The 48,824-nt window shown below is 66.5% G+C and carries 40 protein-coding genes; 6 read left to right on the forward strand and 34 right to left on the reverse strand.

The genetic code is table 11. From position 1 onward, the window contains the following. The coding region (locus E4634_RS22185) for a hypothetical protein (protein ID WP_491844335.1) at nucleotides 1-599 on the reverse strand (599 nt) is incomplete at its 3' end. A gap of 247 nt (nucleotides 600-846) precedes the next feature. Here E4634_RS22185 and E4634_RS21920 point away from each other — a divergent pair. Beyond that, entirely contained in the window at nucleotides 847-1,992 is a 1,146-nt protein-coding gene (locus tag E4634_RS21920) for an acyl-CoA dehydrogenase family protein (RefSeq protein WP_240725266.1), read from the forward strand. 256 nt (nucleotides 1,993-2,248) lie between these two features. Beyond that, entirely contained in the window at nucleotides 2,249-2,698 is a 450-nt protein-coding gene (mscL, locus tag E4634_RS20605) for a large conductance mechanosensitive channel protein MscL (protein WP_135446574.1), read from the forward strand. Between the two features lie 93 nt (nucleotides 2,699-2,791). Here the strand turns inward: mscL and E4634_RS20610 are convergent, their stop codons facing one another. The 4 genes from E4634_RS20610 to E4634_RS20625 form a co-directional block, all read right to left on the reverse strand. Next, on the reverse strand, nucleotides 2,792-3,334 hold the full coding sequence (locus tag E4634_RS20610) for an SRPBCC family protein (protein ID WP_167855013.1): 543 nt from the start codon (nucleotides 3,332-3,334) through the stop codon (nucleotides 2,792-2,794). A 265-nt stretch (nucleotides 3,335-3,599) separates the two neighbouring features. Beyond that, nucleotides 3,600-4,412, reverse strand: coding sequence for a TauD/TfdA dioxygenase family protein (locus tag E4634_RS20615; protein ID WP_135446576.1), 813 nt, complete (start codon nucleotides 4,410-4,412; stop codon nucleotides 3,600-3,602). A gap of 302 nt (nucleotides 4,413-4,714) precedes the next feature. After that, a complete protein-coding gene (locus tag E4634_RS20620) occupies nucleotides 4,715-5,368 on the reverse strand; it encodes a TetR/AcrR family transcriptional regulator (RefSeq protein WP_135446577.1) in 654 nt (217 codons plus the stop codon). Between the two features lie 75 nt (nucleotides 5,369-5,443). Beyond that, nucleotides 5,444-6,895, reverse strand: coding sequence for a methyl-accepting chemotaxis protein (locus E4634_RS20625; protein WP_135446578.1), 1,452 nt, complete (start codon nucleotides 6,893-6,895; stop codon nucleotides 5,444-5,446). Nucleotides 6,896-7,091: 196 nt separating this feature from the next. On the opposite strand from E4634_RS20625, the gene E4634_RS20630 reads away from it, so the two are divergent. Together E4634_RS20630 and E4634_RS20635 are read left to right on the forward strand one after the other, a co-directional pair. Next, complete coding sequence (locus tag E4634_RS20630) at nucleotides 7,092-7,949, forward strand: isocitrate lyase/PEP mutase family protein (protein ID WP_135446579.1); 858 nt, start codon at nucleotides 7,092-7,094, stop codon at nucleotides 7,947-7,949. A 59-nt stretch (nucleotides 7,950-8,008) separates the two neighbouring features. Continuing rightward, complete coding sequence (locus E4634_RS20635) at nucleotides 8,009-8,548, forward strand: lipocalin family protein (RefSeq protein WP_135446580.1); 540 nt, start codon at nucleotides 8,009-8,011, stop codon at nucleotides 8,546-8,548. 33 nt (nucleotides 8,549-8,581) lie between these two features. Here E4634_RS20635 and E4634_RS20640 read toward each other — a convergent pair whose 3' ends face one another. Then, the gene (locus E4634_RS20640; RefSeq protein ID WP_135446581.1) at nucleotides 8,582-9,400 is read right to left on the reverse strand and encodes an acyl-CoA thioesterase; all 819 of its coding nucleotides are present in this window, start codon (nucleotides 9,398-9,400) and stop codon (nucleotides 8,582-8,584) included. Nucleotides 9,401-9,546: 146 nt separating this feature from the next. Between E4634_RS20640 and E4634_RS20645 the strand changes: the two genes are divergently transcribed. Next, nucleotides 9,547-10,815, forward strand: a complete 1,269-nt coding sequence (locus tag E4634_RS20645) for a cytochrome P450 (protein ID WP_135446582.1) — start codon at nucleotides 9,547-9,549, stop codon at nucleotides 10,813-10,815. Between the two features lie 24 nt (nucleotides 10,816-10,839). Here E4634_RS20645 and E4634_RS20650 read toward each other — a convergent pair whose 3' ends face one another. From E4634_RS20650 to flhB, 23 genes are all read right to left on the reverse strand, one after another. Beyond that, nucleotides 10,840-11,877, reverse strand: coding sequence for an LLM class flavin-dependent oxidoreductase (locus E4634_RS20650; RefSeq protein WP_135446583.1), 1,038 nt, complete (start codon nucleotides 11,875-11,877; stop codon nucleotides 10,840-10,842). Between the two features lie 22 nt (nucleotides 11,878-11,899). Further along, on the reverse strand, nucleotides 11,900-12,364 hold the full coding sequence (locus E4634_RS20655) for a VOC family protein (RefSeq protein WP_135446584.1): 465 nt from the start codon (nucleotides 12,362-12,364) through the stop codon (nucleotides 11,900-11,902). A 136-nt stretch (nucleotides 12,365-12,500) separates the two neighbouring features. Continuing rightward, entirely contained in the window at nucleotides 12,501-13,268 is a 768-nt protein-coding gene (locus tag E4634_RS20660; protein ID WP_135446585.1) for an SDR family NAD(P)-dependent oxidoreductase, read from the reverse strand. Between the two features lie 43 nt (nucleotides 13,269-13,311). After that, nucleotides 13,312-14,208, reverse strand: coding sequence for an SMP-30/gluconolactonase/LRE family protein (locus tag E4634_RS20665; RefSeq protein ID WP_135446586.1), 897 nt, complete (start codon nucleotides 14,206-14,208; stop codon nucleotides 13,312-13,314). 252 nt (nucleotides 14,209-14,460) lie between these two features. Then, a complete protein-coding gene (locus E4634_RS20670; RefSeq protein WP_167855015.1) occupies nucleotides 14,461-15,087 on the reverse strand; it encodes a TetR/AcrR family transcriptional regulator in 627 nt (208 codons plus the stop codon). Between the two features lie 91 nt (nucleotides 15,088-15,178). Next, nucleotides 15,179-16,666, reverse strand: coding sequence for a PhnE/PtxC family ABC transporter permease (locus E4634_RS20675; protein WP_240725267.1), 1,488 nt, complete (start codon nucleotides 16,664-16,666; stop codon nucleotides 15,179-15,181). After that, nucleotides 16,663-17,340 (reverse strand): ATP-binding cassette domain-containing protein, encoded by a 678-nt coding sequence (locus tag E4634_RS20680; protein WP_135446588.1) that lies wholly within the window; start codon nucleotides 17,338-17,340, stop codon nucleotides 16,663-16,665. Before E4634_RS20680 ends, E4634_RS20675 begins: the two co-directional genes overlap by 4 nt. Then, nucleotides 17,337-18,188 (reverse strand): putative selenate ABC transporter substrate-binding protein, encoded by an 852-nt coding sequence (locus tag E4634_RS20685; RefSeq protein WP_206046970.1) that lies wholly within the window; start codon nucleotides 18,186-18,188, stop codon nucleotides 17,337-17,339. The genes E4634_RS20680 and E4634_RS20685 overlap by 4 nt, the downstream gene beginning before the upstream one ends. Nucleotide 18,189: 1 nt before the next feature. Continuing rightward, nucleotides 18,190-19,278 carry a tRNA 2-selenouridine(34) synthase MnmH gene (mnmH, locus tag E4634_RS20690; protein WP_206046971.1) on the reverse strand — a complete coding sequence of 363 codons (1,089 nt, stop codon included), beginning with the start codon at nucleotides 19,276-19,278 and terminating at the stop codon, nucleotides 18,190-18,192. After that, nucleotides 19,275-20,315 carry a selenide, water dikinase SelD gene (gene selD, locus E4634_RS20695; protein WP_135446589.1) on the reverse strand — a complete coding sequence of 347 codons (1,041 nt, stop codon included), beginning with the start codon at nucleotides 20,313-20,315 and terminating at the stop codon, nucleotides 19,275-19,277. Before selD ends, mnmH begins: the two co-directional genes overlap by 4 nt. Before the next feature lie 41 nt (nucleotides 20,316-20,356). Next, nucleotides 20,357-21,544: a multidrug effflux MFS transporter gene (locus E4634_RS20700; RefSeq protein ID WP_206046972.1), complete on the reverse strand. Its 1,188-nt coding sequence runs from the start codon at nucleotides 21,542-21,544 to the stop codon at nucleotides 20,357-20,359. Between the two features lie 84 nt (nucleotides 21,545-21,628). After that, the gene (locus E4634_RS20705) at nucleotides 21,629-22,540 is read right to left on the reverse strand and encodes a diguanylate cyclase domain-containing protein (protein ID WP_167855016.1); all 912 of its coding nucleotides are present in this window, start codon (nucleotides 22,538-22,540) and stop codon (nucleotides 21,629-21,631) included. Between the two features lie 88 nt (nucleotides 22,541-22,628). Further along, on the reverse strand, nucleotides 22,629-23,552 hold the full coding sequence (locus tag E4634_RS20710; protein WP_135446591.1) for a GGDEF domain-containing response regulator: 924 nt from the start codon (nucleotides 23,550-23,552) through the stop codon (nucleotides 22,629-22,631). Continuing rightward, nucleotides 23,534-27,625, reverse strand: coding sequence for a response regulator (locus tag E4634_RS20715; protein ID WP_135446592.1), 4,092 nt, complete (start codon nucleotides 27,623-27,625; stop codon nucleotides 23,534-23,536). The genes E4634_RS20710 and E4634_RS20715 overlap by 19 nt, the downstream gene beginning before the upstream one ends. 194 nt (nucleotides 27,626-27,819) lie before the next feature. Beyond that, nucleotides 27,820-31,344 carry a response regulator gene (locus E4634_RS20720; RefSeq protein ID WP_135446593.1) on the reverse strand — a complete coding sequence of 1,175 codons (3,525 nt, stop codon included), beginning with the start codon at nucleotides 31,342-31,344 and terminating at the stop codon, nucleotides 27,820-27,822. A 238-nt stretch (nucleotides 31,345-31,582) separates the two neighbouring features. Then, complete coding sequence (locus E4634_RS21590) at nucleotides 31,583-32,029, reverse strand: response regulator (RefSeq protein ID WP_346763347.1); 447 nt, start codon at nucleotides 32,027-32,029, stop codon at nucleotides 31,583-31,585. A 244-nt stretch (nucleotides 32,030-32,273) separates the two neighbouring features. Continuing rightward, a complete protein-coding gene (locus tag E4634_RS20730; RefSeq protein WP_135446595.1) occupies nucleotides 32,274-33,287 on the reverse strand; it encodes a flagellar motor protein MotB in 1,014 nt (337 codons plus the stop codon). Then, nucleotides 33,287-34,075, reverse strand: a complete 789-nt coding sequence (gene pomA, locus E4634_RS20735; protein ID WP_135446596.1) for a flagellar motor protein PomA — start codon at nucleotides 34,073-34,075, stop codon at nucleotides 33,287-33,289. Before pomA ends, E4634_RS20730 begins: the two co-directional genes overlap by 1 nt. Nucleotides 34,076-34,164: 89 nt before the next feature. Next, nucleotides 34,165-34,875 (reverse strand): RNA polymerase sigma factor FliA, encoded by a 711-nt coding sequence (locus E4634_RS20740; RefSeq protein WP_135446597.1) that lies wholly within the window; start codon nucleotides 34,873-34,875, stop codon nucleotides 34,165-34,167. 169 nt (nucleotides 34,876-35,044) lie between these two features. Then, on the reverse strand, nucleotides 35,045-35,521 hold the full coding sequence (locus E4634_RS20745) for a hypothetical protein (protein WP_135446598.1): 477 nt from the start codon (nucleotides 35,519-35,521) through the stop codon (nucleotides 35,045-35,047). A 2-nt stretch (nucleotides 35,522-35,523) separates the two neighbouring features. Then, entirely contained in the window at nucleotides 35,524-37,725 is a 2,202-nt protein-coding gene (gene flhF / locus E4634_RS20750; protein WP_135446599.1) for a flagellar biosynthesis GTPase FlhF, read from the reverse strand. Then, nucleotides 37,722-39,800: a flagellar biosynthesis protein FlhA gene (flhA, locus tag E4634_RS20755; protein ID WP_135446600.1), complete on the reverse strand. Its 2,079-nt coding sequence runs from the start codon at nucleotides 39,798-39,800 to the stop codon at nucleotides 37,722-37,724. Before flhA ends, flhF begins: the two co-directional genes overlap by 4 nt. 18 nt (nucleotides 39,801-39,818) lie before the next feature. Next, nucleotides 39,819-40,955, reverse strand: a complete 1,137-nt coding sequence (gene flhB, locus E4634_RS20760; RefSeq protein WP_135446601.1) for a flagellar biosynthesis protein FlhB — start codon at nucleotides 40,953-40,955, stop codon at nucleotides 39,819-39,821. 246 nt (nucleotides 40,956-41,201) lie between these two features. Between flhB and E4634_RS20765 the strand changes: the two genes are divergently transcribed. Further along, complete coding sequence (locus E4634_RS20765) at nucleotides 41,202-43,664, forward strand: PAS domain-containing sensor histidine kinase (protein ID WP_167855018.1); 2,463 nt, start codon at nucleotides 41,202-41,204, stop codon at nucleotides 43,662-43,664. A gap of 10 nt (nucleotides 43,665-43,674) precedes the next feature. Here E4634_RS20765 and E4634_RS20770 read toward each other — a convergent pair whose 3' ends face one another. The 5 genes from E4634_RS20770 to E4634_RS21595 form a co-directional block, all read right to left on the reverse strand. Next, entirely contained in the window at nucleotides 43,675-45,789 is a 2,115-nt protein-coding gene (locus E4634_RS20770) for a sensor domain-containing protein (protein ID WP_135446603.1), read from the reverse strand. A gap of 98 nt (nucleotides 45,790-45,887) precedes the next feature. Further along, nucleotides 45,888-46,979 carry a protein-glutamate methylesterase/protein-glutamine glutaminase gene (locus tag E4634_RS20775; protein WP_135446604.1) on the reverse strand — a complete coding sequence of 364 codons (1,092 nt, stop codon included), beginning with the start codon at nucleotides 46,977-46,979 and terminating at the stop codon, nucleotides 45,888-45,890. 3 nt (nucleotides 46,980-46,982) lie between these two features. Continuing rightward, complete coding sequence (gene cheD / locus E4634_RS20780) at nucleotides 46,983-47,630, reverse strand: chemoreceptor glutamine deamidase CheD (RefSeq protein ID WP_240725269.1); 648 nt, start codon at nucleotides 47,628-47,630, stop codon at nucleotides 46,983-46,985. A 3-nt stretch (nucleotides 47,631-47,633) separates the two neighbouring features. Continuing rightward, a complete protein-coding gene (locus tag E4634_RS20785; RefSeq protein WP_206046973.1) occupies nucleotides 47,634-48,455 on the reverse strand; it encodes a CheR family methyltransferase in 822 nt (273 codons plus the stop codon). A 117-nt stretch (nucleotides 48,456-48,572) separates the two neighbouring features. Next, nucleotides 48,573-48,824 (reverse strand): hypothetical protein (locus E4634_RS21595; protein WP_434783514.1); only part of this gene is annotated, 252 nt, incomplete at its 5' end.

Here is a 48,824-nt window from a genome sequence, read left to right on the forward strand (position 1 = left end):
AGATGTGTATAAGAGACAGACCGTCCCCAGACTGCCGCACCAGCCCCCACCACGCTGACCATATCGTTCTCCCCGGCCCGCCGCGCGCCCGAGAATGACCTGTTTTGCCACTGCCATGCCGCCCGCGCGCGGTACAATCCTGTGCGAAGAATCCTCCGCATCCCGACAGGAGCGCGCCCATGTCCTCCCTCATCCTCTCCCGCCGCGACCTCGACTTCCTGCTCTACGAGTGGCTGGACGCCGGCGCCCTCACCGCCCTGCCGCGCTTCGCCGAGCACTCGCGCGAGACCTTCGACGCGGTGCTGGACATGAGCGAGCGCATGGCCACCGACCTGTTCGCACCGCACTACCGCAAGTCGGACCTCAACGAGCCGCAGTTCGACGGCGAGCGGGTGAGCATCATCCCGGAAGTCGGCGAGGCGCTGGCGGCCTATCGCGACGCCGGCCTGTTCGCCGGCTCCCAGGACTACGAGCTCGGCGGCATGCAGTTGCCGCTGCTGGTGGAAAAAGCCGCCTTCGCCTGGTTCCTCGGCGCCAACGTGAGCACCGCCGCGTTTCCCTTGCTGACAGTCGGCAACGCCAGCACATTGTTGCAGCACGGCACCCCCGAGCAGGTGCAGACCTTCGCCCTGCCGCAGCTGGAGGGCCGCTGGTTCGGCACCATGTGTTTGTCCGAGCCGCAGGCGGGGTCGTCACTATCGGACATCACCACCCGCGCCGAGTACGTCGGCGAATCGCCGCTGGGGCCGCAGTACCGTATCACCGGCAACAAGATGTGGATCTCCGCCGGCGAGCACGAGCTGGGCGAGAACATCGTGCACCTGGTGCTGGCCAAGGTGCCGGACGATGTTCATCGTGCCCAAGTTCCTGCCCGGCGCGGACGGCACCCCGGGCGAGCGCAACGACGTGACCCTGGCCGGGCTCAACCACAAGATGGGCTACCGTGGCGTCACCAACTGCCTGCTGAATTTCGGCGAGGGCACGCACTTTCGCCCGCAGGGCGAGGCCGGCGCCATCGGCTACCGGGTGGGCGAGCTGCACCGCGGACTGGCCTGCATGTTCCACATGATGAACGAGGCGCGCATCTCGGTGGGCCTGGGCGCGGCGATGCTCGGCTATACCGGCTACCTGCACGCCCTGGACTATGCGCGCAACCGGCCCCAGGGGCGGCCGCTGACCGCGGCGGGCAAATCCGCAGACGCAGCACAGGTAAAAATCATCGAGCACGCCGACGTGCGCCGCATGCTGCTGGCGCAAAAAGCCTACGCCGAGGGCGCCCTGGGCCTCAGCCTGTACTGCGCGCGGCTGGTGGACGAGGAGCGCAATGCGGCGGATGCCAGGGCCCGCGAGCGCGCCGCGCTGCTGCTGGAAATCCTCACCCCCATCGCCAAGAGCTGGCCCTCGCAATGGTGCCTGGCGGCCAACGACCTGGCGATACAGGTGCACGGCGGTTACGGCTACACCCGCGACTACAAGGTGGAGCAGTTCTACCGCGACAACCGCCTCAACCCCATCCACGAGGGCACCCACGGCATCCAGGCCCAGGACCTGCTGGGGCGAAAGGTGGTGATGAAGGACGGCGCCGCGCTGCAATTGCTGGCGGAAACAGCGCTGGCGACAGTGGCGCGGGCCGCGGCGACCGACACGCTGGCCACCTCGGGCGCACAACTGGGCAGCGCACTGGAGGAGATCGGCAAGGTTACGCAGACCCTGTGGTCCGCCGGCGATCCGCAGCGCACCCTGGCCAACGCCAGTGTCTACCTGGAGGCCTTCGGCCACGTGGTGCTGGCCTGGATCTGGCTGGAACAGGCGCTGGTGGCGCAGGCTGCGCTGGAGCACGCAACAAGCGAGGAAGAAACGCACTTCTACCGCGGCAAGCTGCAGGCCTGCCAGTACTTCTACCGCTGGGAGCTGCCGCGCATCGGGCCGCAGCTGGCACTGCTGGCCAGCCTGGACACCACCACCCTGGACATGCCGGAACGCTGTTTCTGAGCCATCGGGCCAGGGCCGGCGCGCCGCCACACTCTCACGGAAGGGCGACTCGCGAGGGCAGCGGGCCCGCCCGGATGCGAGGCCTTGCCGCCGGCGGTATGCATCGCCGCCTGCCCGGCCTTAACCGCATTTTTCACATGGAAAAGACCGCCCGGTGTATCGACGTGACCGGCTGGCCACTTTGCGCGAGAGAGACTATAAAGGGAGAAGTCGCCGCGGTAATGCGACCCTCCCGTACACATCAAGGAAATACACAATGTTGAAAGATTTCAAAGAGTTCGCCATGCGCGGCAACGTGGTCGACATGGCGGTTGGCATCATCATCGGCGGCGCCTTCGGCACCATCGTCAAGAGCCTGGTCAACGACGTGATCATGCCGCCGATCGGCCTGTTGCTGGGTGGCGTGGACTTCAGCGACCTGTTTGTCACGCTCAAGGAGGGGAGCACCGCAGGGCCTTACGCCACACTGGCCGCCGCCCAGGAGGCCGGCGCGGTGACCATCAGCTACGGTCTGTTCATCAACGCCGTGATCAGCTTCCTGATCGTAGCCTTCGCCGTGTTCCTGCTTATCCGCTCGATCAACAAGCTCAAGACCGAGGAGGAAGCGCCCCCGGCGGAGCCCACTACAAAGGAGTGCTCACACTGTTTCAGCGAGATCCCGATCAAGGCGACCCGCTGCCCCCAGTGCACCTCCGAGTTGGGCTGACCCGCTCGGCCTGATCCGCTAGCCCTGGCCCGCTAGCCCTGGCCCGCTGGCCCTGGCCCGCTGGCCCAGACCCGCTCGCCCTGGCCTGCGGGTTCAGGCACTCGGCTGGCGGCCGAGCAGACGCGACCACAGCCTGCTCAGCCAGCCGAGGAACCCGCGGGATTCCCCCACTGCGGCGGGCGCGCCGACCGGCACCGCCACCTGCTCGATTTCCTCTTTTAGCCGGCTGGAAAAGGTTTTGGCCATCTGCGGCAGCAGCGGCTTGCACATGGCCTCCCACATCGGGGCCATCTGCCCGCTCCCCTCCACCCGCACCTGCAGGCCGACCTCGGTCGAACCGTCGCCGCTGCGCGCGGCCGTATAGCTACCGCCGCCAACCACCGGTTCGGCCTCCAGCGAGTAGGTGAAATCCACCCGGCCCGGGCCGTCCCACTGGTCCACGTGCACCAGCACGTTGACGGTCTTCACCAGGCCGCCGGCGCCGACCTTGATCACCCAGCGCGAGTCGTGCTCATCGATCACCTCGCAGCTGTGGCAGCCAGGGAACAGGTTGGCCCACTTGGTAATGTCCTGGACGTAGTCCCAGACCTCGTCGATGCCGGCCTCGATGACCAGCCCGTGTTGCGCTTCTATCATTATTCTTTCCCGGATCCGTGTGGGTCGATGGCGGTTTGCAGCAGACAAATGCAGGCTCGCGCGGCGTCGCATTCCACCGGGCTGCCGCTGGGATTACCCCGCCGCAGTAATACCGTCCGCGCCCGCCTGGTGCAAGCACACGGTATGCGATGGCGGTCCACGCAGCGGCTCAATGCCCCGACCTGGCAGTGTCTTGGGATCACCTTGTAAATCCTCGAATAAGCGGGCTGCATTGCGGCACAGCAGGCCGCCGCACTGACAGGACTCAGGAGAAAGCCTCCTCGCCGAGCAGCGTGGTGCGGTGCATCTCGCGGCCGCTATCCAGCGGGTAGGGCTCGGCGCGGTGCAGTACGCCGGTGTTGTCCCAGATCAGCAGGTCGCCGGGCGTCCACTCGTGGCGGTAGACGAACTCCGGGCGGGTGGCCCAGGTCAGCAGTTCTTGCAACAGAGCGGCGCTCTCCGCCGGGTCCATGCCCTCGACATGGTCGGCGTGGCAGCCGATGACCAGGGACTTGCGACCGCTGGCGTGAGTCCACACCAGGTTGTGGGTACGGTCGGGGATGCTGTTCCAGTAGGCGACGTTGGCCTCGGTGGGCGCGATACCCGCGTTGCGCATGGAGGTCTTGAAACTGTGCACCACGCGCAGCCCGCCGATGCGCTCCTTCATTTGCGGCGACAGCGCCTCGTAGGCAGCGTAGGAATTGGCGAACTCGGTCTGCCCGCCGGTGGCCGAGAGCACCCGGCCGGAGAGCAGCGAGGCGAACACCGGCACGCTGTCGTGGGTGCCGTCGATATGCCACAGCCAGGAGCCCTTGAGGTACTCCGCGCGCTCGTTGGCGTTCTGGTCCAGGGTGATCTTGAAGATGTTCTTCTCGCCCTCCTCGCGCAGCGCCCCCATGCTCGCCGCCAGCGCCACCTGCTGCTCGTCGCTGAGGTTGATTTCGCGGAACACCAGCACGCCGCGCTCGACCAGCAGCGATCGCAGGGCCGGGCCGACCCCGGGTTGCAGCAACTGCTCGGGCGTGGCGAACACCTCGCTGCCGATCAGCGGACCCAATGCCATCGATTCGAAACTCATGCCTGTCTCCTGCTGTGCATTGCACTGTTATTGGTCGCGCGGGTATTGGTGGTGCCGGTATTGGTAGCGCCTGTATTGTTAGCGCCGGTATCTGTGGCGGGCCAAAGTCGCGCGAAGCGAAGCCGCACGATGGGCGCAAACAAACCGCCCGCTGGCGGCGAAAACCTAATGCTACCGGGTGGTTCTTTTAGGCGTCAAGCCCTGTGTTCAGCGACAGGCCCTGCGCCGGGCAGCAGACGCCGAATTAGCCATCGAGTCGCGCGAAGATGTAAGGCCCGGGAGAAAACCAGGGAAAAGGATACCTACCACTCCCGCCGCGAGCTGAGCAGGATGTGCACCGCTGTGTCCACCCACTGGCGGCGCTTCCTGGCGGAGACCGGCGTGTTGGTGAGCATGACGCTGAGATACCAGCCGCGGATCATGTGGATGAACACCTCGGCGACACCGCGGGGATTCGCGCAGGGAATGCCGTCCGCCTCCGCACACTCGCTGACAAACCGCGAAATACGCTTGATGCCGAGACGCGCGCGCTCCTCGGCCTCGGCGCCGAGTTCAGGAAAGCGATGGGATTCGCTGTACATCAGGCGGTTCACGCCGAGGAACTCCGGTTGCTGGCTGAGTTCGAGCATGGTGTTGGCGTAGGCCTTGAGTCCGGCCTCGAGATCCGGGCGGCCGCTGCCCGAGGTGAGCAGCCGGGCCGGCGCCGAGCGCTCGATCTGCTGCTGCATGATGGCGTGGAACAGCGCCTGCTTGGACTCGAAACGGGAGTAGACGGTGTTCTTGGAGATGCCCGCCTCGCGCGCCATGCGGCTGATGGAGGCGCCGCCGTAGCCGTGCTGCATGAACTCCTGCAGCGCCAACTCCAGCAGGCGGCTGTCGATCTGCGCGACGTCCTCCTGCCGCGGCCTGCCCGGCGTGCGCCGCGACGCCTTCAGGCTCTTTTCCGTTCCCGCCACGCTGCACCCCCTGCCGCAACAAACCCGCGGCAGGTTACCACCTCGCGGCGGCCCGGTGTAGCGAGGCGCCCGGCCTCAGCCGACCATCTTGTAGCCGATGCGCAGGCCGCCCCAGTGCTTGCCGCGCACGCTGATCGGCGCCGACAGGTCTTTCATCATGGCGAACTTGCCACCGCCCATGTCGCGGCGGTAGGTCTGCAGCAGGAACGGCTTGGTGTTCTGCCCGGCGGCGAGGCCGGTGCGGTCCTTGAACAGGCGCCGGTTGCGGCTGTTGGCATTGTTCCACACCGGGTCCTGGCGCTGGGGCATGGAGAACTTGCGGTTGTGGGTGGGCAGGTAACCGTTGCGATCCACCGCGGCGCAGAACACCACCGCGTCGGAGAACGCCAGTACCGGCTCCTGGATGCCCGGCAGCACGCGGTCGGTGAACTGCGTGAAGCGGGTCGTCACCTGCTGCGGGTTGGTGCCCGCTACCGGCACGTAGCGTTCGTCGAACAGGTCGTCGAGGGTGATCTCGCCGTTGCGGATGCCCTCTTCGAAAGCCTCGGAAATCATCCGCGCGCGCTTCTGGATCTGGTCGATGATCTCCGAGTCCACGGTCTTGAAACCGGAGTCGGCGATAATGTCGATCAGGCCCTCGGCGTGGTCCAGCACGCCGCCGATGCGACGGTCCGCATGGGCCAGGTCTTCGCTGGTGGCCTCGACGCCCTTGACCAGCGCATCGATCTCGCCCATCACACCGGCGCAGCGGTTCTTGTTCTCCGCCGCGGCGCCGTTGATATTGCCCACCAGGTCCTCGACCTCGTGGAAGGCCTCGGCGAAGTGTTCCACGGTGGTGTTGATCACTTCCACACCGCCGTTTACCGATTGCGCCTTGCCGATCGCGTCGTTGCTCTCGCGAATCAGGTCGCCGATCTGGGAGGTGAGCGTGCTCAGGGTGCGGTTGATCTCGTCGGTGGCGCCACCGGTACGCTGGGCCAGGGTTTTCACCTCGGCGGCGACCACCGCGAAGCCGCGGCCCGCCTCGCCGGCACGCGCCGCCTCTACCGTCGCGTTGAGCGCCAGCAGGTTGGTCTGGGCAGCGATCTGCTGGATACCGTCGGCGATCTCGCCGACCCCGTTGAGGGACTCCTCCAGTTTCTTCAGGCGCTGCTCGAAGCTGGCCACGGCGGAGACCAGGTCGCGGATATCGGTGACCGCGGCCTGTACCGCCGCACGCGACTTGTCGCCCTCGGCGGCGGATTCGCGGGCCACCTTGTCGGTCTGCACGCTGGCCTCGTTGATGGCCTGCATCCCCGCGCCCATCTGCTTGGCCATGTCCTCGAGGTAGTGGAATTTCTCCAGCTGGGCGGCGACGAACTTGGTCACCGTATCGATGGAGCCGGCGATATCGGCAATATTGACCGAGACGAACTCGCCGCGGCGCGACAGTTCCGTGGTGAACGCGTTGACCCGGTTGACGTCCGGCACACGGCTTGCGCTGCCTTCGGCGATGTCGGGTACTGCGGTGAGGTGTGGCTGTTGCATGCGCATCTCCCGGGAGCGTCTTATGCTGGTTCTCCGGCTTTCGGCCGATCTTGAAAAAAGTTTAGGACTAATTTCTCGCCGGACCCGACAGGCCCGACGGCAGCCGCAAAACCCGGTGTCGTGTTACAGTGGCGGACCCCGAAAGCGCGCCCTGACGCGCGTGCAGAACCCACAATAAACCGACAAGGAGCACCCCGTGACCGACAAATCCGCCGCCCTGCGCGCCCTGTTCGAGCAGCGCGACCATTTCATCGCCGCCGACGCCTACAGCGTGATGACCGCCCGCATCGTCGAACAGGTGGGCTTCAAGGCCGCCTACCTGGGCGGCCACGCCTGCAGCGCGTTCCACTACGGCATCCCGGACAACGGCATCTTCTCCCAGGTGGAACAACTCGAGCAGGCCGCGCGCATCGCCGAGTCCATCGATATCCCGCTGATCGCCGACGCCGACACCCTGGGCGAGACGGTCGCCGACGCCTATCACATCACCCGCCGCTATATCCGCGCGGGTATCGCCGGCTTCCATATCGAGGACGAGGTCAATCCCAAGCACTCCGCCTACGACAACGGCCTGATCAGCATCGCCGACATGCAGGCGCGCATCGAGGCCTGTGTGGACGCGCGCGGGGACTCCGCCTTCGTCATCATCGCGCGCTGCGACGAGCTCTACCCCAGCGCCTATGGCGGCGGTGGCGGCGGCGATATCGAGGAGGCCATCGCCCGAGGCAAGGCCTACGTGGAGGCTGGCGCCGACGCCCTGTGCTTCCCGCTGGTGCCCGCCGAGGTAGCGGCCAAGTTGCAGGAGCGCATCGACGCGCCCTTCGTGGTGCTCGGCCCGCCGGTGCCCACCGCCACCTGCACCCTGCACACCGGCTGGGGCTGGATGGGCGCGGCCAAGTTGCACCTGCAATATGCGAAGGAACTGATGGAGACCGGCAGCGTGAGCTTCGACCCCAGCTTCCCGGAAAAGGGCTCGCTCATCGAGCAGGACCTCTACGACAGGCTGATCGGCGAGTGGGCGACGAAAACCGGCCGCCCGGTGCGCGGCGGGTGATCCAGCGGGGCCCGCGCGGCGTAACGATCTGATACCGATCACGCCGCGAGGGCCCCGACATGCGCAAGTTACTCAACGGACTGAAAATACTGCTGCTGGCCGGCGGCCTGCTCGCCCTCGGCGGCTGCCGTATCGAGACCGTTCCCTACGTGGACGTGCCCAGCTACATGGGCCTGTGGTACCAGATCGCCGCCAACCCGGTGTTCTTCAACGAGGACCTGGTCGGCGTCACTGCCGAGTACAGCCTCAACGAGGACGGCACCGTGAAGGTGATCAACCAGGGCTACAAGGGCACCCTGGACGGCGAGTTGGACCGCATCGAGGGCGAGGCCCGGGTGTTCAACCCACGCACCAACGCCAGCCTGATCGTCACTTTCCCCGACGTGCCCGACTTCCCCTTCCCCAACTACCTGATCGTGGTGCTGGACGACGCCCAATACCAGTATGCGGTGGTGACCGACCCGCTGCAGAGCACCCTGTTCGTGCTCAGCCGCACCCCGCAGATGGACCCGGCCCTGTACCAGAACATCCTGTCCATGCTGCAGGCCAAGGAGATCGATACCTCCAGCCTGGTGCTCACGCCGCAACCGCTGCCCTGAGGCCATTTGCGCCGCCGGGCTGCGGACGCCGCATCACTCGCGGTAGTAGACCAACTGGTGGGTGGTGGCGAGCAACTCGCCGTCCACCCCCCACAACTCTGCCACCTGGTCGAAATACCCGTCGCGAAACCGCGAAGCCCGGGCTGTCGCCAGCAACAACTGCTCCCCCTGCTGCACCAGCAATCCCGCATCGGCATGGAAATAAGTGGTCAGGGTCACCGTGCCGATTGGCGTCAGGCGCTGGCGGCGCACGAAAATGCGCGGGAAGAAGGCGTCGCTGAGGGCGGCGAGTGAACAAAAGTCCAGCGGGCGCGGCGGCTGGTCGCGCAACCACAGGGTGGTCACCGAGTCATCCCCCTCCACGCCGCTGAGGTCGATACCGCCCTGCACGGTGCGGATCTCGTAGTTGCGTATCCACACCGGCAACCCCTCGAACCAGCCCAGGGCAGGTACTTCGCCGGCCGCGGGCGCGGTCGGCGGGCTGGCCTCCGCCGCCGACCAGGTCTCCCGCCGGCGGGCGAACACCGCGGTGGCCGTGGCCACGACCTCCCCCGCCTGCGTCATCTCCATCATCCAGTGCTGGGTCGAGCGGTTGCTGCGCGCGGCCCGGGCGCTCACCTCGAAGGGCGCGTCCTCCACCGGCGCGGCGAAATTGACCGTGAGCGCCACCGGCTCGCCCTGGCACTGCGGCGATTCCAGCGCTGCGCGCATCAGAGTCGCCGCTGTGACGCCGCCGAAGGGGCCGACAAAGTTCGCGTATTCGGCGCTGGGGAGCCCGGTGTAGCGGCCGTCGCCGCTGGACTGCAGGTGGGTCGCCCGGTCGAAGGGGTGGGTGTCGCTGTCGGCTGGCATGGCGCTCTCCACTGGCGGTGAAGCGCGATGGTAGCACGCGGCGCGTTGACCCTGAATTGCCGCCCTTGCTACTATAGTGACGAACACTCGGTTGCCTAGCTGTTCTCCGACAGCATCCGAGTCACGCCCGCAACACAGGTTCGATAATGACAAACACAGAACCCGATTTTTTCAGCGACCCGGCGGTCATCGACGATCCCCGCGGCTATTTCGACCTCAAGCGCGCCCAGCACCCGGTGGCCCGCGAGCCTTACCACGGCACGCTCATGGTCACCGGCTACGATGCGGTGCAACAGGTGCTGCTGAACAGCGAAGGCGCGTTCTCGTCCGCCGCCTCCGTGGTCGGCCCGCTACCGCCGCTGCCGTTCACGCCGGAGGGCGATGACATCAGCGCCCAATTGGAGGCGCACCGCGACGCGATGCCCTGGAGCCAGCACATTGTGTGCTTCGACGGTGAACGACACACCCACTACCGCGCGCTGATGGCGGGCATTCTCAACCCGCAGCGCATCAGGCAGAACGAGGACTACCTGTACGGACTCGCCGACCGCTTGCTCGATGAACTCCTGCAGAAGGACCGCTGCAACATCGTCCCCGAGTACGCGCACGCGGCGACCACCTATGCGATTGCCGATCTCATGGGCATTCCGGTGCCCGACCGCGCGGAGTTGCTGGCCCTGATTGGCGCCCCGCCCAGCCAGCTGGAGGGCGACGCTGTGCACAAGGTCGGCCCGGACCCGCTGGTGTTTCTCTACCCGCGCTTCGAGCACTACCTGCTGGCGCGCCAGGCCGAACCCTGCGCAGACCTGATGTCGGAAATCGCCAACGCGAGCCTGCCGGACGCCAGCGCACCCGACTTCGCCACGCTGGTGCGCCTCGCCTGTTTCCTGTTTGGTGCGGGGCAGGACACCACCTCGCGACTGATCGCCATGGGCGTGAAACTGCTCGCGCAGGACCCTGAACTGCAGGCGCGCCTGCGCCGGGAGCCCGAACGCATCGCCGACTTCGTTGAAGAAACCCTGCGCTACGATGCGCCGGTGAAGGTCGCCTACCGCCTGGCACTGCGCAAAACCAGCGTCGCCGGCATCGAGATTCCCGCCGGCACACTGCTGACGGTGTGCCTGAGCGCGGCCAGCAACGACCCGGCGCATTTCAGCCATCCCGACAAAGTCGATATCGACCGGCCCAACGTGCGCGACCACATCGGCTTCAGCAAGGGCCGCCACACCTGCATCGGCGCACCGCTGGGACGCCTGGAAGCGCGCATCGCCCTGGAACGCCTGCTGGCGCGCACCGCGCACATCGAACTGGACCCGGCGCACCACGGCGATGCGGGGGCGCGACACTTCCGCTACGAGCCGACCTATACCTTTCGCAGCCTCGCGGATCTTTACATTACCTACACGCCCGCCTAGCACGCCGCCAGCTGGAAGTGGCTCTCAGTCGCGAAAATGCGGCATCACTTCCCTGGCAAACAGGCGCAGCTCCGCAATCTGCTGCTGCGGATCGGGCACGCCTGTCGGTGTGATGAACAAGTACTCCGGGTTGACCATCTCCCGGATTCGCTGCATTTCCCGGCAGCAGTCTTCCGGCGTCCCCACCACCGCGCGGTTCGGTGCGAACTCCTCCAGCGTCACCTGCTTGCCACCGAACATGACCTCTTTGGAGAGCTCGTCGCGGTCCGCCCTGGAGCCCAGGTCCTCGTAGCTTTGCCAGACCCTGATGATGTTGGGCAGGAAGTTCGGGTCGATGGCATCGCGCGTCGGGGCGATGTGTACGTCGCGCATCAGCGCCAGGGTCGAGGGGCGGTCGTTCTCCAGGGCCAGCGATCGGTAGCGTTTTACCTTGTCGGCGAGTTCAAGCAGGTGCTCGGCGAAGCTGATCTCCCAGCCATCGCCCAGCCGGGCGGCGCGCAGCATCGCCGGCTCGCTCACCGCCCCGATCCACAGCGGCGTGTGCGTGCCGGGTAGTGGTGGCGGGGTGACCATCACGTCGTCGAAACTGAAGAAATCACCCCGAAAGGAAAAGCGCTCACCGGTCAATGCAAGGCGCAGCACCTGCAGGCATTCCTCGAAGCGCCGCGCCCGGGTCTTGAAATTCCAGCCCACGTTCTCGAATTCATCCGGCTTGTAGCCGATGCCCGCGCCCAGGATGAAGCGGCTGCCGGACATCTCCTGCAGCGTGTTGACCTGCTCCGCGACCTCCAGCGGATGGTGCGCGGGCAGCAACATGATATTGGTCGCGAACTGCATGCGCGTGGTGCGCGCCATCAACGGCGCGAGCATGGCGAGGGGGGCGGAGGGCTCGGTGGCGGTATCGCCGCCAAAGGCCGTGGTATCCGAGAAGCGATGCTGGCCGCACCAGGCGAGGTCGTAGCCCAGGTCTTCCATCTCGTTGAGATAGCTGTACAGGCGACCGTAGGGGTCGGACGCGGTGCGATCAACCAGCTTGCGATTGACGATGATGCCGAATTTCATGTCCCGATGCTCCCGGCGCGACTCAGGCGTCGACGAAGGGAATCACGTCGTCGTTGTAGTCGATGTCGCCCAGGACGATGTTGGTATTCATCACCTCGCCTACGCCGCGCTCCCACAGCACAAGTTCGTCGTGCCAGGGCGAATCCGGGTGATCGTCCATCAGCGGACCGACCACGAACCCCAGCTTCTCGAGTCGCGCCTTGTGGGCGTCCAGGTTCTTTACGCCAAACACGACCGAGTTTACTCCCTCGCCCTTCGCTTCCAGTTCGCTCCACAGCCACTGGTTGAACTCAGTGCGCTCCTCCATGGGCGCCACCACTTCGAGGCCCGCCTCCCAGCTGATGCACATGGTAAAACCCATGTCCTTGCGCGAGAACCTGCGCAGGGTAGCGCCGGTCATCTGCTTGAGCCGCGCCACGTTGGCGTCGAGGTTTTCCGGCCGCGACAGCCAGGCGACGTGATCCACATGGTTGATGAACTTTTTCATGCTGTTGTTCCTGTCTGGCCAGATTGATGCCGCGCTTCGAAGTCTGCCCACCGCTGCGCCATTCACGCCGGGCAAATGTGCTCTTGCTCGCGCTCCCACCGGTAGCGGGATGCGGTTCGCCTCACCCGCGTCCAGCTCAGAGCATCGTTGCGCCGCCCTCGGCACAGATGGTCTGGCCGGTGACGAAGTTGGACTCGTCGCTGGCCAGGAACAGCGCCGTGGGCGCGATGTCCTCGGGTTCTCCGAAGTAGCCCATGGCGACCTTGGAGAGCTCGGCCTCGTAGGTGCCGCTCTCCTCCAGGTACCACCTGGCCTTGGGTGAAAGCGCAGAGGGCAGGATGGTATTCACGCGGATCCTGTCGCGGCCCCACTCGCGGGCGCCGGTTTTGGTCAGCGCACGGATGGCCTCCTTGCTTGCCGCATAGGCGAGGAACCCCGGCTCGCAGCGAATACCGAAACTCGACCCCATGTTGATGATCGAACCGCCCCCCTGCTCCACCATGTGCGGGTAGCACAGTTGCATGAGTTGCAGCGAACCGAAGAACGCGGACTGGAAATCGATCTTGCAGTTGTCTTCCATCGCCGGGTCGTTCAGGGGCAGGTAGTCGGTGAACGAGTGCGCGTTGTTGACCAGGATGTCTACCCGGCCCCACTCGCTCATCGCCAGCTCCACCGTCCTGCGCGAATCCGCCAGTTCACCCGCCACGGCCTGCAGGGCAATGCCTTCCCCGCCGGCAGCTTTAATCTGTCCCGCGATTTCCTCGACCTTGCTCAGTGTACGTCCGGTGAGAATGACCTTCGCACCCTCGCGTGCATAGGCCTGGGCGATAGCGGCGCCAATCCCCTGGCCCGCCCCCGTGATGATGGCGACCTTGCCCTGCAACCGGTTACCTGTGCCTGCCATGTCTGCCCCTCCTTCGGGGATTGCGTGAAAACCAACTGAAGAATCAGGAAAGCTGGCAGCGAACACCTGCCAGCGGCATACCGGGAATGTCGGAGCGCGTTCGATACAGTATCGAGTTCGGCTCGCTGGGAATCTCGCCTTCCTTGAGACTGTCGCCGCCATCGCCGGGGACACAGGTCAGGTAGACGTCGCACATGTCGGCGCCGCCGAAACGAATCTGGGTAATGGCCTCAGCCGGGGTATCGAAGCGCGCCAGCTCTTCGCCATCCGGAGTGATGCGTGTGACGAACCCGGATCGAAACCCGGTGATCCAGACATTGCCCTCGACATCCAGCGCCATGCCATCGACGTCCTCCTTGTCCAGGAACGGGCGCTGGTTGGAGAGACTGAAGTCGGGGTTTACGTCGAACACCCAGGTGCGGGTGAAGGTATCGTTGAGATAGAACCGCTGGCGCTGCGCGTCGTACATGATGCCGTTGGTGAAGCCCAGGCCATCGACCAGGCACCTTACGCGGCCATCGGCATGCAGATGGTAGAGCGCCGTCGGTCGCGGGGTCTCACCGCGAACAATCATGTCGATGTCCACGGTGCCGAAGAACATGCCACCGGTACCATCCGGCATCATCTCGTTGACGCCGATAATCGCCTCGCCGTCGATCTGGTTGATCAACCAGCCCGAGCCGCCGCTGTCCGGGTCATTCCACATGATGCCGCCCGGTCCGGAGGAGAGCACCGCGCCGCTCTCGTGCAGCATGACGCCGCCGGTCCACATGCGCTCCGGGTTGAATGTCCGCACCTCCCCTTCACGGTTGACGCCGTGCAGACCACCGCCGACCACGTCGCTGTACCAGGCCATATCGCGCCGGTAGTCCACTGCCAGGCCTTCGAGGTAGATACCGGAAGCGAGTTGGGTGAAGCCGGGGGAAGCGGGATTGTTCATTGACACCTCCAGTGCCGCCGCGGGAGCTGGGGCACCGGCGCGGTCGGCTTGCTTAATTATTGTTAGTGAACCCAGGAGCTTGTTCGTCAGTTTGACAGCAGGCGATCGGGAGTGTCAACCTCGCCGCCTGCACCCGCCAATGCGACGGGCGCACGCAACGGGCTAAGGTGCAGGCAGACGCATACCGGCACCCGTCACCAGCTGACAGCTGCGCGGAACCGGAAAGGGAAAGTTTGCTGCAGGACCGCAGGATCAGTCCTGCGGTTTCAGGCCATCCATCAGCAGCGTCAACATCAGCGGCAGCAGCTGCGCCGCGTCGGGCCCGTGGGCGGCCTTGCGCAGGAGTACTTCCTGCTGCATGACCTTGGTACTGGTCAGCACGACCTGCAGCAGCACCTCGGGGTTGACGTCGTCGCGGATCGAACCCTCGCGGATACCGGCGCGGACGATCGCGGAAAACTCGGAGATGATCGGCGCCCAGGCGGAAAGATTTTGCATGTCGCGGAAGTTTTCCGGAATGCGGGGGCCGGAGAAAAACGCGTCGAACTCGGCGATGAAGCGCAGCGCGCTCTCGTGCTGCTGTCGGACCAGGAGTTCCTGCAACACCCAGGTGAGTTGCTCGCGGTGGTCGGTAAACGGGCGGCCGCGGGAACTGGCCAGGGCGAGACGGAAATCCTCGATGACGTATGAGAGGATCTGCTCGAGGATGGCAAAGCCGAGGTCGACCTTGTCACGATAGTAGCGATACAGCGTATTGCGGCTCATACCCACGGCCTCGGCGACATCCTTCATCTGGGTGTCGAAGAAACCGTTTTCGAGGAACAACTGCTCCGCCATCTCCAGGATGTGGCGACGGGTTTCCTCTGTCTGGTAAAGCATGCGCTGGGACATATCGCGTTTCTACCGCTCGCAAAAATGCAGACGTAGGTTGTACGCAGCACCGCCGGGTGTCAAGCAAGAGCTGGCGATCTCAGCAATCCCTGGCCAGCGCGTCGGCCTCGAAACGCAGGCCGCGATTCACGCGCTGGCTCACCGCATCGGCGGCGATGTTGAGCAGCGCAGTGGCCGCTATCAGCAGGAAAGCGCGATCCATGCGGAACTGGGCAAACGCCGAGTCGACATAGAAGCCCAGCGTGGCCACACCGAGAATGCCGAGTATCGCACTCTCCCGCATCATCACTTCCCAGCGGTAGAGCAGCAGCGCAAACATGCGCGGAAACAACCGCGGCACCAGTTCATAGGCCCACAGGTTTATACCGTGCGCATGGTCGGCGCGCAGCGGCAGGCGGTCCGCCTCGCGCGCGGTGAGGTAGGACACCAGGCCGCCGTTGTGTATCGCCAGTGCGAGTATGGCCGGCAGCGCGGAGGGCCCGACCAGCAACAGGAATACGAAGGCCAGCAGCAACTCCGGCGTGGAGCGCACGAACACCAGCAGCGCGTGCCCGGCGATGGCGAGCCGGCCGACACATACGCGGCTGGCGATCGGGAACAGGAACAACACGACGACCCCGGCGGCGGCGAGCGCGACCAGCGACAACATCACCGTGTAGGCCGCCGCGGGCAATACGACGCGAGTCACCTCCTGCGCGTACCAGGCCAGCGCCCCGATGTAGTCGCCCTCGCGCAGCGCAAGTGGCCAGATGTCCCGGGTCACGAATTCGCCGAGCAGCGATACCGACACCGGGGGTGACGGCGGCAGCACGAAGAACGCGATGAGGCAGTACAGCGGGATCAGGCGCCGGTCCAGCCACCAGCGCAGGGTGGCGATCATCACGTAGAACACCCACAACAGGCAGGCCGCCTCGGCGTAGTCGCCCTGGCGGAACGCGCTCTCAAGGTGGAAACCCACCGTCGGCAGCCCGATGAAGCCGAGGATGGCGCTGGAGCGCAGCGCGCACTCGAAGCGGTAGCGCAGGTAGCTGGTGAGCTGCGGCCAGGCCTGGGCCAGCGTGGTGTAGCACAGCGCGCTCAGCGACACGCGCCCGGGCGCGATCACCTGCCGCGGCAGGGTGGACTGCTCGGCGAAGATGTCCGCAAACACGCGGGCGAATATGCCGCTGAAGGGCAGCGCAATGGCGAGCACGCCGGTGAGCGCCGAGAGGCCGAAGAACTGCATGAACAACAGCCCCCAGAACAGCTCGTGCACGGCGCGGGTGGCGGCGCAGGCAACCCGCACCGGCCAGCGGTGGTAGAACAGCGCCAGCACGCCGCCAGCGGCTACCGCCAGGGTGACCGCGCAAAAGGCAAAAGCCAGGGTGTACAGCACCGCCTGGGCAAGGCTCGCCGCGTCGTCCCAGCGCGGCTGCAACAGGCCCAGGCCGATGCGACCGAGTTCCTGCCAGGGGTCCGGGCGGTGCAGTTCGATATCCAGGAAGGGCAGCGAGACCAGCGCCAGCGCCGCGAACAGCAGCGCCCGCGACAGGTTGGGGCGCTCGCGCCAGAACCCGGTAAGGCTCAAGCCTGCCACCCGCTCCCGCCGCGGTAGAAGTCCGCCAGTTGCGCCGCAGTGAGCGATGCGGCGGGACGGTCGAAGGCCAGTTCGCCGCCGCGCAGGCCGATCACCCGATCGAAATGCGCCAGTGCCAGGGCCGGGTTGTGCAGGGCTACAACCGCGGTGCGATGGGCGGCGTTTACCCGGTCGAGCAGTTCCCCGCCCTGCTCCGGGTCGAGGCTGGAGACCGGTTCGTCGCCGAGGAAAGTCTCGCGCTGCGCGTAGCAGGCCCGCGCCAGGGCGACACGCTGGCGCTCACCGCCGGACAAACCGGCCACCGGCCGGCGCAGCAGCGCCGCCAGGCCCAGTGGCTGCGACAACTCCTCTACTTCGCGCAGCGGGCCGGCCAGCGGAAAGAACAGGTTCCACAGGTTGAGCAGGCTGTTGCGCCGCTGCAACTGCGCCATGTAGATGTTGTGGTACACGGACAGCGCATCGACCAGGCCGAGCTGCTGCGGGCACAGCGCCGCTGCCTCGCCGAGGCGGCGGTGGATCTCGCCGAGCAGCGAGGACTTGCCGGCCCCGCTGGGGCCGACCAGTGCGAGCTTCTCACCGGGCGCGATGGCCAGGCTGATGTCGCGCAGGATGCACTGGCCGCCGCGTTCCAGGGTGAACCCCTGCAGCTCGACCAGCGCACTCATTGCAGCAGGTCCAGCTCCCGTGCGACGTCCTCGATGGGCTGGTAGTCGGCATTGCTCGCCGGCACGAAGGACTTGCGCGGGAAGGCCTCGAGCAGCGCCGGGTCATCCATCTCCAGCAGCGCCGCGCGCAGCTTGTCGGCGAAGCCCACACCGAACACGGCGTCGACATCGCCGCGCACCGTCCACTGGTAGTCCGGGTAGTCCGGGGTCTGCCAGATCACCCGCACCTTGTCGGTATCGATCTTGCCCGCCGCCAGCTCGCTCTCCCAGACCAGGTAGTTGACCACGCCGAGCGCGTAGACACCGGCCTGTACCTGGGCGATGGTCATACTGTGGTCGCCGGAAAAGCCGACCCGGGAGAACAGCGCCTCGGGGGCCTTGCCGAACTGCTGGCGCAGGAAAAACTCGGGCATCAGGCGGCCGGAGGTCGAGCCCTTGGCGCCGAAGGTGAAGGTGCGCCCGCCGATGGACGGGTCCAGTTGCTCACTGGCGGTCAGGCCGGTGCTGGTATTGGCGATGAAATAGCTGCGGAAGAACTGGTCCTCGTAGCCCTGGGCGATAGCCTGCGCGCCGGGCACCAGGCGCCGCGCCTGTACGCCGGAGAGCCCGCCGAACCAGGCCAGCTGCACCTGGTTGAGACGGAACGCGGTGATCGCGGCGGGGTAGGATTTCACCGGCAGGTAGCGCACCTCCACCCCAAGGCGCTGCTCAAGATAGTCAGCCACCTTGCCGAAGCGCTCCACCAGGCGCGACTCGTCCTCGTCGGGAATGGCGGTAAAAGTGAAGGTGGCGGCAAACCCCGGGGCGGCGAACAGGCACAACAACAACGCACTCAACAGGCGTTTCACATCAGGTCTCCTCGGTCAGGTACTGGTATACGGCGTCGGCGTCACCGGCAAAAACCACCTGGTCACGCTTCTTGTCCATCTGGTAGCTGTACATCGGGTCGTAGTAGTCGACCAGCAGCGCCTCGATCCAGCCGCGATGCGCGTCCGGATCGCCGCGCTCGTGGGCAACCAGCGCCTCCATGAGCTGTGCATCCAGCGCCTGGTAGCGGGCACCGCCCAGGCGGCGCTGGATATTGGCCAGGGACTGGCGCAGGTAGTCGGCAAACTGCGTAAAGCCCTGCTCCTGCCCGTAGTGTTCGCGGCGCTCGTGCAGGGCGGCGAGAATGTAGTTCTCGAAGGTGTGCTCCACGCGCTGGGCCAGCGTGCTTTGCAGCAGCACCAGCGGTGCGCGCGCCATTGCCTCGCGCAGGTTCTGCGGCAGGGCCAGCTTGCCGATCAGACGGCTCTCGTCCTCCAGCACCGTGGCCTGTGCCGGGAACCGCTCCGCCTGCTGCAGCAGGCCGGCGGCGATGCTGTTCTCGAAGCCGATCTGCGCCGGCTGCCCGCCCGGGCGTTTGCCGAAGGCGCTGCCGCGATGGTGGGCCATGCCCTCGAGGTCGAGGCTGTTGGGAACGCGCGCCAGCAGCGCGGTCTTGGCGGCGCCGGTGTGGCCGGCGAGCAGGATGAAGCGGCGCTCGCTGCCCTGGGTTTCCAGGGTGTCGATGAGGAAGCGACGCATCGCCTTGTAGCCGCCGTGGATGCGCGGGTAGTCGCAACCCGCCTCGCGCATCCACTGCTGGCAGATCTGCGAGCGCAGGCCGCCGCGGAAGCAGAACAAATAGCCATCGGGATTGCGCCGGGCGAAATCCAGCCAGGCCTCAACCCGCTCCGACTTCACCGCGCCGTGGACCAGGCTGTGGCCGAGGTCGATAGCCGCCTCCTGGCCCTGCTGCTTGTAGCAGGTGCCGACCAGGGCGCGCTCGTCGTCGGTCATCAATGGCAGGTTGACGGTATTGGGGAAGCTGCCGTGGGCGAATTCCACCGGCGCGCGGGTGTCCATCATCGGCGCCCCGGCCAGGAACAGGGCGCGGTAGTCCGCGGTATCGCTCACGCCAGGACCGTCACCCGCGGGCCGTCCGCGTGCTCGAGCAGCTCGCCGACCTGCGCAACCACCGCACCGGCCTCGCGCAACAGCGCCTCGACCTCGTCACAGGCCTGCGGCGCCACGGCCACCAGCAGGCCGCCGCTGGTCTGCGGGTCGCACAGGACGAGGCGCTGTTCCTCCGCCAGCGGCGCCACGCCGTGCCCGTAGCTGTCGAAGTTGCGCCCGGTGCCGCCGGGCACCGCGCCCTGGGCCAGGTAGTCGCGGGCCGGCTCGAGTACCGGCAGTGCGTCGAAATCGATACGCGCGGCGAGGTCGGCGCCCTCGCACAGTTCCAGCAGGTGGCCGAGCAGGCCGAAACCAGTGACATCGGTCAGGGCGCTCACACCGTCGAGTTGCGCCAGCTGCGCGCCCACCTTGTTCAGGGTGCACATCCAGTCGCGGGCCAGGGTGGCGTGTTCCGGGCGCAGCAGTTTTTTCTTCTGCGCCGTGGTCAGGATGCCGATGCCCAGGGGCTTGGTCAGGTACAGGCGGTCGCCGGCGCGGCCCGAGGCGTTGCGGCGCAGGTGTTCGCGGCGCACGCGGCCGGTCACCGCCAGGCCGAAGATCGGCTCCGGCGCGTCGATGCTGTGCCCGCCGGCCAGGGCGATGCCCGCCTCGGCGCACATGGCGCGGCCGCCGGCGATCACCTGGCCGGCCACCTCGGCGGGCAGTTTGTCCAGCGGCCAGCCGAGAATGGCGATGGCCATCAGCGGCGCGCCGCCCATGGCGTAAATGTCGCTGATGGCATTGGCCGCGGCGATACGGCCGAAGTCGTAGGGATCGTCGGCGATGGGCATGAAGAAGTCGGTGGTGCTGAGGATCACCTCGCCGTTGCCCAGGTCGTAGGCGGCGGCGTCGTCGCGGGTGTGGTTGCCCACCAGCAGGGCCGGGTCCTCCAGGCCGCTCAGCTGGCCGGCGAGAATGCGGTCCAGTACCGCCGGCGCGATCTTGCAGCCACAGCCCGCGCCGTGGCTGTATTCGGTCAGTTTGATGGTGTCGCTCATGTCGCCAGATCAGGGTGGGTTCCGGCCACGGAGTGTACCACCTAAGACGCCTGCGGACTCCCGCGCAGGGTCCACACCAGCAGCAGGCAGGGCAGGCAGCAGGCGGCCTGGGCGAGGACGATGGCACCCACCGACTCCGGCAACAGGGCCGAGGCGGCGGAGATCAACCCGGCCACGGAGAACTGCGCGGCGCCGAGCAGGGCCGCGGCGGTGCCGCCGTGCTGGGCGAAGAACTCCATGAAGCAGGCCTGGGTGTTCGGGGTGATGGCGCCCATGGCGCCGATGGCCAGCATCATCGCCGGCAGGAACAGCCACAGCTGCGGCGCGAAACTGGTCACCAGCAGCAACAGCACGATGCCCACAGCCTGCGCGGTGAGCCCCCAGCGCAGGATGCGCTCCGGCGGGAAGTGGCGCAGCAGGGCGCGGTTGCCGAGGTTGGCGACCATCATCAGCACCACGTTGGCGCCGAAATAGATGGAGAACATACCGGGGCTGGCGCCGAAATGGCCCTGGTAGATGAACGAGGCGTGGGTGATGAACAGCAGCATCACCGCGAAACACAGGCTCTGCAGCACCATGAAGCGCATTGCGGGGCGGGTGGCGAACACCGCGCGGTAGCGCTGCCACACCGAGACCGCGGCGCTGTGCGCGGGTTGCGGCGCCGCCCCGCGGAATACCACCGGCGGCAGCAGGACGACCAGCAGGCAGGCGTAGCAGAACAGGAAGACGAAGATGGCGCGCCAGCCCAGCCCGGTGAGGATCATGCTGCCCAGCCCCGGCGCCACCGCCGGGGCGATGATCATGATCAGGCCGATCAGGCTGAAGAAGCGCGCCGCCTCGACGCCGGAGAGCCGGTCGCGCACGATGGCCGGCACACACACTGTCGCCCAGCCGCCGCCGAATGCCTGCAGCGCACGCAGGGCCAGCAGGTAGTTCACGTGATCGACCAGGCTGATCAGCGCACTGGCCACGCCGAAGATCGCCAGTCCCGCCAGCATCACGCGCTTGCGACCCACCCGGTCGGACAGCGGCCCGGCCACCAGTTGCCCGATGGCGAGGGTGAACACGTACAGGGAGATGGACAGGCCGACGGTGTGCACGTCGCTGGCGAGATCCGCGGCCATGGCCGGGAACGCGGGCAGGTAGGTGTCGATTGCAAGCGGGCCGAGGGCCATGGTCATGGCCAACAGCAGCGCAATACCGAAATGCAACGGTTCGCCGTCGTTCACGGGATACCTCGAGAGGGGGATAGCGGGGAGGGCGACCGCGGGGCCGCCCGGTGTCTCAGGGTAACACGCGAGCGGGGGCCGTTGTCAGCCCGCCGCGGCAATCTCCTCGGTGCTGGGGGTCTCGCGGGCGTCGTCGGCGTGCAGTTGTTCCAGCGCCGCGCGAATCAGCACACTGGCGCGGGCACCGCGCTCGGGCACCACGGTCTTGCCGCCGATCAGGGCGCGCAGGGGGAAGCCGCTCTCCGGCGGCGAGGCGTCGCTGAGGGCGTCGGTCAGGGCCTCGTAGAGGCGGCCGACGACGACGGCGGCACCGGGTTCATCAGTCTCAGGCAGCACCAGGATGAACTTGTCGCCGACGTAGCGGCAGGCGAAGTCCGAGGAGCGCTGCAGACAGCGTTCCACACCCTTGGCGGCGGCCTGCAGGCAGCGCTCGGCCACCGCCGCGCCGCGCCCGGTGCGCAGTTCGGGCAGGCCGAGAATATCCGCGGCGAGCAGCGAGATCGGCCGCTGGGCGCGCACCGCGCGGCCCAGTTCGCGGTCCAGGTATTCGCGGAAGTAGCGTTTGTTGGGCAGGCGCGTGGTCTCGTCGACGATCGCCAGGGCTGACAGCCGGCGCAGGCGGGCCTGCAGGCGCAGGGTGTTCTGTACCCGGGCGCGCAGGATGTCCTCGTCCGCGGGCAGCGCGATGAAGTCCCGGCTGCCGGCTTTCAGGCAGTGTGTCTCGATGAGCTTGCTCTTGTTGATGGAGACGACGATGCTGGGGATGTCCTCCAGGCGCATGTCGTGTTCAACCGTCGACAGGTGGGCCATATAGCTCTCCTTGTCGATGCGCATGATCAGCAGGTCATTCTCCAGGTGCGACCACTCCTCGCGGGTGGGCAACGCCTGCACGTGTAGCACCTCGCAGTCCTTTTCCAGTTGCTCCTTGAGTAGCGTGGTGTGCTCGTCCGCCTGGGCGACCAGCAGGATGGTGCTGCGATAGTACAGGGATTGCATAAACTCATACTCCGGAGTTTGAGAGACCGCGACAAGAAAGACATCGGCCGCACGCGGGGCCAACTTTATACCTGTGTAAAAAGCTCGGCTAAACCACCTTCGCCAGCATGTCCTGGTGCGCCGAGGCGCAGTTGCGGCCGGCATTCTTGGCGGCGTACAGGGCCTGGTCCGCGGCCTGCAGCAGCGTGGCCGGGCCGCCCTCGCCCTCCACCGGCACCTGCGCGATCATGCCCGCGCTGATAGTCACCACGCCGAGCTCGGAACCCTCGTGGACGATGCCCTGCTCCACGACCAGTTCCTGCAGGCGACGGGTCCAGCCGACTACCTGCTCGGCGTCCATGCCGGGCAGGATGATGGCGAACTCCTCGCCGCCGTAGCGCGCCACCAGGTCCGAGGCGCGCCGCGCGCTCTGCCGCATGCAGCCGGCGAGCCGCGCCAGGCACTCGTCGCCGCGGGTGTGGCCGTAGGTATCGTTGAAGCGCTTGAAGTGATCGACATCGAGCATGATCAGGGCCAGCGGCGCTCTGTCGCGCATGGCGCGGAACCACTCCTGCTCGAGCCGCTCGTCAAACTGCCGGCGGTTGGCCAGGCCGGTCAGCGGGTCGACCGCGGCGAGATTCTTCAGCCGGTCGGTCATGGTCTTGATGGCCAGCTGGTTGCGCACCCGGGCGCGGGTTACCGCCGGGCTGAACGGCTTGGAGATGAAGTCGGCGCCGCCGGCGCCCAGGGCCTCCAGCTGGACTTCCTCGGACTCGTGCCCGGTAACGAAGATGATCGGCGTATCCGCCCACTCCGGTTCGCGCTTTACCGCGCGGCAGACTTCGATGCCGTTCATGCCCTCCAGGTCTATGTCCAGCAGCAGGACATCGACAGGCTGCTGCCGCATCAACTCCAGCGCTTCCTCGCCGGACAGTGCAAAGCTCACCTCCAGTCCCTCGCGGCGCAGCATGGAGGAGAGCACCAGCACGCACTGGGGCGAGTCGTCGACAATCATTACCCGTTTGCAGTGCATACCTGGGGGTCCTCCTCGGTAGCCGTCAGCACCAGCGTCAGGGCCTCGTCGAAATCGAGCCGGCGAATCGCACCCTGCAACGGGCCGAACACCTCGGGCCGCAGGCCCACCTGCAGTACACCCTCGTTGCGGTCCCACAGGTGGTAGGCCTCGATCTCGCGCGCGGCCAGTGCCAGGCGCAGCTTGTTGAGCACTTCCAGGACGCGTTCCGCCTGCAGGTTGCGGGCGCCGTCCTCGCTCGGCTCGGACACCTCTTCCAGGGGCGGCAGCTGTTCCTCGTAGCCCTCGCGGAAGGTGGTGATCTCGCGCAACATGTCCTCCACCAGCGAACCGCGTTCACCGCCGGCGCCGGTGCGCAGGGCGATCTCCAGCTGCTGGCAGGCCTCGCGCACGCCCATGGCGCCGGCCAGCCCGGCATTGCCGGCGGTGCGGTGAACGCGCTTGGACAGGTTTTCCGTGGTCTCGTCGTCGAGGTCGTCGCGGAACTGGGGCCCGTCGAAATACTGCAGCTCCGCGAGGAAACCGTTGACCACCGAGTGCAGCAGGCGGCGGTCGCCGGCGGCGCGGTACAGCGCGCGCTCGAAATCGAAGCGCTGTATTTCCATTTTCTCCGGGGCGGGTGTCTGGCTGACCAGGCGCACCGGCTGCTCCGCGGGCACCCGGGCGCGCCGCACCTGGCCGACCAGCGAGCGCACCTTGCGCACCAGGTCATCCGGGTCGAAGGGCTTGGGAATGAATTCGTTCATGCCCGAGGCCAGCGCCTTGCGCCGCTCCTCGGCGAGGGCGTCTGCGGTCAGGGCGACGATGGGCAGCGACAGGCCGAGCTCGCCGCGAATCTTGCTGGCGGCGGTAAGACCGTCCATGACCGGCATCTGGATGTCCATTAACACGATGTCGTAATGGCGCTCGCTATCGCGCAGGCGCTCGACCGCCTCCTTGCCGTTCATGCAGTTGTCGACCAGTGCGCCCTCGCGACCGAGGATCTTGCCGGCGACTTCGAGGTTCAGTTCGGCGTCGTCGACCAGCAGCACGCGGATACCCTGCAGGCGGTGATCGCAGCCGTTGCAATCGCCCTGGGTACACTCGCGCCGGCCGGGCACGGCACCGGCGTTCATCTGCGCCACGGCGCAGGTGACCCGGTCGAACAGCCCGGAGGCACTCACCGGTTTCTGGATGAACGCGTGCACCGGCAGGTCGCCGCTGGACTCCTGCAACTGCAGGATGTCCGAGGCGGACACCAGGATCGCCGCCGGCATCTGGTCTTCGCCGATGACCTCGCGGGCGCGGTCCAGCGCCTGCACCCCCTCCATGTCGCCGAGGTGCCAGTCCAGCACCATGCAGTCGTAGGCGTCACCGGCATTGAAGCGCTCCAGCATGCGCTCCTGCACCTGTGCACCGCTGGAGGCGCCGTCCACCTCCCAGCCCAGGCCCTTGCCGATCTGGATGACAGCGTGCAACTGCTTGATGTCGTCCTCGGCCACCAGCACCTTGAGGCCGCTGAAACCGCGCTCGATGCAGATGTCGCGCAGGTCCGCCTCGGAGGCCGGGTCGAGATCGACCTCGAACCAGAAGCAGCTGCCGAAGCCTACCTCGCTCTCCACGCCGATCTTGCCGTTCATCATCTCCACCAGCTTGCTGCAGATGGCCAGGCCAAGGCCGGTGCCGCCGTACTTGCGGGTAGTGGAGCTGTCCGCCTGGGTAAACGGCAGGAACAGGCGGAAACGCGCCTCGTCGGGCACACCGATACCGGTATCGTGCACTTCCACGCGCAGGCGACAGCGCTCGTTCCCGAGGTCGCTGATATGCGCGTGCAGGCGCACCTCGCCATTGCCGGTGAACTTGATCGCGTTGCTGAGGAAATTGAGGGTGACCTGGCGCAGTTTCTGCGGGTCGCCGAGCAGGGTGTCCACCCCCTTCGGGTTATCGTTGTGCACGGAGAACTTCAGGCCCTTGCCCTCGGCCTCCGAGCGCAGCAACTTGTCGAACTCCGCCAGCATGTCGGACAGGCTGAACGGACGCCGGTCCAGGTTCATCTCACCGGCCTCGATTTTCGAGATATCCAGGATGTCGTTGACGATGGCCAGCAGGTTCTCGCCGGCGAGCTGGATCTTGGCGATGCTCTCGCGCTGCTCAACGTCCAGACTGGTGAGGCTGAGCAGGTGGGAGATACCCAGCAGCGCATTCAGCGGCGTGCGGATCTCGTGGCTCATATTGGCCAGGAAGATGCTCTTCGCCTCGCTGGCCAGGAACGCCTTGGTGGATTCCGCCTTCAACGCGCGGTTGACCCGGGCCAGTTCGTCGTGGGCCTTCTTCAGGTCGGTGACGTCGATGGCCACCACCAGGTAACCGTTGAGTTCGGCGTCCACCAGGTCCGGGATCACGTGCAGCATGACATGGCTTTCGCCGGTGACCGGCGCGCTGATCACTTCTTCCAGCACCAGCGATTCCCCGCGGCGGTGGGCATTGCGGGCGCGGTTCAGGTAGTCGCGGCAGTTGTCGCCGAGCACCTCTTCGATGGTCGGCTGCTCCGGGTCGAAGTCGTTTTTCTCCAGCCAGCGACGCAGGTTCTCGTTGACCAGCTTCGGCTTGAAGGACTTGTCCCAGTAGCTCACCCAACCGGGCAGGTGGTGGGCGATGGAGTCCATGAACATCTCGCGGCTGGCCAGCAGCTGTTCGCGCTGGATGGCCACGCTGTTGTCCAGGATCGAGACCGCCGCACCGCGGAAGCGGCCGCGGCTGTCGAATTCGCTCTGCGCATTGAGCAGCACCGGCCGGGTGCCGCCGTCGCGCTGGTTGAGGTCGAGTTCCATGTCGCGCAGCGGTGTGCCATCGAGCATGTCCGCACGTCGCTCCACCAGCTTGCGGTGCGAGGCCTCGGTGAACAGGTGGGAAATGGGCAGCTTGCCCTCCACGTCCTCGCGCTCACACTCGATCCAGTTCAGGCCGGTCTCGTTGATGGAGCGGATGGTCCCGTTGTTATCCACGCTGATAAACGCGCAGGGCGCGGTGTCGTGCAGGGTCCGCGTGTAGCGCGCGAAGCGCGCGTGCGCGATGTCACCCTGCGCGCGGCGGTAGCTGGCGAAGGACAGGAACAGCAGCGGCAGCAGGCACAGCAGCGCGGACTTGCGCAGGGCATCGACACGGATCTGCTGCAGGGTCGCCGGCCGCACGCGGGAGATCAGCGATACGCCCAGTTCACCCTCCAGTCCGCCGAGACGCGCGTCGCCCTCCACGTCGCTCCAGGTGTACAGCCCCGATTCCAGCTTGGCCGCACCCTGGCTGAGGCCGCGCACACGATCCCAGAGCTGGGGATACAGCGCCGACAGACGCACCGAGGGCGTTTCCGCCTGGCTGCCGCCGTGTCGCGCGCGATTCATGCTGAGGATCAGGCCGGACTGGTCGACCAGGAAGTGGTCGGCGGTATCCCCCGCCGCCCGCGTCAGGTACTGCACCGTGGCGCTGAAATCGACGTCGAGGACGATCACCCCACTGGGGCGGTGATCCGCGCTGAACAGGCGGGTGGCGATACGCAGCACCGGCACCTGTGACCCCAGCGGGCCGACGCTGTCCGCCACCCCCAGGGGATATACGCGGAATTCGCCGAAGGCCAGCCCGCGCGCCTCCATGAATTCGGCCTGGCGGCTGCGGTTGATCAACTGCTCCGCGGGCACCACCTGCAGCGAGCCCAGGGAGTTGCGCTGTACGCGGATGCGCTCGTGGCCCTCCGAGTCCATGAAAATGACCTGCAGGTATTCCGCGTTGCTGGCCATCAGCGCGCGAATGTCGGCGATGGCCGGCAGCATCGCCTGGCCGGCCTCCGGCGCCTGGCCGGCGCGCGCGGGGTTTTGCAGGGACAGGCTGAAGACGTGGTTCTTGGACAGGCTGACCTGCTCGTTGACCAGCGCCCGGGCGCGCGCCATCTGGCGCCGCTCGTCATCCAGCAGTTCGCTCTCGTGCTGGCGGATCTCCTGCTGCGCGAACACCACACCGAGTGCCAGGAACGCGAGCACGGGCAGCGCAAGGTAGCGCAGCATGCGTGGCACGATCTTCTCTTCGGGGTCTAGTCTGGGCATCGCGTCCTCTCGCAGGTAGATACCGGCTCGGGCACGGGGTTCACGGCTGTCAGCCCGGGGGGATTGCGCTGCGCGACTGCCGCGCTCCCTGGCTCGCCTGACCGTACACGATCAGTCTCGCTATCGGCGCGATTGGGGCGAACTTTAGCGGGGTTAAGCGGGGTTCTGGCTGTATCTGGGGATGCGGGGGCCGCTCAGCCGGCGGCGGCGACCTCTTCCTGCAACACGGTTTCCAGCCGCTCGCAGTTGGCGTCGAGCACGCCGAGGAGGTAGTCGATGTCCTCCGCCCGGCGATCCAGGGCGGCCATCTCGATTTCGTAGGCAATATAGGCGATCTTGCGCGCGCTGAGGTTCTCCGACATGCCCTTGAGGTCGTGGGCCAGGTTGCGCAGGCTGCGGAAGTTCTCCTCCGCCAGGGCCGCACGCAGGCCGCCCTGGATCTCCGGTGCGCTCTTCAGGTAGAGGTCGATGATGGTGTTGACGATCTCGATATTGCCGAGCACCCGCCGCTTGACCTCCTCGCGGTCCCAGTCCGGGCGCTTGCGCAGCTCCTGGCGGACCTCCGTGGCCAGCGGGTTGTCGGCGTCCTCGGGACGCTCGAATTCGACGACCTCGGCGCTGTCGTCATCGCCATCGCCGAACTGGCCGAACAGGTGGCGCGTAATCTGTTTTTCCAGGGCGTTGGGCTGCAGGGGCTTGGTCAGGTAGTCGGTCATTCCCGACTCCAGGCACTTCATGCGGTCGCCGCCCATCGCTCCGGCGGTGATCGCGATGATCGGCACGTTGGTGTACTGCGCCCCGGCGGTGCCGGAGCGAATGCGCCGGGTCGCCTCGTAGCCGTCCATCACCGGCATCTGGCAATCCATGATGATGAGGTCGAACACCTGCCCCTGCTTGCGCTGCAGGGTATCGATCGCGGCCTGGCCGTTATCGGCGTAGAACACCGACGCGCCATACTCCTCGAGCAGGCCGCCGACCACCTTCTGGTTGACGATATTGTCATCCACCACCAGCACCGATATCGAGGGCATGTTGGCCCACAAGCGGCGGCTCTCCGCCTCGCTGAGCTCACCCGTGCCCGGCGCGCGCGGCGGTTCGCGGCCCTCGGCGGCGAGCAGCGCTGAGTCCAGGCTGATGACGGTGACCGGCTTTTCCAGCAGGAAGGCGTCGGGCAGGGTGTCGTCCAGGTTGTGCAGTAACTCCTCGGTGGCCACCGCGCTGACCAGCACGTACAGCGGCCCCTGGCTGCGGCGCTGCGCCAGGCGCTGGGCCAGCGCCGAGGTGCGGTCGCGGTACAGCTCCAGGGGCAGGACCAGGTAGTCCATGGCCGACCAGTGCTCGGCGTCGATCTCGGCGGCGTCCGCCACCACCTCGACCTGACCGGCGCGGGTGTCCAGCAGGTGGTGCATGGCACGCTGGGCGCGCGGGTGGGGTTCGACCACCGCGATGGTGCGCCCCTCCAGCGGGTTGTACAGGTTGGGTTCGGGCTGGTCTTCCATGTCCACCAGGGACAGGCGCAGGGTAAAGCCGAACTCGGCGCCGACGCCGGCGGAGGACAGCAGCTCCAGTTCGCCGCCCATCAGGTTGCACAGCTGGCGGGCGATGGCCAGGCCCAGGCCGACACCGCCGGTCTCCGGACGCACACCCTGGTTGCCGCGGAAGAACGGCTCGAAGACCTTTGCGCGCTCCTCCTCGCTGATGCCGCAGCCGGAATCGGACACGCTGCAGTGCAGCAGGATTTCATCCTCGCCGCGCGCCTCGGTGCTGGCCTGCAGCACCACCTGGCCGCGGTCGGTGAAGTTGATCGCGTTGTCCAGCAGGTTGGCGAGAATACGGCTGATGCGCGCGCTGTCGCCGTAGACCAGGCGGTCGGTGACCTCGGCGCAGTCGGCGACGAACACCAGGTGTTTTTGCTCGGCCTTGACGGCGAAGCGCTGGGCCACGTCGTGCAGGAGCCGGGGCAGGCTGAGGTCGGTCTCCTCGATATCCAGGCGGTCCGCCTCCAGTTTGGAGACGTCGATGATACCGTTGATGATCTCGGTGAGCTCCGACATGCTCTCCTCGGCGAGCATCAGGCGGTGGCGCTGGCGCTCGTTGAGCGGGTCCTGGCGCAGCAGGCGCAGGGTGCCGAAAATGCCGTGCAGCGGGGTGCGCAGTTCGTGGCTGATATTGGCGATGAACTCGGTCTTGATCTCGTTGGCGGACATCGCCAGGTTGCGCGCACGCTCCAGTTCCTCGGTGCGCAGCCGCACCTGGCGCTCCAGTTCCTCGTTGGCGGACTCGATACGTTCGCGCAGGGCGATACGGTCCGAGTTGTCGCTGAAGATGATCGCGTAGAACTCCTCGTCGGGTTCGTCCCCGGTGACCAGGGCCGCGTTAAGCTGCAGCTCCAGTTGCCGCCCGCCAATGGTCACCCGGGTCTCGGTGTTCTCCGAACCGCGCTCGGTGAGTTGCTTGAGCTTGCTTTCGTCGAGGTAACCGACATCGACGAGGCTCATCAATTCGTACAGGTTGCGCCCCAGCAACTGGCCGCCCGGCATGCCGAGGATGGACAGCCCGACGCGGTTGCAGGAGAGCACCTTGCCGCGCGGGGTCACCGACATCACCCCGGAGACCGCGTTGTCGATGATGCGCTGGTAGTCGCTGCTGGCGCGGGCCAGCTGTCGCTTGCGGTAGATGATGTAGAAAAGGTACTCGCAGAACAGCACTACCACCAGCAACAGGAAGAAGCCGATGGCGGCGTACTGGTCGCGCAACTTGTGCACGCTCGCCACGAGAGCCTCCGGCTCGCTGGCCAGGATCAGCCGCAGCCTGGCGATATCGGTCCCGTCCAGTTCCACGTCGCGGATACCGGCGAGCACCAGGCCGCCAGGCCCCTGGTAGACCTCGAGGCTGCCCAGGTCGTGCCAGTCGGAGTCAAGCACAGGCGTGTACTGCTCGGGCCAGCGCTGCACCTGCCCGCGCTCCCAGCCGAAGGTGCGAGCGGGATCGGGGTGCACGAGGAAGTCGTCGGTGTTGTTGAGGACAAAGTAGTCCAGGCCTTCAAGCACCTCGGTCTCATAACCACGCATGAGGACCGCGGCGTCGTAGTTCGCCACCAGCACACCGAAATACTCGCCGCGGCCATCGAACATGGGCATGGACATGCGATAGGTCGCCCACTGCGGCAGCTCGATAGCGCCTTGCTCGCGGTTCAGCTCGATAGGGGAGATGCGGACGGCGCGCGGCGGCAGCTTGAGGGCCTCGCTCACGTAATCGCGACTGCCCTTCAGCTGCAACCGCGCGGGGGGAACCGCAACGATCTGCTGCTGGGTCTGCTGCACGCGAATCAGTTCCGGCCCTCCGTCGGCGGCGCTGATCACGCGCAACTGGCGCAGGTTGGCGTGGTTTTCCAGCATGGCCATGAACCAGTTGGTCAACCGCGCGTGGGCCTGGCCATCCTCCACTCCGGTGATTTCTTCTCTCACGAAACCGAGCAGGGCGGGGGAGGTGGCGATATCCAGCAGGTGCGCGCGCTGCAGGGCGATGTCTTCGCGAATCAGGCTGGCGCGCACGCTGAGCAGCGCATCCACGCGGCGGGCGTAGGCCTGGGCGGTCTTGTCCTGCGCCAGGTGCACACTGGTCAGCCAGATGCCGATGCCGAGCGCGACGAACAGGGCGAGGCCGACCGCCTGCCGCCATCCTTCAGTGCTTAAATACCGCTTGATTCGCTCTACCATCAGCGGACGTCCGCGAGCCAGGTTATTGTTTCGCCTTCCCTGATTTCGGCCCTGCTTCCAGCCCCGATACCCGGTGCCCTGCCGGGTCTACCGCGCGGCCGGGTCACGCCCGCCGCACAGACAGAGAAAGCTGCCGACCGGCGTTCGCGCCAGCCATTTTCATTCCCGTTATTCCGCCTAGAGTACGCGAAACAGCGGTATTTTCAATCACGTTGCCGCAGCGACCGGGGGAAACCACTCAACCGGTCCGGCTGTTGTCCCGGGACGCGCTGCCGGCGTCGCCGGACGCCGTGTTCTGGCCGAGGTATTCCTCCACCACCACCAGGAAGCGACGCACGTCGAAGGGTTTGGTCAGGTAGCAGTCGAAGCCCGCGCGCATGCCATCGGCCAGTTCGGCGCGGGTAGCAGACGCGGTCATGGCGATCACCGGTATCGACTTCAGTCGGGCGTCGGCGCGAATCCCCTGCAGGACTTCGAAGCCGTTCATGCCCGGCAGGTTGATATCCAGCAAAATGAGGTCAGGGGGCGAGACGCGTGCGAGCTCGAGGCCCTGTTCGCCCGTCGTCGCCGCGGTCATCTCGATGCCGTCGACCATGGCCAGAACCTTTTGCACAAGGCTCAGATTGGCGCTGTTATCTTCTACGTAAAGTATCTTGCGGTTCGCCATCATCCGAGTGTCCTCCATCCCGGGGTGCGCGAAACCGTGTTTCGAACGACCGCTCCCTGTGTCGCACCAGGCGCGAAGGTCACTTCGCCTGGCTGACGCACCCCTGTGAGGAACTGTAGTACAAATCTGTAAAAAGTTTGTAGCACTAAATTTTCTGAAATTTGTTTTCGTGATGCAGCGCACCGATTGGGCAACTGCCCGCCGCCCGCCCGCGCTGCTACCGGCATGACTATCGACACTACGCTGCACACTAACCTGGTCACTAGGCCGCCTCCGCGCCCTGCACTGCGGCGTCCTGCAGCGCCGCGGTTTCCGCGACCGGCACCACCTCCACGGCGGGCGCTTCGACGGCCGGGGCTGGCGGCGCGTTGTCCGCTTCTGGCAGCGGCGCCGCATCGCCGTCGCCGGGCCGGTTCAGGCTGTTGCGGATGACGATCTCCACGCGGCGGTTGGCGGCGCGGTTCTCCGGGGTATCGTTGGGCTTCAGGGGGCGCGTGTCCGCGTGGCCCACCACCATGAAGCGCGCCTCGCGCACGGTGCCCTGTTTCATCAGTTCCTTGGCCACGGTCAGCGCCCGCGCGGCGGAAAGGTCCCAGTTGGATTCGAAATGGTTGCCCTTGATCGGCACGTTGTCGGTGTGTCCCTCCACCGAGATGGTGCCCTCGATCTCCGCCAGAGCAGTGCGCAGTTGCTCGATCAGCGGCTCGAAGTCCGGATTGAGATCGGCCTGGCCGGAGGCGAAGGAGCCCTGCTCGCGAATGCGGATGGTGATCTGGTTGAGCGACGCCGCGACGTCGATCTTGCCGTCGACGATACCGTCGCGCAGCACCTGGCGCAGGGCCTCCTCCTCGCCCTGGCTGGAGAGCATCTCGCGCAGCTTCTCGCGCAGCAGTTCCTGCGGCACGGATTCCGCGCCGGACTGCTCGCCACCGTTCTGCGACGACTGGCTGCCCACCTGCAGCGAGCGCTGGGAGTCGTTGGTGGTCTGCTGGTTGATCACCGGGCGCGGCGTCGGCTGCGGCGTACCGGGGCTGAATTCCTGCTTGATGACGCTGGTACCCTTGGGAATGCTCTCGGCCTCGATCTTGCTCTGTACGCCGAAGGCCTCCTTCATCGAGCCGGCGATGGCGCGGTACTTGACCACATCCATCTCGGAGAAAGACAACAGCAACACGAAGAAGCACATGAGCAGCGACATGAGGTCGGCGAAGGTCGACATCCACGCCGGCGCGCCTTCTTCGGGTTCGTCCTCGCTACCGCCGAGTTCCGCGTCCATCAGGCAGCTTCCGCGGCCGCCCCGTCAGCGGACTCGCTGCTATCCTGGCGCACGCCAGGGGTAAGGTAGACCTCGAGCAGGGATTCGATCAGGCGGTAGTTGAGGCCTTCCTGGATCGCCATGATGCCGTCCAGGCACAGTGATTTGTTGCGGCTCTCCTCCGAGCGGCGCAGGGTGAGCTTGTCGCCGATGGGCTTGGCCACCACGTTGGCCAACACCGCACCGTACAGGGTGGTGAGCAGTGCCACCGCCATCGCCGGGCCGATCGCCTTGGGGTCTTCCATGTTGGCGAGCATCTGCACCAGGCCGATCAGGGTGCCGATCATGCCCATCGCCGGCGCCACGTCCGCGGTGGCGAAAAACACCTTGGCGCCCCAGGTATGGCGGTCGATGGTCTGCTTTATTTCCTGTGCCATGCGCGCCTTGATGGTGTCGCGGTCGAGACCGTCGACCATCATCATTACCGCGTCCTTGAGGAACTGGTTTTCGATCTCCATCTTTTCCAGGGCCAGCACGCCTTCCTTGCGCGCGGTCTTGGACATCTCGATGATGGTCTCGATCAGTTCCTGGGGGTCCTGGAGTTCGAACTTGAACGCCCGGGTGGCCACCTTGAAGGCGTTGAGGAAGTCCTTGAGGGAAAACTTGATCATCACCACCAGGAAGGTGCCGCCGATGACGATGAGCAGGGAGGGGATGTTGATGAACATCAGCGCGGAGCCGCCCATGATGATCGCCAGCCCGACGATCACCGAAGCCCCGATCATTCCTATCAACGTCGCTAAGTCCATTTTTGTTTCGCGCCCCCCTGCAATTGATAACTGCCCTCATGCGGTAAATCGGCAACTCCCGCAGGGACTTTAACGAGGAGCGGGCTTTCTCAGTCCATCATGCTCCCGGCCTGCAGCCGGCTGCGGATACGGCCCACCGCCTGGCTGTGCAGCTGGCACACGCGGGACTCGCTGACACCCATCAGGGCGCCGATTTCCTTGAGGTTGAGGTCTTCCTGGTAGTACAGGGCGAGCAACAGTTTCTCGCGCTCCGGCAGCACATCGATCGCCTCGATCAACTCCTCGCGCTGCTCGCCGTACAGGGCTTCCAGGTAGGGGTTGCCGCCCTCGCCGTTGCCCTGGGGCTCCCAGCCCTCCTCCACCAGTTGTTCCAGCGGCAGCAGCAGGCCGTTGTTGGTGTCGGTGAGCAGGTCGTGGTATTCGTCGACGTCCATGTCCATGTAGTCGATGATCTCGCGCTCGTCCGGCGGTCGGCCGTACTTCTGTTCGAGGTGGGCGATGCTCTCGTCCAGCGCCCGCGCCTTGCGCCGCACCGAGCGCGGCAGCCAGTCGCGGGTACGCAGCTCGTCGATCATCGCGCCGCGTATGCGCGCCGAGGCAAACGCCTGGAAGGGGGTTCCGGAACTCTCGTCGAAACGCTGCATGGCGTCGAGTAACCCGAGGTATCCCGCCTGGATGAGGTCCTCCAGGTCGATGCTCGCCGGCAGGCGAACCCGCAGTGAGAGCGCGTGACGCCGTACGATCGGAATGTACTCTTCGGCGAGGTCGCGCTGTTCGATTTTTCCTTTAGCTGTATACATCAGCGGCCCTGTCCCTAGTTGCGACCCCGGCGGCGCCGGGTATCTGGATGTTGTTGATTAGAATTATCCGTATCCGCTGTCGTCAGGATGGGTCGAATAAGCTCGCTTATTGCGGTTTATTCGCCGTTTAGCCCGGTGCGGGTGAGACCCGCGTCACAGGCCGGGGGGATCAGTGGCTGAGCACCACCAGTTCGATGTCGAAGTAGGCCGCGGCGAGGCGGCTGAGGTTGTCCAGCAGACCCTTGCGCGACAGGCCGGGCTCGTGCAGGGCGAGCACCCGGGACGGCGCGCCGTGCTCGCGCAGCTCGCCCAGGGCCTCGTAGCCCTTGCGAAAGGCGCGGATATCGGTGTCCACCCACAGCGCCCAGCGGCGACTGCGGGCGGCGTGCCCGGGCAGCTCGCCGCTGCCGTCCAGCGCGGTCACCCGCCACTGGTCGGGGTCGCCGGCCCAGCGAAAGCCGAGGTCGGCCCAGCGTTCGAGCCGCGCGCGGACCAGGCGCACGGCATCGTCGCCGTGCACGGGCAACCCCGCCACCACGATGTCGTGCACACCCGGTGCCAGGGCCGCGCCCTGGGCGGCGTGTTGTGCGTCGCGGGCCTTTTCCAGGGCCCAGGCGCGCAGGCTGGCTGCCTGGTCGAGACTCATGGTCAGTGCATCCTGCCGGGAGCCAGCAGCTCCCGGGCGACAAACAGGTAGGCCAGGCCGTCAACCAGGGTGCGGGTGTTGGCGGCGCGTTTGCCGCCCAGCACCAGCTGCAGTTGCTGGCGCAGCTCGACACACTCGGGCTCGGCGGACATCTCCAGGCGCAGCGCGGTGGCCGCCAGGGCACCGGCAGTCAGCGCGCGCAGCTCGGCACAGGCCTGGAAGCCGGGCATGCCGTGCAGTTGCGCCAGGGCGTGGCGGGTCATCGCGGCGAAGCTCTCCATGGCGCACTGGGCGCGGATCAGCGAAGCCACCGCCTGTTCCCCGGAGGACAGCCAGTAGCGGCGCGATACCACCTCGCCGGTAGCGGCGCAGCGCAGCACCCCGGCCCAGGCAAAGCCCGCGTAGCGCTCGACTTCGACGCTCTCGCGCACCGGGGGAAACACCGCCGGCACGCCGCTCAGGGAAAGAATCGCCGGCTGCGAGCGGTAGATGAGCTCGATCTCGCCGGCCACCGCATCCGCCGGTACCGCCTTCGAGACCGCCTGGGCGGTGCCGCGTACCTGTACCTGGGTGCGCGCGGACACCGCGGCCAGCCAGCGCCGGTCGCGCTCGCGCAGCCAGTGCAGGGCCGCGGATTCCGGCAGTGACGGGAATAAATGCACGCGGCTGCCCAGTTGCGCCTCCAGCGCCGCCAGGCGGCCCTCGGCGGGCACGTTCTGCAACGGCGGCACGGTGATCGCGCTGGGACGCAGGTCGGCATCCAGCAGCAGGTGCGGCCAGGCGATATCGTCCTCGCCGTGGGCCTCCTCCGCCCACAGCGCGCCGCCGGCGGTGACCTGGCCGCGTAGGCCGGCTCGCAGGTCGTCCACTCGCGCCTGCTGCCAGTCGGTATGTAAAAGGGAGATGTCCCACAGCGCCTCGAGATGACCGAAGCCGGGCACCGAGGCCTCCAGCAGGCGCAGGTTGACGCCGATCTGGCGGCCGCGGGACAACAGCTCGCGGGTCCAGTCGGCGGGCCGCGCCGGGGGTTCGGCGAAGGGTGCCGCCGGCTCCTCGGTGAGCTGGCGCAGCACCGGCTGCATAATCGCCATCGGCATCGCCGGGTCCAGGTCCTCGGGGACACGCTGGCCGGCACTGCTGAACAGCGGCTGCAAATCGTGACGGATGACCTTGTCCACCAGCAGGGCCGGGGAGCAGGCCTCGTCCAGCTTGGTGAGAATACAGTGGCCGATGCGGCCGCCGGCGGCCAGCGCGGACTGGCGGTAGCAGCGCACTACCTCCTCCAGGGTCTGGTGGTGGCTGGAGCCGCTGAGCAGGAGCACGAAGCGCAGGTCGTCGCAGGCCTCGCACAGCTCGGCGAACTGGCCGAGCACGCGCTCGTCGCGCTGGCTCAGGCCCACGGTATCGATCAGCACCACGCGCTTGTCGCGCAGCTCCTCCAGCACCTGCGCCAGCGGGCGCTGGCTGTCCACCGCGCGGAAGGTGACATCGAGCAGGCTGGCGTACTCGCGCAGCTGCTCGTGGGCGCCCACCCGGTAGTAGTCGGTGCTGACCAGGGCCAGGTCCTCGGCGCCGTGGCGCATGACGTAGCGCGCGGCGATCTTCGCCGTGGTGGTGGTCTTGCCCGAGCCGGTGGGACCGACCAGGGCGAACACGCCGCCGGCGTCGACCAGCCCCTCGCCGTCCGCCAGCGGCGGCAGGCGCAGCTCCAGCTGGCGCGACAGCCACTTGCGAATCTCCAGCGGCTGCCAGGCCGCCTGCTGCAGCGGTTCGGGCAGCTGCACCGCGAGTTCCGCGGCCAGTTCATCGGAGAAACAGGCGGTGAGCAGGCCGCGGTACAGGCGCCCGCCATTGGTGTCGGCGCCCTGCATGCGCGCGGCGGAAGCCGCCAGCATGGCCTTGACGTCGCGCACCTCGGCCATCAACTGCTCGCCCAGTTGCCCGCCACCGGCCTCGCTGGCCGGCTTCACCGCGATGGGCGTCAGGGGCACCACCGGCTCGGGCTCGACGAGCGCGGCGGCCGGCGCTACCGGCTGCGGTGTCGCGGGGGCGGCGCCGGGCACTTCCGACTCCGCCACCGCCAGGATCTCGATGCCCTCCGGGGTGCTGTGGTTGCCCAGGATAAGCGCGTTCTCGCCCAGGGCCGCCTTGACCTTGCGCATCGCCTCGCGGCTGTTCACTCCAACAAATCGTTGTACGTTCACGCGGCAGCTCCTATCCAGCTGGTGATGCGGATGCTCTTGTCATTGGGAATTTCGGCGTCGGTCATGACCACCAGCCCGGGGATGCGCGCCTGCAGGAAGTGCGACAGCATCTGGCGCAGGGCCTGGCGCACCACCAGCACCGGCGGGTTGCCGCCGTTCTCCTGGCGCTGCAGGGCGCCGCGCGCCATTTCCAGCACGGTCTCCGCCAGCCCCGGCTCCATGGCGCCGCTGCTGCGCGCCTGCAACAGCACGTCCTCCAGCTCCGCGTCCAGGCCGATGATGTTGAGCACGTCGCTGGCGCCGAACCACTGCTGGGTGATGGAGCGCCCCAGCGCCACCCGCACACGGTCGGTGAGCTGGGTCAGGTCGGCGGTATCGCCGGTCTCGGCGAGGGTCTCGAGGATGGTGCGCATGTCGCGGATCGGCACCTGCTCGGCGAGCAGGTTCTGCAGCAGGCGCTGCAGCTGGGCGAGGTTCACTTTCTTGTCCAGCACGTCCTCTACCAGCGCCTTGCCGGCCTCGCCCAGGCGGTCCAGCAACTGCTGTACCTCGTGGCGGCCGAGCATCTCGCCGGCATGCTTCTGCATCAGGTGGTTGAGGTGGGTGGCGACCACGGTGCTGGCGTCGACCACGGTGTAGCCGTAGATCTGCGCGTGCTCGCGCTTGTCGTTGTCCACCCACACCGCGGGCAGGCCGAAGGCCGGGTCGACCACGCGGATACCCTCGATGCTGCCGCTGGTCTGGCCGGGGTCGATGGCCAGGTACTTGTCCGGGTAGACCTCGCCCTTGCCGATCACCGCCTCCTTCAACAGGATGGTGTAACCGTTGGCGCCCAGTTCCAGGTTGTCGCGGATGTGCACCACCGGCGGCAGGAAACCCACGCTCTGGGCGAATTTCTTGCGCACGCTCTTGATCCGCGCCAGCAGCTTGCCGCTCTGCTCCTGGTCGACCATGGGGATCAGGCGGTGGCCGACTTCCAGGCCGAGCACGTCCACCAGCTGCACGTCGTCCCAGCTGGCCTCGGTGGATTCCGGCGGCGCCACGTCGAGCAGCGGCGCCGGTTCCGGCTCCGGCGCGCTGGCCTGGCGTTTTGCCAGGTACCAGGCCAGGGAACCCAGGGCGGTGGTGAACAGCAGGAACACGAAATTGGGCATGCCCGGCACCAGGCCGAGCAGGCCGAGGACGCCGGCGGTCAGCGCCAGCACCCGCGGGTTGACGAACAGCTGACCGATCATCTGCTGGCCGACGTCCTCGTCGGTATCCACGCGGGAGACCATGACGCCGGCGGCGGTGGAGATGACCAGGGCGGGAATCTGCGCCACCAGGCCATCGCCCACGGTGAGCAGGGTGTAGGTGGTCGCCGCGGAGGCGACATCCATCTGGTGCTGCAGCACGCCGATCATCAGGCCGCCGAGGATATTCACCACCATGATGATCAGGCCGGCCACGGCGTCGCCGCGCACGAACTTGCTGGCACCGTCCATGGAGCCGTAGAAATCCGCCTCCTGGGAGACCTGCCGGCGCCGCTCGCGGGCCTCGGCCTCGCCGATCAGGCCGGCGTTGAGGTCGGCGTCGATGGCCATCTGCTTGCCCGGCATCGCGTCCAGCATGAAGCGCGCGCCGACCTCGGCGATACGCCCGGCGCCCTTGGTGATCACCATGAAGTTGATGATCACCAGGATCATGAACACCACCAGGCCGACGGCAAAGTTGCCGCCCACCAGGAAGGTACCGAAAGCCTCGATCACCTTGCCCGCAGCGGCGCCGCCGCCGTGGCCCTCGATCAGCACCACGCGGGTGGAGGCCACGTTCAGCGCCAGGCGCAGCAAGGTGGTGAACAGCAGCACCGCGGGGAAGGCGGCAAACTCCAGCGGCTTGTTGGTGAACATGCTGACCAGCAGCACCATGATGCCGAGCGCGATATTGAAGGTGAACAGGATGTCCAGGACGAAGGGCGGCAGCGGCAGGATCATCATCGCCAGCACCATGATGATCAGCACCGGGCCGGCCATCAGGTTCAGGCGCATGTTCTGCCAGGGCAGGTCCTTGAGCATTCTCGGTGAGAGCGCATTCATTGCGGCTTAAACTCCTCGTCAGTCGTCGGCGCGCAGCGCCTCGGGCACCTGCAGGTCGGCAGGTTCCGGTACGCGCGCACGCTGGTTGCCGGGCAGGCGCTTCAGGTTCACCGCCCAGGCCATAATTTCCGCTACCACGGGGTAGAGCTCGAAAGGCACCTCCCGCTCCAGGTCGACGTGGCGGTACAGGGCGCGCGCCACCGGCGGCGCCTCCAGTACCGGCACATCGTGTTCCGCCGCCAGCGCGCGGATGCGTGCGGCAACGGCATCGGCGCCCTTGGCCACCACACGCGGGGCGGCCATGCTCTTCTCGTCGTACTTGAGGGCCACGGCGTAGTGGGTCGGGTTGGTCACCACCACGTCCGCGCCGGGGATATTGCTCATCATGCGGCGCCGCGCCATGGACTGCTGCTGGCCGCGTATGCGCGCCTTGAGATGGGGGTCGCCCTCGGCATCCTTGTGCTCGCGACGCACTTCTTCCTTGGTCATGCGCAGCTGCTTGGAGTGGTTCCACAACTGGAAGGGCACGTCGATGAGGATCACCACCACCAGCGCCAGCACCATGGCGCCGCAGGTCTCCGCGGCCAGGCGCAGCATCTCGGCCAGGGCGGCGGTCACCGGCAGGCTGAGCAGGGCCATGAAATCGTCCAGGCGGCTGGCGAGGTAGATGGCGGCGACACTGGCCAGCAGGACGATCTTGGCGATCACCTTGGCCAGTTCCGCCAGCGACTGGGTGGAGAAGATGCGCTTCAGGCCCTGCACCGGGTTGAGCCGCGACCACTGCGGGTTGAGCGACTGGGCCGACATCAGGAAGCCGCCGAGCAGCATGGGCGAGACCAGCGCCAGCACGGCCATGAACAGGAACAGGGGCATCAGCGCCACCAGGCCGTGGGCGCTGAGTTCCGCGGCGCTGGTCAGCATGCTCTCCACCTGGGTGGCGCCGCGGCGGTCGAAGGAGAAGGCCTGTTGCATGATCAGGCCGGTCTGCTGGTACAGGTAGCCGCCCATGGTCCACAGGCCGAGCACCCCGCCCAGCAACATGGTGAACGTGGTGAGCTCGCGCGAGCGCGCGACCTTGCCCTCCTCGCGCGCCTTTTCACGGCGCCTGGGGGTGGCCTCTTCTGTTTTTTCCGACTGATCGGTATCGTCCGCCACGCAAGGCTTCTCGAATGCAAGTGTTCGAGGCTATGCTAGAGGAGCGGACGGTTTCCAAATGACCGAATAGCAATAAAAATCGGCCCTATTCCCCGCTTACTGGAGGTCTGGGGAGCGGCATACTGCGCAACATGAGAACCAGCTCACATTTGCCGCGCCCGATTCGACACCCCGTCGGCACGCCTGGCCCGGTCTGCTAGGATGTCGCCGGTGGGGTACCGCGTCTGCACGAACCAGGGGCAGCAGATGGACGAGCAGGTACTGGAACAACTCAGTATCAACCCGGCGCACCTTCTCGATGCGCTGAACCAACATGCCATTGTCAGCGTCGCAGCGCCGGACGGCACCATCCTCTTCGCCAACGACCAGTTTTGCGCGGTGTCCGGCTATAGCCGCGAGGAACTCATCGGCAAGGACCATCGCCTGCTCAATTCCGGCCTGCACCCGCCGGAGTTCTTCAAGAACATGTGGCAGACCATCGCCACCGGGCGGCGCTGGAAGGGCATCATCCGCAACCGCTCCAAGTCCGGCAGCAACTACTGGGTGCAGACCACCATCACGCCCTACTGCGATGCCCAGGGCCGCCCCGAGTACTACATCAGCATCCGCACCGAGGTCACCCGCACCAAGCAGAACGAGGAGTCGCTGAATCGCAGCAGCCGCTTCCTGCGCCTGCTCAACGACCAGGCCAAGGCGCTGCTGGTAGTCGGCCAGGATTTCCTCGCCGAGGAGTTCTACAAGATCATGGGCGCCTGGAGCAGCGCCCTGGGCGCCGAGTTCGCCATCCTGGTGGAGATGGACGCGGACCACCACGAACTGCGCCTGGTACACCAGTATCCCCAGGAACTGCCCTACCTGAAGGCCGAGTTCGACCGCCTGCCGCGCTGGACCGGCAACCGCCGCTCCTCCGGCAAGGAGCGCTCGCGGCTGATCCTCGACCGCGGGGTGGACCTCTCGTTCTCCGGCGAGGACGTGGCCAACCTGCTGCACCGCTGGGGCTTCAACGCCATCATCTCGGTACCGGTGAAGTTCCACACCTCGATCCGCTACGCGATGAAATTCCTCGCCCGCGACAAGCAGACCTTCGCCCCGGTCAGCGGCCAGCTGTTCTTTATCGACATCCTCAGCGACCTGCTCTCCAGCGCCTACCAGCGGGTGCACAACGAGCGCGAGCTGCAGCAGCAGAAACAGAAGCTGGACGCGCGCCAGTTCCTCGCCCACCTCGGCGACTGGGATATGGAAGTGTCCACCCTGCGCGTCAAGTGGTCGCCCGCCCTGTTCGGCTTCAGCGAGGCGCTGACCTCCATCTCGCTGTCGGAATTCGTCGACCTGGTGCACCCGGAAGACCGGCGCATGCTGCTCAACGAACTGAACACGGCGATTAACCACTCGGTGCCCACCAGCTTCGAGTTTCGCCTGGTGGGCGAGGACAACTCCCAGCACTGGGTGCAGATGCGCGGTGCGCGCATCCGCGACAAGGACCAGCACACGGACCTGCTGATCGCCACCCTGATCGACGTCTCCCACATCAAGTCCACCGAGGCGGAGCTGCGCGAGGCGAAGAAGCAGGCGGACCAGGCCAACACGGCGAAGTCCCAGTTCCTGTCCAACATGAGCCACGAGCTGCGCACGCCGCTCAACTCCATCCTCGGCTTCGGCCAGTTGCTGGAGCTGGACGACACCCTGGACGCGGCGCAGCAGGAAAACGTGGAGGCCATCCTCAGCGCCGGCGCGCACCTGCTCAACCTGATCAACGAGATCCTCGACCTCTCGGTGGTGGAGGCCGGCGCGGTCAACATCGTGCTCGAGCGCAGCCGCCTGGCCACCATCGTCGAGGAATGCGTCGCCCTGGTCGGGCCGATCAGCAAGCGCTACGGTGTGGCCCTGGAGGTGGAACCGCTGCCGGACGTGGAGCTGTTCGTGGACCGCATGCGCTTCAAGCAGGCGGTGATCAACCTGCTCAGCAACGCCATCAAGTACAACAAGCAGGACGGCCACGTCTGGGTGCGCTGCGAACTGCCCAACCTGCAACACGCGCGCCTCAACGTCATCGATACCGGCCTGGGCATCAGCCCGGAGAAGAAACACGAGTTGTTCAAGCCGTTCAGCCGGCTGGGCCACGAGAACAGCACCACCGAGGGCACCGGTATCGGCCTGACCTTCACCAAGTCGGTGGTGGAGCTGATGGGCGGGGATATCGGCTTTACCTCGAGCCCGGGCAATGGCAGCACCTTCTACCTGGAGTTTCCGCTGGCCGCGCATCCCACGCAGGGGCCGGCGCAGGCGGCTGGCGAGGAGCGGCCCACGCCGTCGGCACAGCAGCACGACCAGGTGCTGATGATCAGCCGCGGCTTCGCCGAGGAGAGCATGGTGCGCGGCGCACTGTCCTACGACACCAAGCTGAGTTTCCGCATTGTCGAGCCGGACCACGACCTCAACCGCCTGGCCACGCGCATCCGCCCGAACATCCTGCTGGTCAACCTGGGCGACCTCGAGGACCCCTGGGTGGACGAGGCCTACCTGGAGCGCATCAGCAGCCTGTTTGGCGCGCCGCGCATGATCGCCCTGCTCGACGCCAACGCGATCAAGCTGCTCCAGCCCTACCACACGCGCTTTTTTGACTATATCTGCCTGCTGCCCATCGACCGCTCGGCGATCCAGACCGTGCTGCAGTCGGTGTCCTTCCGCGCCGGTCTGCAGTGGGCCTGAGCCCACCGGCTCAGGCGGTGGCGAAGGCGCGCAGCGGGCAGCTGGTGTACATGAAGGCGAGGAATTCCCGCCGGCCCAGGGGCGGCGAGTAGAGGTAGCCCTGGCCGTAGTCGCAGCCGATACCCGCCAGCAGTGAACGCTGCTCCGCGGTTTCCACACCCTCGGCCACCACGCGCATGTTCAGCTTGTGCGCCATCGCCACCATCGCCTCACAGAGCACGAAATCGCGACTGTCCCGGGTCAGGTCGCGCACGAAGGCGCGGTCGATTTTCAGGTAGTCCACGGGGAAGCGGTTGAGATAGGACAGCGAGGAATAGCCGGTGCCGAAGTCGTCGATGGCCACCTGCATGCCAGCCTCCGCGATCAGCGCCATTTTCTGGGTGACGATATCCGCGCGCCCCATCAGGCTGTTCTCGGTAATCTCCACCACCAGGTTGCGGCCGTCCAGGCCGGCCTGCTGCAGGCGCTGCGCCCAGCGCGTCGGCATGGTCTCGTCGGACAGGAACTGCAGCGGTGACTTGTTGATGCCGACCTGGAAATTCGGCCCGAACAGCGCCACCCACTCGGGCAGGATGCGCATAACGCTGTCGAACACCCATTCACCGAGCTCGCAGATGTAGCCATTCTCCTCGGCAATGGGGATGAACTCATCGGGGCCGACCGGCCCGAACTCCGGGTGGTGCCAGCGCATCAGGGCCTCGGCCTTGCTGACGCTGTTGTCGCGCAGGTCGATGATGGGCTGGAAATGCAGGTCGAACTGGTCGCGCTCCAGCGCGATGGGAAGGTCCGCCAGCAACTGGTTGTGCCGCGTGCGGCAGGCGCCGAGCACCCGGTCGTAGACCTGCAGGCAGTTGCCGCCGCGATCCTTGGCCTGGTACAGGGCCTGGTCGGCGCGCTGGATAAGCTCCTTACCCGACTCGCCGGGACGCGAGTGCACGGCGATGCCCACGCTGGCGCAGATGCTCAGTTCGCGCCCGGCGTACTGCAGCGGCTGGCGCAGGTTCTCCATGAGCTTTTCCGCCACCAGGCGCGCCTCGCGCGAACCCTTGACATCGCCCAGCAATACCAGGAACTCGTCACCGCCGAAGCGCGCGGCGAAATCCTCGCTGCGGATACTGCCGCGGATCTGCTTCGCGGCGTGCACCAGCACGGCATCGCCGGCGTCGTGACCCAGGGTGTCGTTGACCTGCTTGAACTTGTTGAGATCCATGTAAATCAGTGCGAAGGGCTTACCCGAGTTGCGCGTGCGCGCCATGAACTCGCCGAGCCGGATGTCGAACAGGCGGCGGTTGGGCAGGCCGGTGAGGGCGTCGTAGTTGGCGTGGTGTTCCACCACCTCCTGCACCTGCACCTGTTCGGTGATGTCGCGGGCGATGCTCGACACCCCGACAATCCGGCCGCGGGCATCGCAGATCGGCGAAATCGTCACCGAGACGTGGATGCGCCGGCCGTGCTTGTCCAGGCGCTCCGACTTGTAGTGGTCGACCTTGTTGCCCGCGCGCACACGGTCCAGGATTTCCCGTTCCTCGTGGGCCAGTTCCTGCGGAAACAGGCGCAGCATGGGCTGGCCGATCATCTCCTCGGCGCTGTAGCCGAAGATGCGCTGCGCGCCCTGGTTCCAACTGGTGACGACCCCGTCCAGGGTCTTGCTGATGATGGCGTCGTCGGAATTCTCGACCAGCGCGGCGAAGCGGCTCTCGGCACAGGCCAGGCGCAGCTGGTCGGTGATGTCGCGGGCGATGCCGGATACGCCGATGACCTCACCGGCGCTGTCGCGCACCGGTGACAGGGCCAGCGACACGGGTACCGTGTAGCCGTCCTTGTGAATACGTTCAGTGAAGTAGTGCTGGATACGCTCGCCGCGGGCCACCCGGCCGAGCAGCGTGGCCTCTTCGTCGACGCGGTCGGCGGGTATCAGGAAGACTATCGACTGGCCCTGGACTTCCTTCGCGGTGTAGCCAAACAGGCGCTCGGCGGCGCTGTTCCAGCTGATCACCCGGCCGTCGATAGTTTTGCCGACGATGGCGTCGTCCGAGGATTCGACAATCGCCTCGCAATACTGCTCGACCAGATGCGCTTTCGACGTCCGGGAGAGTGCCGCAGAAATCAGGCTGTAGTTGACCATCGCGCTCAAAGTCACCGTAGCGGTGGAAGACCGGGGTCTACTGTTTATCGGCCGCTACGGGCGATGACTTTAAGCGCCGCTGGGTAAGTGACGGCGGCTCAGGCGCTGGAAGCCACCTTGTCGATGCGCGAGGTGGCGCGCAGCAGGTGGTCGGCGATCTTGCCCAGGGGCAGTACCTCGCAGGCGCCGCCGCGGCGCACGGTTTCGCCGGGCATGCCCCAGACCACGCTGGTCTGTTCGTCCTGGGCGATGGTGTGCAGCCCGCCCTCGAGCAGCTCGAGCATGCCCTGGGCGCCGTCCGCGCCCATGCCGGTGAGGATGGCTGCGACCGCGTTGCGCCCGGCGGATTGCAGCACCGAGCGGAACAGCACGTCGACGCTGGGCTTGTGGCGGTTGACCGGCTCGCCGTCGTTGAGCCGGCACACGTAGCGGGCGCCGTTGCGGGTCAGCAACAGGTGGCGGTCACCGGGGGCGACGAAGGCGTGCCCCGGCAGTACCTGGTCGCCGTCCTCCGCCTCCTTCACCACCAGCGGAGTCTGGCGGTTCAGGCGCTCGGCGAAGGCGGCGCTGAAACCCGGTGGGATGTGCTGCGCGATGACGATGCCCGGGGCATCCGAAGGCATGCCCATCAGCACTTCCTTGATCGCCTCGGTGCCGCCGGTGGAGGCGCCGATGGCGATGATCTTGTCGGTGGTGCGATAGCGCGAACCCACGGTCGGGGCGATCACCGCGTCGGCGCTGTGCTTGGGCGGCGCGCTCGGGGGCTGGCGGCGCTCCACTTTCACCGAGGCCGCGTGGCGGATTTTCTCGCGCAGCTCCTCGGTGTAGTCCTCGAGGGTGTGCGACAGGTCGATTTTCGGCTTGCTGACGAAATCGATCGCACCCAGCTCCAGCGCCTGCAGGGTGACGTCGGCACTTTTCTCCGTCAGCGAGGAGACCATCACCACCGGCATCGGCCGCAGGCGCATGAGATTGCTGAGGAAGGTCAGCCCATCCATACGTGGCATTTCCACGTCCAGGGTGAGCACATCCGGGTTCAGCGCCTTGATCTTGTCGCGGGCCATGTAGGGGTCGGCGGCGGTGGCCACCACTTCCAGGTCCGGCGCCTCGTCGATCATGCGCGTCAGCAGGCTGCGTACCAGGGCGGAATCGTCCACCACCAGGACCCGGATCGGCGCGCGTGTAGCCATGGCTCAGAACAGCTCCACGTCGCGCGACACCGGCTGGTGCGAGAGCTCTTCGGCGTACTCGTTCTCGCGCTGGCTGATGGTGTCGTTCTTCAGGCGTACCAGGCGCTTGACCATGGCCTTGCCGGTGGCCGGGAAGAACACCACCCGGCGCGGGTAGATATCGCCGAGATCCTCGGCGGTCACCTCGAGATTCTCGGAGGCCACGTAATCGCGCACGAAATCGATATTGCGCGCGCCGATGGCGGTCATCTTGGCCAGCACCTGGCCGCCGCCGAACAGCTTGGCCTCCAGGTTGCGACGCTTGCCGCCGTGCTTGATGATCTCGTTGATCAGCGTCTCCATCGCGTAGTTGCCGTAGCGCGCCTCGCTGGAGACACCGTCCGAGCGCGTCCCGCCGCTGCCCTGGGGCAGCATGAAGTGGTTCATGCCGCCGACACCGGTGACCCGGTCGCGGATACAGGCGGACACGCAGGAGCCGAGCACGGTGGTGATCATCTCGCCCTCGGTGGTCACGTAGTACTCACCGGGCAGGATTTTCGCGCCGTGGCAGTTGAAGTTGCGGTCCCAGTAGCGGTGTACGTGCTCGTAGCCCTGCAACAGGGTGGGCTTGGGCCCCTGTCCGGCGTTGGAAAATGGCAGGATCTTGGTCACAGGTCAGCTCGACTTCTGGTACACGGTCTTGCCGATCAGCTTGAAGCGGTCGCAGATCTTGTTGAGGCTCTCCGAGTGGCCGATGAACAAATAGCCATCCGGGTGCATCTGGCTGGCCATGCGATCAAACAGCACTGACTGGGTCGGCTTGTCGAAATAGATCACCACGTTGCGGCAGAAGATAATGTCGAAGGGCTTGCGCATGGGCCAGCTCTCGAGCAGGTTCAGGGTGCCGAAGGAGACCATGTTGCGAATTTCGGGCTTGACCCGCACCTGCGCTGCGCGCGCCCCGGTGCCGCGCAGCATCCAGCGCTTCATGCGCGCCTCGCCGGTACCGCGCACCACCCAGTCCAGGTCGTAGACCCCGGCGCGCGCGGTTTCCAGCACGCCGGTATCGATGTCGGTACCCAGCACCCGCGCCTGCCAGTTTGACGGCAGTTCCTCGGCCAGGGTCATGGCGATGGTATAGGGCTCGGCGCCGGTAGAGCAGCCGGCGGACCACACACTCAGGGTACGGTCGGCTTTTTGCTTCATCAGTGCGGGCAATACGCTCTCGCGCAGCATGTCGAAATGGTGCGACTCGCGGTAGAAACCGGTCAGGTTGGTGGTCAGCGAATTGACGAACAGCTCGAACTCGGCCTCGTCGCCGCGCTCCAGGATCGCGCAGTAGTCGGAGAACTTCTGCAGGCCGAGGGAGCGCAGGCGCTTCACCAGGCGGCCGTAGACCAGGTCCTTCTTGATATCCTCGAGCACGATCCCCGCGTGGTCGCCAATCAGGTCGGCGATGTAGCGAAAATCCTTGTCGGTGAAGGTGAAGTCGGTCACCCCGGTCCGTGAGGGGCGAATAGGGGCCCTCTCGCTAGCAGCGGAATCCATTGTCGTTGTCGCTTCCGGCAGGTGGAAAACCAGCGGCCCGCTCACCTGGAGCGGGCCGCACTCGCGTCAGAACTGCTCCCACTCGTCGCCCATATCGCCGCCGCTGCTCTTCGGCGCGGGCGCCGGGCTGCGCGCGGGGGCGGGGCTGGGTGCGGGGCGTGACGTGGCCGGGTCGCGTGCCGGGCGCGCCTGGATGATCTTCGAGGTGTTGCCGATGCTGAAGAACTCCATCAGCTGGGTCAGGTTGCTCGACTGCTCGTCCATGGATTCGCTGGCGTCCGCGGCCTCCTCGACCATCGCGGCGTTCTTCTGTGTGAC

The sequence above is a fragment of the Mangrovimicrobium sediminis genome (assembly GCF_004745945.1).
Lineage (GTDB): Bacteria > Pseudomonadota > Gammaproteobacteria > Pseudomonadales > Halieaceae > Mangrovimicrobium > Mangrovimicrobium sediminis.

Bases quoted from the DNA above. Each gene is read 5' to 3' on its own strand.
- E4634_RS20635 (WP_135446580.1), top strand. From the start codon at position 8,009: ATGCGCAAGTTACTCAACGGACTGAAAATACTGCTGCTGGCCGGCGGC.
- E4634_RS20650 (WP_135446583.1), bottom strand. From the start codon at position 11,877: ATGAAATTCGGCATCATCGTCAATCGCAAGCTGGTTGATCGCACCGCG.
- E4634_RS20670 (WP_167855015.1), bottom strand. From the start codon at position 15,087: ATGCTTTACCAGACAGAGGAAACCCGTCGCCACATCCTGGAGATGGCG.
- E4634_RS20715 (WP_135446592.1), bottom strand. From the start codon at position 27,625: ATGCCCAGACTAGACCCCGAAGAGAAGATCGTGCCACGCATGCTGCGC.
- E4634_RS20640 (WP_135446581.1), bottom strand. From the start codon at position 9,400: ATGCCAGCCGACAGCGACACCCACCCCTTCGACCGGGCGACCCACCTG.
- E4634_RS20770 (WP_135446603.1), bottom strand. From the start codon at position 45,789: ATGGTCAACTACAGCCTGATTTCTGCGGCACTCTCCCGGACGTCGAAA.
- E4634_RS20625 (WP_135446578.1), bottom strand. From the start codon at position 6,895: ATGCAACAGCCACACCTCACCGCAGTACCCGACATCGCCGAAGGCAGC.
- selD (WP_135446589.1), bottom strand. From the start codon at position 20,315: ATGAGCGACACCATCAAACTGACCGAATACAGCCACGGCGCGGGCTGT.
- E4634_RS20660 (WP_135446585.1), bottom strand. From the start codon at position 13,268: ATGGCAGGCACAGGTAACCGGTTGCAGGGCAAGGTCGCCATCATCACG.
- E4634_RS20765 (WP_167855018.1), top strand. From the start codon at position 41,202: ATGGACGAGCAGGTACTGGAACAACTCAGTATCAACCCGGCGCACCTT.
- E4634_RS21920 (WP_240725266.1), top strand. From the start codon at position 847: ATGTTCATCGTGCCCAAGTTCCTGCCCGGCGCGGACGGCACCCCGGGC.
- pomA (WP_135446596.1), bottom strand. From the start codon at position 34,075: ATGGACTTAGCGACGTTGATAGGAATGATCGGGGCTTCGGTGATCGTC.
- E4634_RS20710 (WP_135446591.1), bottom strand. From the start codon at position 23,552: ATGCACTGCAAACGGGTAATGATTGTCGACGACTCGCCCCAGTGCGTG.
- E4634_RS20720 (WP_135446593.1), bottom strand. From the start codon at position 31,344: ATGGTAGAGCGAATCAAGCGGTATTTAAGCACTGAAGGATGGCGGCAG.
- E4634_RS20775 (WP_135446604.1), bottom strand. From the start codon at position 46,979: ATGGCTACACGCGCGCCGATCCGGGTCCTGGTGGTGGACGATTCCGCC.
- E4634_RS20705 (WP_167855016.1), bottom strand. From the start codon at position 22,540: ATGCAATCCCTGTACTATCGCAGCACCATCCTGCTGGTCGCCCAGGCG.
- E4634_RS20645 (WP_135446582.1), top strand. From the start codon at position 9,547: ATGACAAACACAGAACCCGATTTTTTCAGCGACCCGGCGGTCATCGAC.
- E4634_RS20655 (WP_135446584.1), bottom strand. From the start codon at position 12,364: ATGAAAAAGTTCATCAACCATGTGGATCACGTCGCCTGGCTGTCGCGG.
- E4634_RS20615 (WP_135446576.1), bottom strand. From the start codon at position 4,412: ATGAGTTTCGAATCGATGGCATTGGGTCCGCTGATCGGCAGCGAGGTG.
- E4634_RS20740 (WP_135446597.1), bottom strand. From the start codon at position 34,875: ATGTATACAGCTAAAGGAAAAATCGAACAGCGCGACCTCGCCGAAGAG.
- E4634_RS21590 (WP_346763347.1), bottom strand. From the start codon at position 32,029: ATGGAGGACACTCGGATGATGGCGAACCGCAAGATACTTTACGTAGAA.
- E4634_RS20680 (WP_135446588.1), bottom strand. From the start codon at position 17,340: ATGAGTGCGCTGGTCGAGCTGCAGGGGTTCACCCTGGAACGCGGCGGC.
- E4634_RS20665 (WP_135446586.1), bottom strand. From the start codon at position 14,208: ATGAACAATCCCGCTTCCCCCGGCTTCACCCAACTCGCTTCCGGTATC.
- flhA (WP_135446600.1), bottom strand. From the start codon at position 39,800: ATGAATGCGCTCTCACCGAGAATGCTCAAGGACCTGCCCTGGCAGAAC.
- E4634_RS20730 (WP_135446595.1), bottom strand. From the start codon at position 33,287: ATGGACGCGGAACTCGGCGGTAGCGAGGACGAACCCGAAGAAGGCGCG.
- mscL (WP_135446574.1), top strand. From the start codon at position 2,249: ATGTTGAAAGATTTCAAAGAGTTCGCCATGCGCGGCAACGTGGTCGAC.
- E4634_RS20610 (WP_167855013.1), bottom strand. From the start codon at position 3,334: ATGATAGAAGCGCAACACGGGCTGGTCATCGAGGCCGGCATCGACGAG.
- E4634_RS20745 (WP_135446598.1), bottom strand. From the start codon at position 35,521: ATGAGTCTCGACCAGGCAGCCAGCCTGCGCGCCTGGGCCCTGGAAAAG.